Origin of the sequence: Sphingomonas sp. S-NIH.Pt3_0716 (genome assembly GCF_003950715.1) — a bacterium.
Lineage (GTDB): Bacteria > Pseudomonadota > Alphaproteobacteria > Sphingomonadales > Sphingomonadaceae > Sphingobium > Sphingobium yanoikuyae_A.
The window spans coordinates 1-57,671 of record NZ_QLJK01000031.1 but is presented as its reverse complement, the minus strand read 5'-3'; the positions used below and the strand labels follow the sequence as shown (position 1 = coordinate 57,671).

The following is a 57,671-nucleotide window of genomic DNA, read 5'->3' as shown; positions in this document are numbered from 1 at the left end:
CTGAAGGGCGTTGCAGCACCACGCCCGACGGACCGCTCGTCACCGCAATTCCTGACCATGGCCGCCGGATCGTCGCGGCGGTGGATGCTGCCGCACGCGCGCTCGGCGTTATGCCCGGCATGACCGTCACCAAGGCGCGGATGCTTGCGCCCGAACTGGAGGTCATCGACGCGCTGCCCGACGCTGACATGGACGGCCTGCGGCGCCTCGCCCTGTGGGCCGGGCAGCGCTATTCGCCGATCGTGGCGCCCGACGCCCCGGACGGGCTGTGGATCGACATCACCGGCTGCGCCTCGCTCTTCGGCAGCGAAACCGCCCTGCTCAAGGATCTGCATCGCCGCATCGCGGCCTTCGGCGTCGCGGTGCATATCGCGGTCGCCGACACGGCGGGCTGCGCGCACGCGGTCGCACGGCATGTCCGCGACGGCAGGCCCGTCGTCATCGAACCGGGGCAGCATCGCAGGGCGATGGAGCTGCTCCCGATCCCGGCGCTGCGGCTCGAAGCCGAAATCGTCGAGGGGCTGCGCAAGCTTGGCTTCGAGCGGGTCGAACAACTGCTCGGCGCACCCCGCGCGCCGCTCGCCAAGCGGTTTGGCCGCAGCCTGCATCGCCGTCTCGACCAGGCCATCGGACAGGTCGCCGAACCCATAGAGCCGATCTTTCCGGAACAGATGCCGCGTGCGCGGCGCGGTTTCATGGAGCCGATCGCGACGCCCGAGGCTTTCGCCCAGGTGATCGGCGATCTCGTCGCCGACATTGTCGAACAGCTTGTCCGCGCAGGACGCGGAGGCAGGCGTCTCGATTGCTATTTCCACCGTGTCGATGGCCATTGTCAGGTCATCCGCATCGGGACGGCGACGCCGAGCCGGGATGCGGGGCATCTCGCCAAATTGCTCTGCGCGAAGATCGAAACGGTTGAACCGGGTCTTGGCATCGAGGCGATGACGCTGCTGGTCTCGCTGATGGAGGCGGCCGCGCCGCGACAGGGCGAAAGCCTCGAACAGCTGGGCCGGCGCGGGCCCGATCTGGCTGCGCTGGTCGATACGCTCGCCAACCGCTTCGGCTCCAGAAACCTGCACCGGATGGCGCCTTGCCCGAGCGGCATGCCCGAACGCTCCGCGACCGGCGCGCCGGCGTTGGGTGAGGCGCGCGGCATGGGATGGGACGATGATCTGCCCCGCCCGGCGCGTATGCTGGCCAAACCAGAACCGATCGAGGTGATCGCGCTGTTGCCCGACGATGCACCGCGCATGTTCATCTGGCGCGGCAAGCGATACCGGGTGACGCAGGGCGACGGTCCGGAGCGGCTGCATGGCGAATGGTGGCGCGATGGCGGCATCGAGGGGCGACAGCCGCTCAGCGTGCGCGATTATTATCAGGTCGAGACGGTGAGTGGCAGCCGCTATTGGCTGTTCCGCGCCGGCGACGGCGAGAGCGCCGCGACCGGCCCGATGCGCTGGTTCATCCACGGCGCCTTCGCATGAGCGCGGGCAAACCGGGCTATGTCGAACTGCAGGTGACGACGCATTTCAGTTTCCTGCGCGGGGCATCGAGCCCCGAGGATCTGTTCGCGACGGCAGCGGCGATGGAGATGCCCGCGCTTGGCGTCGTCGACCGCCATTCGGTCGCCGGGATCGTGCGCGCATGGGACGCGGAGCGGCAGACCGGCGTCCGCGCGATCGTCGGCTGCCGGCTCGATCTCACCGATGGCACCGCCCTCCTCGTCTATCCCACCGACAAGGCGGCCTATGGACGCCTGTGCCGACTGCTCAGCATCGGCAAGACGCGCGCGGGCAAGGGGGCCTGCCATCTCGACTGGTCGGATGTGGCCGACTGGAACGAGGGACTGCTGGCGATGCTCGTCCCCGACAGGGCCGATGCCACGACGCAGGCCGCGCTGGCGCGCACGAAGCGGCTGTTTGGCGAGCGCACCTATATGGCGCTGTCGGTCCGGCGGCGGCCAAAGGACGCAATCCGGCTGCGCGACCTGTCGCGGATCGCCGCCGCCGCAGGCGTGCCGACGATCGCGACCAACGACGTCCTCTATCATGTGCCCGAACGCCGCCAGCTGCAGGATGTCGTCACCTGCATCCGCGAGAAATGCACGATCGACACGCTGGGCCGCACGCGCGAGCGGTTCGCCGACCGTTATCTCAAGACCGGCGCGGAGATGACGCGGCTGTTCCGGCGCTATCTCAAGGATAGCAGCCCGGTTGCGCGCAGCGTGGAATTCGCTAGGCGCTGCGCATTCAGTCTCGACGAGCTCAAATATCAATATCCCGACGAGATCCAGGTGCCCGGCCGCACCCCGCAGGAAGAACTGGAACGGCTGACCTGGGAGAAGGCGCCGATGCGCTATCCGCAAGGCGTCGACGACAAGGTGCGCCGGCAGCTCGAACATGAGCTCCAGCTCATCGGGCAACTCGATTACGCCCCCTATTTCCTGACCGTCCATGCGATCGTGGCCGAGGCCCGGCGGCGCGAGATCCTGTGCCAGGGGCGCGGGTCGGCGGCGAACAGCGCGGTCTGTTATGTCCTCGGCATCACCTCGATCGATCCGGTGCGCTCGGAATTGCTGTTCGAACGCTTCGTGTCGGCCGAGCGGCGCGAGCCGCCCGATATCGACGTCGATTTCGAACATGAGCGGCGCGAGGAGGTGATCCAGTGGATCTACGAGACCTATGGCCGAACGCGATCGGCGCTCACCGCCGTCGTGACCCGCTTCCGGGCGCGCGGCGCGGTGCGCGAAGTCGGCAAGGCGCTCGGCCTGTCGGAGGATGTGACGGCGGGTCTGGCCGGAGCGATCTGGGGCTATAGCCGCGAGGGGGTGGAGGAGAAGCACGCGCAGGAGCTCAACCTCGATTTGAGCGACACGCGCCTCGCGCTGACGCTCGACCTCGCCCGCCAACTGATCGACACCCCGCGTCATCTGTCCCAGCATCCCGGTGGCTTCGTGCTGACCCGTGACCGGCTCGACGAACTGGTGCCGATCGAACCGGCGGCGATGGACGATCGCCAGGTGATAGAATGGGATAAAGACGATATCGATCTTCTCGGCTTCATGAAGGTCGATGTGCTTGCGCTCGGCATGTTGAGCTGCATGCGCCGCGCGTTCGAGTTTCTCGAGAACGACAAGGGGCTGCGGCACGACCTCGCGACCATCCCGGCCGAGGATCCCGCGACCTATGCGATGATCCGCAGGGCCGACACATTGGGCGTCTTCCAGATCGAGTCCCGCGCGCAGATGGCCTCGATCCCGCTGATGGCGCCCAAAACCTTCTACGATCTCGTCATCCAGGTCGCGATCGTGCGGCCCGGCCCGATCCAGGGCGACATGGTCCATCCCTATCGCCGCCGTCGCAACGGCGAGGAGGAGGTGACCTATCCGACCGAGGAATTGCGCCGCGTGCTGGAAAAGACGCTCGGCGTGCCGCTCTTTCAGGAACAGGCCATGCGCGTGGCGATCGAATGCGCGGGCTTTACGGCCAGCGAGGCGGACCTGCTGCGCCGTGCGATGGCGACGTTCAAATTGACAGGCGGCGTCAGCCATTTCCGCGACAAGCTCATCAGCGGCATGGTCAGCCGGGGCTATGATCAGGAGTTCGCCGAGAAAACTTTTAAGCAAATTGAAGGCTTCGGCTCCTATGGCTTTCCCGAAAGCCATGCCGCCAGCTTCGCGCTGATCGCCTATGCCTCGTCCTGGATGAAATGCCATCATCCCGACGCCTTTTGCGCAAGCCTCCTCAACGCGCAGCCCATGGGCTTTTACGCCCCGGCGCAGATCGTGCGCGACGCGCGCGAGCATGGCGTCGAAATCCGCCCGATCGACGTCAACGCCAGTCGCTGGGATTGCACGCTTGAGGAGGGCCGCGGTCGCTACAAAGCGGTGCGGCTCGGCCTGCGCATGGCGCGCGATCTGGCCAATGCGGATGCAGCAGCGATTGTCACCGCGCGGGGCGACAGGCCCTTCACCAGCATCGAGGAGATCCAGCAGCGTGCCGGCGTCGGGCGCGGCGCGCTGGACCGGATCGGCGACGCTGACGGGTTCGGATCGCTCGGCGCCGACCGGCGATCGGGCCTCTGGGCGGTGAAGGGTCTCGGGAACGCGGCGCTGCCGCTGTTCGCAGCGGCGGACGAACGGGCGGGCAAGCTGCGCGAGGAAGCGATCGAGCCCACCGTCATCCTGGCCGAAATGGGTGAAGGTGCGGAGGTGGTGGAGGATTATCGCGCCTCGGGTCTTTCACTGCGCGCGCACCCGGTCGCGTTCCTGCGCGAGGAGCTCAAGGCGCGGCGGATGATCACTTGCGAGCAGTTGCGCACCACGCGCGACGGCCGCTGGATCGAACTGGCCGGGCTGGTGTTGGTCCGCCAGAAGCCCGGCAGCGCCAAGGGCGTGATGTTCATCACCCTCGAGGATGAGACCGATCTCGCCAACCTCGTCGTATGGACCAATGTCTTCGAGAAGAACCGTCGCACTGTCCTGGGCGCGTCGATGATGGGGGTGCGCGGCCAGGTTCAGCGCGAAGGCGAGGTGATCCATGTCATCGCGCAGCGGCTCGATGACCTGTCGGGCATGCTGGCGAGCGTCGGACGCCGCGCCGACGTCGCCGATATCTACCGGGTGAGCCGTGCGGACATCGCTAGGAACCCGACGGCGCCCGACCCGCGCGATCGCCAGCAGCGGCCGCTCGGGCGAGACGCCCGCGACATCTATATTCCCGATCTACGGCTCGGATCGGGGATCATCCTGGGCCAGCCAACCGAGGGCATCAAGATCAAGCCGCGAGATTTTCGATAATGGCCGGTCGCCGACCGTCAGGTTAAGAGCCGGGTTTCGAGGATAACTACCGCTCACGCGGGGTCGGCTCTCGGCGAAAGCTGCTGCTTCAGCATTCCAACGGAACCGCGGCTTCGTCGACGCGGCATTTACCTTCGGTGGCAGCCAGAAGGCGGCGCTGGAGGTATGGAGATCCGATGCTGACCTGTTCGCCCGCTGGATCGCCGAAAAGGTCACCGATCCCAAGCTGATGGAGGCACCCGCTCGCAAAGCCCGCAGTTTTTATCAAGGTAAGCCGGGGCAGCGAGGGCGATCATTTCGAGGCTGCTGAGCCGAAGCGCCCGCCAGATAGCGGTCGCAAAACGATCAGAAGAGGCGCGAAAGCTGAAGAGGAAGATTCCCCGGCCCAACCGCGCCAAGCTCGATGCTTCCGAGCAGGCGATCGATCAGGCCGAAGCCGATCTTAAGGGCAGGCTGGCGGACATTGACGCAAGGCGACGTGCCCTCGATGCCGAGCGCTGCGACCTCAAGAGACACAGCTAGTATGTACAAACTCGAGACGGCGAGGAATCGCGCGAATAAGGGATATCAGAGCCGATTGGAGAAATCAGCGGCCAGCTAAGCCACTCGGCGACTTCACGGGGCCAATCTCGATCAGGGCACTGCGCCTTGCCTTGCCTAGCCTCAATCGGTAGGGCGAGCATTGGGGGCACTGAAGCATGCTGGACGATCCCCAGCAATCTGACGCCATCGGAGTATCCATGCACCACGACGATTTTCCAGAGGAGCTGCGGGACTACTTCGACAGTTCGCCGGTTGCCCTATCCCTCGGAAAGGCGTCAGGTGACCACGCCCTGCTGCTGACAAACAGGCGCTTCCGCGATCTGACGGGCTACGCAACCAGCGAGATCGTCGGCCGCAACTGCCGCTTCCTCCAGGGTGAGAGCCGGAATGAAGATGCGCGCGAGAAGATCCATTCGTTTCTGGCGGAGGACCGGATCGCCAATGTCCGCACCCCCATCGTCAACTTTCGCAAGGACGGGCGTCCGTTCGTCAACCTCCTCTACATGTCGAAGCTGCGGACGCAGTCAGGCGAGGTGCGCTACATCTTCGCATCGCAGTTCGACGTCAGCCGCACACAGGCGGACTTGCTAGAGGAATATGATGCCGACCTGGGCCGGGCGTTGAACCACATCAGCCCGGTGCTGGCTGAGAGCGGCCTCGTGGTCGAGGGATCGCTGATGACCATCGCGAATTCGGCCGCCACCATCGCCCAGGCCAAACTGACCCTGAACGAGCTAGACCGCGGCTCATTCCTTTGAGCAGCGAGAACGTTCCGTCACCGCGCTTGCCAGTCGTCGGCATCGGTGCCTCGGCCGGTGGGCTGGAGGCGCTGCGGGAGATGCTGTCGACAGCCCGGGGGCCGACCGGGATGGCCTTCGTCATAGTCCAGCATCTCGACCCGACCCACGAGAGCATGATGGCGCAGCTGCTCGACCGGCACACAACCCTGGAAGTGCTGCAATCCGAAGGGGGCGAGAAGATCGCTGCCGACAAAGTCTACATCATCCCGCCGGGTCACGGCCTCGCCATCCGCGACGGCGTGCTGGAACTGACCGAGTTCGCCCAGCCACGCGGCCTGCGCCGTCCCATCGACGACTTTTTCATCTCGCTCGCCACCGACCAGCAGGGGGATGCGGCGTGCGTCATCCTGTCGGGCACCGGCGCTGACGGGACCACGGGTCTGCGCGCAATCAAGGAGAATGGTGGCGTTTGCCTGGTCCAGCAGCCTGAAAGCGCGCGATATGACGGCATGCCGCTGTCGGCGGTAGGCACGGGACTCGTCGACTATGTGAAATCGCCGGGCGACATGGTCGACTGCCTCATCGCCTTCTTCAACCATCGTGCCATCGATGCGGCAGAGCGGGAGGCGGCACTCGTCGCCGACCATGTCGACGAGATGTGCAAGACCTTACGCGCCGCCGTTGGTCATGACTTCTCCGGCTACAAGCGCACGACTCTGATCCGCAGGGTCGAGCGGCGCATGCATGTGCTCGGCATCGGCTCGGGAAGCACCTATCTCGCGCGTATCAAGTCCGACGCGGAGGAGTGCGAGGCGCTGTTCCGTGACCTCCTCATCAACGTGACCCGATTCTTCCGTGATGCCGAGCTGTTCGAGCGACTGCGCACGCAAGTGGTGGAGCCGCTGATGCGGGAGAGCGATGGCGAGGAGATACGCATCTGGGTGCCCGGCTGCTCGTCCGGCGAGGAAGCATATAGCATCGCCATCCTGTTCGCCGAGGCGGCGCGCAAGCTGGGTGTGACTCCAGCCACGGTGCAGATCTTCGCCACGGATATCGACGAGAGCATGCTCCAGATCGCGCGGGAGGGCGTCTATCCCGCCTCGGCTCTCGGCGACCTGCCGATCGCCCTACGCGAACATTATGCGATTCCGCATGCGGAGCGGTTCACGATCGCGTCTCAGATCCGGGACATGATCCGCTTCTCCAACCACAGCATCGTCAAGGATCCGCCGTTCTCGCGGATCGATCTGGTGTCCTGCCGCAACCTCCTGATCTACTTCGACGACCGGCTGCAGCAGTCGGTGATGCCGCTTCTGCATTATGCGATCCGACCGGGCGGCTATCTCTTTCTCGGCCCGTCGGAGAGCGTCGGCCGGTTCGAGCATCTCTTCCCGACCCTCGACCAGTACGGGCGTCTTTTCAAGCGCGCGCCAGGCCCGCCCAGCTATTCCATAGACCTGCCTGGCAGCGCCTATCCACGCGGCACTCGCCCGGACGGCCGGACCGAGAGGGGGAGCGGCCGCACCCTGTCGGACGAAGGCGCTGCGGTGCGCCGGATCGTGGACCGCTATGCTCCTGCCAGTCTGGTCCTGGACCAGGATGGCGGAATTATCGCCGCCTATGGACGGTTGGGACGATACTTCGACTTCCCGGTCACACGCACCGGCGGATCGAGCGCGATCAGCCTCGCCAGGGCGGGCCTGCGCACCGTGCTTGGCCCACTGCTGCGAGAGGGACGCGACACCCGCAAGCGGGTCGTCGTGCGAGACGTTCAGGTCGAGACGGAATATGGCAACCAGCAGATCGACGTCGTGTGCGATCCCCTGCCCGACGGCATGTTGCTCTTTGTCTTCCGCGACACCGCTCCCTTCCGGCCTGTGCTGGAGGATGATATGGCTGAGATGGACGCAGGCGATGACCATCTCGACGCGCTGGAGGACGAGCTTCGGGTCACACGCCATCGACTGCGCTCGACCGTAGAGGAACTGGAAACGGCGAACGAGGAGCTGAAAAGCTCCAACGAAGAAATGATGTCGATGAACGAGGAGCTCCAATCCACGAACGAGGAGTTGTCCACCGTCAACGACGAACTCAAGTCCAAGGTCGATCAGCTGACCGTCGCCAATTCCGACCTGCGCAATTTCTTCGAGTCCACCGAACTGGCAGTGGTCGTGCTGGATTCCGACCTGCGCATCCGCAGCTTCACCGAGGCGGCGACATCGCTCTTTCCCTTGCAGCCCGGCGACCGCGGGCGGCCGCTGGAGGACGTTTCGACGCGTCTTGTGGAAGCGGACTATATGGATGATGCCCGCGCTGTCGCAGCGGGACATGCGGCGATCCAGCGGCGTGTCACCACACGGGATGGTGAGCGCTGTCTGTCGCTGCGGACTCTTCCCTATCGCCTGCAGAACGGCGCTACGGACGGCGCTACCTTGGTGCTGACGGACATCACGGAAGCTCTTTCGATGGAGCGGGATCTAGCGGCGCAGCGCGAGCGGCTGGACATGGCGATACGGGCAGGCGGCATAGCCGTATGGGAATATGACGTCGAGACGCGGGAAGCCGTCGTTGACGCCCATGGCCGCGAAATCCTCGGAATTTCGCTCGAGACAGCTTCCACCGATGTCGAAACGCGGCTCGGCCGCATGCATCCCGATGATCGACCCGGCTTCGAGGCCGCGCTCGCAAAGGTCATTGCGGATGGTGGCGATTTCGAAGCGAGCTACCGGGTCGTTCTGAGAGAGGAGACGCGTCGCATAAAGAGTTTCGGTCGATTGGTCGTCGGCGAAGGATCGCCTCGACTGGTAGGGGTCTCGATCGACGTGACGCCGGAATATGCGCTTGCCGAGACGCGCGAGCTCATGCTGCGCGAGATGAACCATCGGGTGAAGAACCTATTCGCCATCGTCGCCGGCATGATCTCGGCTGGCTCGCGCTCCCATCAGGACGTGCGCGCCTTTGCGGCAGACATGCGGGAACGGATCGCCGCGTTGGGCAATGCCCATTCACTCGCCTCGCCAACGGGCGAAGTGCAGGCCATCGATCTGGCCGATCTGATCGAAGCGACTCTGGCACCCTATCGCGCCCACGCTGACATAGCTGTCGATGGACCGCATGTTCGCATTGTGCGGTCCTGCCTCTCGCCTCTTGCGCTGATGCTGCACGAATGGGCCACGAATGCGGTGAAATATGGAGCCTTGAGCCCAGATGGCGGCGTCCTTCGGATCGGTTGGGCGCTAGAAAATGATATCTTGCGACTGCGATGGGCAGAGACCTTTTCTCACGAAGCCTCCCTTTCAGAGGGAACGGGGTTCGGAACGGTCCTGGTGAAGACTTCCGCGAAGCAGCTTGGTGCCGAGCTCACGCGCGGGATGAAAGACGGAACTTTCACGATCGAGCTCTGTTTGCCTTCGGCAAGACTGCTGGATGGATGATGCGAATGGCCGGGACGGTATTGTTGGTTGAAGACGAACTGTTCGTGGCGCTCGACCTGCAGGACACCATTGAGAATGCGGGCTTCTCGGTCGACGGGCCATATATCTCCGTCGCGTCTGCCATGTCTGCCCTAGGTAGCGTGCTGCCGGATTGTGCCATCCTCGATGTGCGACTGGCAGATGGCGAGGTCTATCCCGTGGCAGAGGCACTAGCCGCGGCAGGCATTCCATTCATCTTTCATTCAGGACACGCCGACGCATCGATGCTCGTCGAGCGGTTCCCCAGCGCGGTTGTCTGCGGCAAGCCATGTTCACCTGCCCAGCTTCGGGACACATTGAAGAGAGTTACCGAAGGTGATTGGGATATGGCTAGCGCTGCGGTCCTCTGACGACTGATTGGGAAAGTTTCAAAATCCTGATGCGCGCTGCCAGCCAGCTGTATGTGAAAGATCTCAGGTTCTTTCTGACCTTTGGCTCACCCAGTATTGTGGCGGACGATGTCGATGTTCCGGCATGCGTCAAGAGCGATGTGAGATTGCGTGCCGACCGCGAACCGCTGGGTCATTGATTTGACGTTTCGATGCCACTGCGTAAAGCCGCACTTTTCGAGCGGCCGTTTGAATACGTTCTTGGACGCGTAAAGCCTTAACGAGATACTATCAGACGCAACCAAAGCCGTTCGATTGGGACAAGCTGACGTTGGTTGCTCACAGGCGCAGACGTTCGACATGCCGACTGGGAATGCCAGAAATGTCCCAGACCACGTCATAGGCTGGATGTCCGCTGTCTGGCGCGTTGAAGCCTCGGCTAGATGGCGAGAATTCCCTCTCACCTAAGCCCGAGGCCGACGGAAGTCGGATAGGGCGCCGGGCCGGACCTGTCGATGTGCTGGTCCTCACATAAAAAGGCCCGGTGGCATCTGCCACCGGGCCGATCCGGCTTCAGAAGGGGATCTCTTCGTCATCCGGCATGTCGTTGCCCGAACGATCCGCCGGCTTGGCCCGGGTGAGGAAGGTCACCTCGTCGGCGATGATCTCGGTGCCATAGCGCTTGATGTCGTCCTGATCGGTCCAGCTGGTGTAGTGGATGCGGCCGCGGACCATCACCTTCATGCCCTTGTCGACATATTCTTCAACGGTCTTGCCGACGCCGTTGAAGCAGGTGATCCGGTGCCATTCGGTGTCTTCGACGCGGTAGCCGTCGCGATCCTTGATGACCTTGCCGTCGCTGTCGCGCTTGGGCCGCGAAGTCGCGAAGCTGAAATGGGTGATCTTGGCGCCGCCCTGCGTGGTGCGGGCTTCAGGGGTGGCGCCGACGTTGCCGGCGAGGATGACGATGTTCTGCATGTCGAGGTTTCCTTTTCTGTCGGCCGAGGCATGATCCCTTCGACTGATCCCCAAAAAAGGCGGCCAGGACAGCGTCTCCACCGAAGCGCGCCAGCGCGCAGGGAAACCCCGAAACGAGGGGTGGTGCGGGTAGCCGTGGCACGCGGCAACTCAGCCCGAAGGTTCGCGGGTTGGAGACGCTGGACGGCCGACTTAGGGGGCAGGTGAATAAGAAGGGAGCATTCCTCACTGCCGGCACGATCTGTCGGAATCCATGCCGGACGTCGTCTATCCCCGCCCCGTCAGCCCCACGGTCCCTACCGGGGGTGGTACAGCTCTCTCCCTCTGCCCCACCCTTCGGCACCAAACGCTAGCGAAACGGCAGTCAGAGCGCTGCCGAATTCCGAGAGATGGCATGATGGCCTGCACTGCTGCCTGGCGTTGGTGTTGGCTTTGCGGATCGACAAGCACGAAGGACATGAGCGACCTGTTTTGGCTAACGGATGAGCAGATGGAGCGGCTGCGGCCGTTCTTTCTGAAGAGCCACGGCAAATCTCGAGTGGATGACCGGCGGGTGCTGAGCGGCATCGTATTCGTCAACCGCAACGGGCTGCGCTGGCGCGACGCTCCTGGCGTGTACGGCCCGCACAACCGCTGGAAGCGCTGGGGTGAGGCACGCGTGTTCACGCGCATCATAGAAGGTCCGGCTGCGGTGGGCGCCAAACCCAAAACGGTGATGATCGACGCGACCTACCTGAAGGCGCACCGCACGGCATCGAGCCTACGGGTAAAAAGGGGGATCTCGACCGCCTGATCGGACGCACGAAAGGCGGCATGAACACCAAGCTCCATGCCGTCGCCGACGCGAACGGTCGCCCTTGAGCTTCTTCATGACCGCCGGTCAGGTCAGCGACTACACCGGTGCGGCCGCGCTGCTGGACGACCTGCCAAAAGCGCAGTGGCTGCTCGGCGACCGCGGCTACGATGCCGACTGGTTCAGGGACGCTCTTCAGGCCAAGGGCATCGAGCCTTGCATCCCAAGCCGCAGGTCGCGCAACGAGCCCGTCCGATACGATAAGCGCCGCTATCGGCGCCGCAGCCGCATCGAGATCATGTTCGGCCGCCTCAAAGACTGGCGCCGCGTCGCCACCCGCTACGATCGCTGCCCTACGGTCTTCTTCTCCGCCATCGCCCACGCCGCCACCGTCATCTTCTGGCTGTGATCAACGCGTCCTGACCCTAAGGAATGTTTGTGAAATTCAACCGGCGTCGCCCGGCCGAATGAAGTCCATCACGTTGGCGACGTCATGGCTGTTGCTGCCGTCTTGTCCTTGAAGTCGGTGATGACTTCGCCGATCAGCGCCCGTAGCCAGCGGTGGGCGGGATCGTGGCGGTAACGGACGTGCCAGGCCATCTCGACGGGAAAGCTGCCGAGGTCGACCGGGGCGGGCAGGACCTTCAGCCGGGGGTCGTGCATCAACTGTCGGCAGATGAGCGTGGGCAGGGTGGCGCAATAGTCGGTCACCGCTACCATCTCGGCTGCCGCGAAGAAGTTGGTCACGGAGATCGCGACGTCGCGCTTCAGCTGTTGCTGCGCCAGCGCCTGAAACAAACCGGCGCGCATCCGTCCGGGCGGCACGATGTTGACATGCTTCATCGTCTCGAACTGCTCGCGCGTCATGACATCGCCGACGCCCGGATGGTCGGTACGGACGGCGCAGGCGAGCCCTTCGTCCATCAGGTGCTGGACGACCAGGTTATCGGGCGGATCGACGATGCGGCCCAGCACGAGCGCCGTCGTGCCCGACACGACGCCTGTTTCCACAAGATCGTTCCCGTAGGGCGTCAGACGAAGCTTTATGCCGGGGGCGACCTTCTCCAGGCGCGCCACGATAGCGGGGACGAGGACGAACTCGACATAGCCGTTCGGCGCGATCGTGAAGAGCCGTTCGGCCTTTACGGGGTCGAAGGCCTGCTGACCGAGGACCGCATTGTCGAGCTGCGCAAGTGCCTCGGCGATCAGCGGTGAGAGTTCAAGCGCGATCGGGGTCGGCTGGATGCCGTAGCGCTCGCGGACGAACAGTTGGTCCTGAAGCATCAGTCGTAGACGCGATAGGGCATTAGACAGGGCGGGCTGCGTCATGCCCATGCGCTCGGCAGCCCGCGTGACGCTGCGCTCCTCCATCAACGCGACGAAGATCGGCAGCAGGTTCAGATCGTAGCGCATGCAGTCATCCTGTCAGACGTATATCTGACATTAGAAATATAAACTTCTAGAATATATCAACGAGGCCCATTTCCCATCCATCGGCGACGGGCGCCGCGAACATGGAGGTTGAGATGAGCAAGGGTCAGGTTCTCGTTCTTGGATCGAATGCGACACGGCTCGGTCTGCGTAGCGGCAGTACCGCAACGGTCGGTCAGTATCTCAACGAGACGGCAGTCCCCGCGCTGGCACTGCTCGACGCCGGCTATGATATTGTTCTCGCTACGCCCAACGGGACCAAGCCGCACATCGACGCCGGCTCCGACACGAAGGACCACTTCGGCGGTGATGAGGCGGCATACCAGCGCGCCAAGGACTTCTTCGCCAGCCACCCGGCCATGAACGACGTCCGCACGCTGAAATCGGTCGTCGACGAGGGTCTGGACGGCTTCGTTGGCGTGTTCGTGCCGGGAGGTCACGCGCCCATTGTCGATCTGATGCAGGACCGCGATGCGGGCACGATCCTCCGTCACTTCCACGCGACGGCCAAGCCGACCGCGCTCCTCTGCCACGGACCGGTGGTCGTTGTCTCCGCGCTCGACGATGCTCCGGCCTTCCGCAAGGCGCTGGAGGAAGGCGATGACGCCGGGGCGGCCGACCTGGCGCGAGACTGGATCTACGCGGGTTACCGCATGACAGTCTTTTCGGCGAGCGAGGAAAAGATCGCCGAGGAGCAAGTGCTGAAGGGCGAACTCTACTTCGACATGGAAAAGGCGCTGCGGTCGGCCGGTGGCGACGTCTCTGTCACCGACAAGAACTTCGCTTCGAATGTCGTCGTGGACCGGGAGCTGATCACGGGTCAGAATCCGGCGTCGGACCAAGCCATGGCCGACGCTTTGATCGAAGCCCTCGATCGCGCCGCTGCGTGAGTACCAGGATGACGGGCGGGGCGCTCAGGATGCGCCCCGCTTCGCATAGAACCATTATGAGGAACGGTACCATGACCTCCAACGTGAAGATCGTCGCCGTCTTAACCGCCCGTGCGGATACCGTCGACCGCCTGCGCGCTCTGCTCGACGCCATGCTAAAGCCGAGCCGTGCCGAGCCGGGCAATTTGCGCTACGATCTCTGGCAGGACCAGAGCGATCCGAACCGCTTCGTCCTCGACGAGCTGTACGCGGACGCGGATGCGGTTACCGCCCACCGCGCGACGCCCCACTTCCAAAACTACCTCTCTCAGATCGGCGATCTGGCTGAGCGCGGCGCGTTCGTCCTCAACCCCGTCTCCGCGACCTAGGGGTGCTGCCATGGGCAACCTTAAAGAATGGGTGGGGTCGGCGCTGCTGGCACAACCGTTCTACATAGAGGAGCTGCGGATGATCGGCCTGTTGGCACCTGCGCTTCGCCTGGGCCTTATGGGCCTCGTTCATCCACGCGGCTACCGCTGGCGCGGGGCCGCGACCCAGCGAAAAATCAACATTTGAAGTGAAGGAAACACAATCATGACCAAAGGTATCGAAGGCAAGGTTGTTCTCATCACCGGCGGCAGCACCGGCATCGGCGCGGAAACCGCGCGGCTTCTCGCCGAACGCGGTGCGAAGGTCGCCATCGCCGCACGGCGCAAGGACAAGCTCGACGAGGTCGTCGCGCAGATCGCCGAGAACGGCGGAACGGCACGCGCCTATGCGCTCGACGTCACCGACAAGTCGGCGGTCCAGTCCGTCGTCGCCGCGATCGTCGCCGACTTCGGCCGTCTCGACGTACTGATCAACAACGCCGGTCTGATGCCGATCCGTCCGATGGCCGAGGTCAACACCGACGAGTGGGACCAGATGATCGACGTCAATCTGAAGGGCACGCTCTACGGCATCGCTGCGGCCCTTCCCGGCTTTCTCGAGCAGGGCAGCGGTCACATCATCAACTTGAGCTCGGTTGCGGGCATCAAGGTCTTCGCACCGGGCGGCACGGTCTATTCCGGCACCAAGTTCGCCGTCAGCGCGATCAGCGAGGGCTTGCGCCACGAGGTGGGGGAAAAGGTCCGGGTCACGTCAATCGAGCCTGGAGCTGTCGAAAGCGATTTGAAGTTCACGACCTCTGGCGCGGCTGCCAAGACGGTGCTGGACTTCTACAAACAGGCCATCCCGGCGGCATCGGTGGCGCGTGCTATCGCGTTCGCTGTCGAACAACCTGATGACGTCGACGTCAACGCGATCGTCATCCGGCCGACCGCACAGCAATTCTGATTTCGACAAGGAGGCGGGGCCGCCTGTGCTCCGCCTCATGGGGAACGACCGGCCCGCTCGTCCGTTACTTTGCCGAATAACATCTGCCCGTTTCACTTGGGGAGTCATTTATGCCCAAACTTGCGCTGTATGTACCACTGAAGGCCAAGCCCGGAAAAGAGCGTGATGTCGCCAATTTCCTGACCTCGGCATTGCCGCTCGTTCAAGCTGAGGCGGGCACTCTGACTTGGTATGCGATCGAGGAAGGTCCCGGTGCGTACGCGATCTTCGATACGTTCGACACAGAGGAGGATCGGCAGGCCCATCTCGACGGCAAGGTTGCCGCCGCATTGATGGACAAGGCAGACGAACTGTTTTCCGAACCGCCGCAGATTCACAAGTTCACCTTGCTGGCCGCGAAATAGCGGAAGCAGTCGGCACCCTAGCGCGTCGCTCTCATCGCCCGCGTGGGGGAAACACGGGTGCGGCGGCGTGCGTCGAGCGGTTTTCCCCGGACTGGCCACGGAGACACGCCATGCACACCATCCAGACGCTCGACGCGCGGACGATCATCGATGCGGGGATCGCGGAGGCCGAACGGATCGGCAACCCGACGAACATCGCGGTGGTGGACGCGAGCGGCTGCCTCCTGGCGTTCGCGCGGATGGACGATTCGTGGCGCGGCAGCGTCGACATCGCGATCGGCAAGGCGTGGACGGCGCGCGCGTTCGACGTCGAGACCAAGGCGCTGGCGAAGCTCGCCCAGCCGGGCGCCGACCTCTACGGCATCCATGCCTCCAACGGCGGCAAGGTGATGATCTTCGCCTGTGGCATGCCGATCAAGGAGGGCGAGACGGTGATCGGCGCGGTGGGCGTGTCGGGCGGCACCGGCAAGCAGGACGAGAGCATGGCCGAGGCAGCGGCGCAGGCGTTCGCGCGCGGCTGAGCCTTGGAGCGCGGCGCCGGCTCAGTCGGCGGCGGCGCTCGGGCGCCGGGCGTGCCTCCCGCGCGGCGCGGGTCGCCTCAATTTAGCGCGTTATTCGGCTGTTCTGGCCCAGTTATTCAGAAAACCGCAATAAATCGATCCGGGGACGGCCATACGGGTAGGAACCTCTCAGATGGCAGAAGGTTCAGGAAACTGAGATCACTTGGAAGGGTGCGATGTCGTCCGCCGTTGCGATGGACCGGATCACCAAGCTGTCGATTTGATAACGCGTTGAGAAGAGCTGCGAAAGGAAAAGATCCGTGAAAGCTGTCGTGTACAACGGGCCCAAAGATGTTTCTGTCAGCACCATCGATGATCCCAAGATCGAAAAGCAGACCGATGTTATCATCCGGCTGACCACGACCAATATCTGCGGGTCGGACCTTCACATGTATGAGGGCCGTACCAGCTTCGAGAAGGGCAGGGTCTTCGGTCACGAAAACCTTGGCGAGGTCATCGAAGTCGGCTCTGCGGTAGATCGTATCAAGAAGGGCGATCGCGTGTGCATGCCGTTCAATGTCGGTTGCGGTTTCTGCGAAAATTGCGAACGCGGTTTGACGGGTTTCTGCCTCACCACCAACCCTGGAACCGCCGGCGCAGCGTATGGCTTTGCCGAGATGGGTCCGTGGCAAGGTGGTCAGGCCGAGTTGATGCGCGTTCCTTATGCGGACTTCAATTGTCTGAAACTGCCTGAGGACGCTGAGGAGAAGGAGGATGACTATGTCATGCTCTCCGACATCTTCCCCACCGGTTGGCATGGCGTCGAACTGTCGGGTTTCCTGCCTGGCGAAAGCATCGCGATCTACGGCGCCGGTCCGGTCGGTTTGATGGCCGCGCACTCAGCCGAGATCCGCGGTGCCTCTCAGATCTTCGTGGTCGATTCTCACGATGACCGCCTGAAACTGGCCAAGGCGATGGGCGCTATTCCGATCGACATGCGCAAGGGCGATCCCGCCCAGCAGATCCTTGACGCGACCAGCGGCCTCGGGACCGACCGCGGGGTCGAGGCGGTCGGGTATCAGTGTTGCGATCGCCACGGCAAGGAGCGCAGCAACTACACGATGAACTGCCTCGTCAAAAGCACGAAGGCCACCGGCGGAATCGGCGTCGTCGGCGTGTTCATTCCGGAAGACCCGAACGCGCCCGACGATCTCCAGAAGGAAGGCAAGATGGCGTTCGACTTCGGCAACTTCTGGTTCAAGGGCCAGAAGATCGGCACCGGCCAGTGCAATGTAAAGCACTACAACCGGCGACTGATGAAGCTTATCGAGCAAGGCCGGGCCAATCCTGCCCAAATCATCTCGCACCGACTGCCGCTTGATCAGGCACCAGACGCCTACAAGCATTTTGACGAGCGCGACGCTGGCTGGACGAAGGTCGTGCTCAAGCCGGGCACCTGACCTTAGTCTTCGACGGAATAGGAAATAAATTATGACTTTGGAAGGCAAATCCATTGCCATTCTGATCGCACCCCGTGGGACGGAAGAACCAGAATTCTCGAAGCCCAAGCAAGCTGTCGAGGACGCTGGTGGCAAAGTGACCGTGGTCAGTTTTGAACCGGGCAAGGCTCGCACAGTCAATGGCGATCTTGACGAGGGCGCCAGCTATACTATCGACAAGACGTTTTCCGAGGTGAAAGCCGACGATTTTGACGGACTTGTTGTGCCCGGAGGGACTGTCGGTGCCGACAAGCTGCGCGGCAGCGTCGAGGCAATTGCTTTCATCCGGGCTTTCTTCGATCAGAAAAAACCTGTTGCGGCTATATGCCATGCACCTTGGACATTGATCGAGGCGGGCGTGCTTGAGGGTCGCACCTTGACGTCCTACCCGACGCTGAAGGTCGATATCGAGAACGCCGGCGGTGCATGGACCAATGAGGAAGTCGTGGTCGACAACGGCCTTGTTACCAGCCGCGATCCCAATGATTTGCCCGCCTTCTGCGCCAAACTCGTTGAGGAAATCGCAGAAGGTGTCGGCGCAGCGCCCGCAGCAGGGAATTAAGGCGGGGCGTTTCGACGAACCATGTGAGGGCTCTCTCCCTGGAGAAGGTCCGCACAAAGCAAGCGTGGCGGATGGCCAGCGATTGGCCGTCCGCCACGCCGCGTATCACACGAACACGGCGCACCTGACGGGCACCCAAACCCTAAGCCGCGCCAACCGCGGTGACACATCGCCGGCTCCCACTTCCAGATTCGACCCAACCCAACGTGTGATTGAGATGCACCTGATCGAACGTGCGTTCGGCCAGATTTACGACCTACAGCGCCGCCTTGAGATAGCGGGCGGTGAGACTGCCTTCCGCTTCCGCAACGACGCCAGGGACGCCGCTGGCAACGATACGGCCCCCATCTTCCCCGGCCCCCGGTCCCAGGTCGATGATCCAGTCCGCCTGTGTGATGGCGCGCATGTCATGTTCGACGACTACGACGGTATTGCCGGCTTCTACGAGGCCCCGCAGGTGTCGCATCAGCCGGTCGCCATCGGAGGGGTGAAGTCCCGAAGTTGGCTCGTCGAGGATGTAGATCGTGTTGCCGCGTTGAGCGCGTTGCAGTTCAGTCGCCAGCTTGATGCGCTGCGCCTCCCCGCCAGACAGCTCGGTCGCCGGCTGACCGAGCCTCAGATAGCCAAGACCGATCTCCCGCAACACGTCGAGGGAGCGCATCACAGATGCCTCGCCAGCGAAGAAATCGCACGCATCGTCGACCGTCAGTTCGAGCACCTGGGCGATATTGCGCCCGTTCCATTCGACTTCGAGCGTTTGCGGGTTGTAGCGAGAGCCATGACAGGTCGAGCACGGGGCAAAAACGCTCGGCAGGAACAGCAGCTCCACCATGACGTATCCCTCGCCCTCGCACACAGGGCAGCGGCCTTGCGCGACGTTGAACGAGAACCTTCCCGGGCTGTAGCGCCGCCGGCGGGCGAGCGGCGTATCAGCGAAGATCCGTCGCACATGGTCGAACATGCCGCTGTAGGTGGATAGGTTCGAGCGCGGCGTGCGGCCGATCGGTTTCTGATCGACCCGCACCAGCCTGCGAACATGGTCCATGCCTGCGACAATGCGTCCTTCAGTGTCGTTCTGCGCAACATCGAGCAGCGGATCGATATCCTCCTCCTCGGCCACGGGGGAGCCGCCGAGGTGTTCCGTGACGAGCTCGGGCAGCGCCTGACTGACAAGACTGGATTTGCCCGATCCCGAAACGCCGGTGACAGCGGTGAAGCAGCCGATGGGAAACTCGACGTCGAGACCATGGAGATTGTTCCGCCTGATCCCTTCCAGGCGTAGCCATGCCTTGGCATCGCGCGGTGTGTGCTCACTGCGGAGCGGCTCTGCGAACAGGTAGCGGCGGGTGATCGAAGTCTCGACGTTGGCAAGCCCCTCTATCGGCCCGCTGTAGAGGACTTCACCGCCGTTTTCCCCGGCTCCTGGCCCGACATCGACGAGCCATTCCGCGCGGCGGATCACGTCGAGATCATGTTCGACGACGAACAGGGAGTTGCCCGCAGCCTTGAGACGCTCGAGGATGGTGAGCAAGGCTTCGCCATCTGCCGGGTGCAACCCTGCCGAAGGCTCGTCAAGCACATAGACCACGCCGAAAAGCTGTGACGACAATTGCGTGGCAAGCCGCAAGCGCTGCAGCTCTCCGGAGGAAAGCGTCGGCGTGCTGCGGTCGAGCGAAATGTAGCCAAGGCCAAGATCGATCAGCGGCTCTAGCCGCTCGATCAATTCGCAGGCAAGGCGTTGGGCGGCGATCCGCTTCTCGTCGGAGAGATTGGGCGTGCGGCGTACGTCGGGCGCGCTCTTGTGCGCCGAACCTCCTGCCGCGACCCGCCGTTCGACCGCCGCATCGCGGGCCGCCTTGCCGAGGACATGGCTCTTCGGGACCGCCGCGGCGCCCCCATATTCGCCATGCGCGACGGGCGTGAGCAAGTCCCGGAGTTTCAACAGCGTCAGATCGCCGAACTCGGCGATGTCGAGGCCCGCGAACTTTACGGACAGGGCTTCGCGCTTCAGGCGCTTGCCGTCGCAGGTCGGGCAATCGCGTCCGATGATGTATTGCGAGACGCGCTTCTTCATCAGCGCGCTTTTCGTGTTGGCGAAGGTTTCCAGCACATAGCGGCGCGCGCCGGTGAAGGTGCCCTGATAGCTCGGTTCCATGCGGCGCTTCAGCGCCACGCGGGTCTGTTCGGGCGTCAGGCCCGCATAGACCGGCACCGTCGGCGCCTCGTCGGTAAAGAGAATCCAGTCGCGATCCTTCTTCGGCAGATCGCGCCACGGCGTGTCGACGTTATAGCCGAGCGACACGAGGATATCGCGCAGATTCTGGCCATGCCATGCCGCCGGCCAAGCGGCGACTGCGCGTTCCCGGATCGTCAGCGTGTCGTCGGGCACCATCGTTTCTTCGGTCGCGTCATAGACGCGCCCGATGCCGTGACAGGTCGGGCAGGCGCCGGCGACCGTGTTGGGGGAGAAATCCTCCGCATAGAGCATGGGCTGATGGCGCGGATATTCGCCGACGCGCGAATAAAGCATTCGCACCAGGCTAGAGAGCGTCGTCACGCTGCCGACCGAGGATCGCGCGTTGGCCGAGCCGCGCTGCTGCTGCAAGGCGACCGCAGGCGGCAAACCGTCGATCGCGTCGACCTCCGGCACGCCGGCCTGGTCGATCAGGCGACGGGCATAAGGCGCAACCGATTCCAGATAACGCCGCTGGGCTTCGGCATAAAGGGTGCCGAACGCGAGCGATGACTTGCCCGAGCCCGATATGCCGGTGAACACCACGAAGGCGTTGCGCGGCACATCGACGTCAACATTTTTGAGGTTATTCTGGCGTGCGCCGCGAATCTGCACGCAAGCGGGCGGCCCCGTATGCCCATGATCGGTGGCCGGCGTCGTCGCGTGAATATCCTTGCTCTTCAATTCAGTCTTCTGCCTTATACGCCCGTGCGGTCAGTGGTTCATCACAGTCGGGTAACAGATGAATGCATTTCCGACTCAATACATCCAACGGCCAGGCTGGCCCGATGTTCGGCACCTTTGAAATATTTTTCCAGCATTAGACAAAGATTACGACAAAACCATTTTTCCCGTTGGGTCTCGCGACGAGGCCACACACACTCCGCTGGTAAGCGCCTGGGCCAGGCGGCCCTGGTCCGTGCCGCTATCGGCATGTAACGACCGCACTTCGGCGCTTGTTACCGCATCGCGACGCTTTGCCCATTTGCCAGAGCGCGGTTCATCATGGCCCGGGTCGGGCCATGATGACGGCCGAGTTGTCGATCCCAGCGCCTCGCGCCGCGTCGGATCGGCGGGTCAGTAGTGAATGACCGTGCGGATCGACTTGCCTTCGTGCATCAGTGCGAAGGCCTCGTTGATCTCCTCCAGACCCATCGTGTGGGTTACGAATGGGGCCAGATCGATATCGCCTCTCATCGCGTCCTCGACCATGCCGGGGAGCTGTGTCCGTCCCTTGACGCCACCGAAAGCGGACCCCTTCCATACGCGGCCCGTGACGAGCTGGAATGGGCGGGTGGAGATTTCCTCGCCCGCGCCGGCAACGCCAATCACGATCGACTGACCCCAGCCACGGTGCGCTGATTCAAGCGCGGCGCGCATGACGTGGACGTTGCCGATGCACTCGAAGGTATGATCGATGCCCCAGCCCGTCATCTCGATCAGCACTTGCTGGATGGGCTTGTCATGGTCCTTGGGGTTGATGCACTCGGTTGCACCGAACTGGCGTGCCAGCTCGAACTTGGACGGATTGGTGTCGATGGCGATGATGCGACCCGCCTTCGCCTGGCGCGCACCCTGAATCGCCGCGAGGCCGATGCCGCCGAGGCCGAACACGGCGACCGAGTCTCCGGGCTGGACCTTGGCGGTATTGTGGACTGCGCCGATGCCGGTCGTGACGCCGCAGCCGAGCAGGCAGACATGTTCGGGGTTTGCCTCGGGATTGATCTTGGCGAGCGAGACTTCGGCGACGACAGTATATTCACTAAAGGTTGAACAGCCCATGTAATGATAGAGGGGCTGACCATTATACGAGAAGCGGGTGGTCCCATCGGGCATCAAGCCCTTGCCCTGCGTTTCGCGGACAGCGACGCACAGGTTGGTCTTGCCCGACAGGCAGAAGTCGCACTTGCCGCATTCGGCGGTGTAGAGCGGAATCACGTGATCGCCCGGTCCGACGCTGGTGACGCCTTCACCGACCTCGACAACGATGCCCGCGCCCTCGTGGCCCAGAACCACCGGGAAAACACCCTCCGGATCACTCCCCGCCAGCGTGTACGCGTCGGTGTGGCACACACCGGTGTGCGTCACCCGTATGAGGACTTCGCCTTTCCGGGGTGGGGCGACATCGATCTCGACAATTTCGAGTGGCTTGCCCGCCTCGAAGGCTACAGCGGCGCGAGATTTCATGTTGGGATACCCCTCGTTGAGTTAAACTGATTGCTGGCGCGAGGCCGTCGCGTCAGCACAAATTCGTGGAGGAGCGATCGCTCACTCCCCCCGGTATTCCGGTCAGACCGTAACGACGACCTTGCCGATCTGGTCGTTCGATTCGAGGAAGCGGTGAGCGTCCTGGATGGCGTCGAGCGGGAAAGTGCGCGCGATCCGCGGCTTGAGCGCGCCCGATTCCAGACCCGCCACGATGAACGCCTTGGCGCGATCGAGGGCGGCATCGTCCGAGACGATCTCGCTGTAGAGATACCCCTTGAGCGTGAGGCTCTTGCCCAGCACGGAGAACAACGGGAACGGCGTCGGTTCGCCGCTGAGCGCGCCATATTCGAGCAGGATGCCGCCGCGTGCCATGCTCTGGGTCAGCGGCTCGAACGACGGGCCTCCGACCGGATCGAGCACCACGCGCGCACCCTGACCATCGGTTATTTCCATCACCCTCGCTACCAGATCCTCTTCCTCGGTCGCGACGACATGATGTGCACCGGCATCGATCAGGGCCTGGCGCTTGGCGCCGGTACGTGTCGTCGCGATTACCGTTGCGCCGACCATCCGCGCAATCTGGAAGGCAGCAAGGCCGACGCTGCTGGAGGCAGCAGTGACGATGACGAAATCGCCCTCGCCGAGTTTCGCCTGCTCCACCAGTGCACCCCAGGCGGTGACATACTGCATCCACACGGCCGCCGCTTCCTCGAACGACAGCGCCGCCGGATGCTTGACGACGAGGCGGGCGGGCACGTTGGCGACTTCGCCATAGGTGCCCCAGCGTGCGATATCGAGCGGGGGGATGACGCTGACGGCTTCGCCTTCCGCAAACCCGGTCACGTCCGCGCCGACCGTAACGACAGTGCCGGCAGCCTCGTAGCCGAGGCGGCTCGGGAACTCGGCTTCCTGAAGGTAGGCATTGTTGCGGAACATCACCTCGGCGCGGTTTATGCCTATCGCCTTCACCGCGATCTGCACTTCATCGGCCGCGGGCCCGGGCACTGCCACATCTTCAATCCTGAGGACGCTGGCGTCGCCATATTCATGGATACGGACGATGCGGCTCATGGGACACTCCTTGATTATTGAACGATTGTTCTGTATCGGTGTGCGCCACCAGCTTCAAGATATTATTTATCGATCGTTCCATATCGTGCGCCAGAGATGACAGAGACGAAATCCCGTCGCCGCGCAGGTCGCCCTCGTGTGTTCGACACTGACGCTGCGCTCGACAAGGCGGTGCGGCTGTTCTGGCAGCGCGGCTACGAGGCGACATCGATGGCCGATCTGGTGGCGGAGACTGGTGTCGCCGCCGCCAGTCTCTATGCAGCGTTTGACAACAAGGCGGGGCTGTTTGCGGCGGTGATCGAGCGCTACGCCGCGACGTTCAGCGTCCACCTCTATGCACCCATCAACGATCCGGCGTTGTCCACCTACGAGGCCGTCAAAGGCCTGCTGGAACGGGCGGCGTCATCATTCTCGGAACCCGGAACGCCGGCCGGCTGCTTCATGTATTCTGCAGCGGCAGCCGTTTCGCCGGCGTCCGCCGCCATCGAATGCCTGCTGCGCGACAAGCGTATCGCGGCGGAGGCCCTCCTGATCGAGCGTCTGCAACGCGGCGCCGCGCAGGGCGAGCTTGCGGCCAACTCCGATCCGGCCGTGCTAGGCAAATTCATCAATACGGTCATGGAAGGCATGTCCGTTCAGGCGCGCGACGGCGCTACGATCAACGAACTGCTCTCCATCGCCAAAATGGCACTCGATCGATGGCCGGCCGCGATATGATCACTACATGGTGGTCATCTGCCAATCCGCCTCCCGCGACCGAACAGTCGAACTCATCTCATAGGACGAAAGCACATGAAACACGTGACATTGCCCGGCGGGGAAGTGGTTCCTTCAATGGGTCAAGGCACCTGGAAGATGGGCGAACGTGCCGAGCGGCGATCCGATGAGATCGCTGCGCTACGCGCCGGTGTCGAGTTGGGCATGACGCTCGTCGATACCGCTGAAATGTATGGCGATGGTGCGGCGGAAGCGCTGATCTGCGAAGCGCTCGGCGACCGTCGCGACCAGTTATTCCTCGTCAGCAAGGCGTATCCACAGAACGCATCGCGCTCCCGCCTTGCCGGTGCGTGCGAGGCGAGCCTGAAGCGGCTCGGCACCGATCGGCTCGACCTCTACCTGCTCCACTGGCGGGGATCAGTGCCGCTCGCTGAGACGATAGAGGCAATGGAGGCGCTAAAATCAGCGGGGAAAATTAGGCATTGGGGTGTCAGCAACCTCGATACCGACGATATGGACGAGCTTATCGCTGCCGGCGGGGATGGCTGCGTGACCGATCAGATCCTCTACAACCTCGTGCGTCGAGGCCCCGAGTTGGACCTGTTACCGTGGCTCGCCCAGCACAAAGTGCCAGTGATGGCGTATAGTCCCGTCGAGCAGGGACGCCTCACAAGCCATCCCGCCCTCGACAAAGTAGCGGCCAAGGTTGGCGCAACCCCTGCGCAGGTCGCACTTGCCTGGACGTTGCGCCACGATGGCCTCATCGCCATCCCGAAAGCGAGTTCGATTGCACATGTGCGGGAGAACCGCGCGGCCGCAGATATCGTCCTCTCCGACGCCGACCTTGCGACACTCGATGCGGCATTTCCCCGGCCAGCGGGCCGTCGCCCACTCGAAATGCTGTAGCGTCAGATGGCGACATCCTCTCTCAAAGCAACCAAACGCAAATCGGACCGCCTCGAGGCATTCATGGACGCGGTGCTGGCAATTGCCATCACCCTCCCGGTGACCGAACTACACGCACCAGAGCCGACCGACGGCGACCTGGCAGCGGCATACCTAAAGCTGGCACCGGAATATGCGGCCTACGCCCTTAGCGTGGTTTTGATCAGCCTCTACTGGGCGCACAGCCATTTCAGCGGCAAGCTGCTGGAGAACCGATCACGGCTACAATCTGCTCGGCATTGGCTTTCTGGCTGTCGTCAGCATCACTCCATTTCCCGCGCGCCCGTTGGTCGAACACCTCAGCGGAGATGCGGAGAATACCACCGCCGCCCTTTGGTATCTGGGCGTAGCAGCGACACCGGCGACCTGGTAGTTTCTTCGTTGGGTATACGCCACCGCGAGAGGTCTTCCAGACCCGCGCCTGACGGACGCCTACCTCAGGCGAACAACCCTCAAATTCGGCATCACTGCCGGAGCCTATTGGGCTTCCTTCGCTTTGGCTTTCTGGGATTGGCGTGCTGGACTTATCGTCGCGGGGATCGTTACGTTGAGCTATATCGTTCCGCCAGCAAAACCCATCTACAAGCTGGGTCAAGAACCGGAGAATGGCTGAGACCGGCTATAGACCCGGCACGGCGGATGCCGACTTCGGCTAATCAGCCCAAGATTTTATCGATCGTGATTGGCAGGGACCGCACCCGCTTACCGGTCGCGTGATAGATCGCATTGGCGATCGCAGCAGCGGTGCCGACGATGCCGATCTCGCCAAGCCCTTTGACCCCGAGCGGGGTCACTTCGGGATCGGGTTCGTCGACGAAGATCACTTCGATATCGTGAATGTCGGCATGCACGGGCACATGGTATTCGCCGAAGTTGTGGTTCATCCAGCGACCCAGCCGGTGGTCGGAGAAGGTCTCCTCGTGGAGCGCCATGCCCATGCCCATCACCACGCCGCCGAGGATCTGGCTGCGCGCTGTCTTCGGGTTGATAATACGGCCGGCGGCGACCGCGTCGACGATACGCGTGACCGGCACCACGCCCAGCTCCTCGTCAACCTTCACTTCCGCGAAGATCGCGCTGTGGGTGTTCTTGGATTTGTGCAGACCCTTCCACATGTCGCCGAACCTGGGCGCAGCGGTGGCTTCCTCTTCGATCGCCGCCAGGTCAGCGGCACGCATCGCATCGCCGAACGGCACCCGCACGGTCGGCGTGTCCTTGAGCACCAGGCAGCCGTCCTCGAACAGCACGTCGTTTATCTTCGCGTCGCCCAGTGGTTCACCAGCGATCTTGCCGGCCGCCTTAAGGAGCTTCTTGCCTACTGCCTGACACGCCAGCTGCATCGCTGAGCCGGACGAGGCGGCGCCCCACGACCCGCCCTCGACCGGGGCGGTCGGCAGGTCTGAGTCGCCCAGCTTGGCGGTGATCTGCTCGGGCGGCAGGCCGAGCGTGTCGGCGGCGACCAAGGTCATGACCGTGTAGCTGCCGGTCCCGATGTCCGACGTCGCGCAAGCTACTTCCAAACGTCCGTTGGCCCTGAACTTGGCGCTGGCAGTGCTCGGACTGGCGGACCCGACCAATGACCCACTTGTGAAGCTTCGGCTAACTGGCATTCGTCGCCGGATGGGCACGGCACAGAAGCAGGCGCGACCGCTGCGGTTCAAAGGCCCCGTGCGCGATGTCGAGCGGGACGCGCCGCGGGGATTAAATGTGCGGACGCTGCTCGAAAGCTGTGGTGGTGACCTGCCGGGTTTGCGGGATAGGGCGCTGCTGTCGGTTGCCTACGATACCGGCCTGCGGGCCTCCGAACTGGTGGCGGTTGAATTTTCTCACATCATTGAGGCGATAGACCCTGAGGCGCGCCTGCTGATGATTGCGCGCAGCGAAGGCGATCAGGAAGGGGAGGGGGCGACGGCCTATCTCTCACCGCGATCCGTGCGGGCGATCGCGGCCTGGCGGGCGGCAGCGCGGATCGAGGTAGGGACGATCTTCAGCCGTGTGCAGGTGCGGCGTTACAAGGCGCGCAAAGCCGTGCCGGGGCGGCGGATCGAGAGCATTTCTGGGCGCGAGGCATGGGATCTGCGCAAGACGCTGCCCAGGCCCGCCGTAGCGGCAAGGATCGAATATGATGTAGGGCAGGGGGCGCTGCATCCTGGCTCGATCGGGCCGATTTACCGGGCGATCATTCAGCGCGCGTTTGATGCTGGGGTGCTGCCCGATCTAACGAAGGATGACCTGGACCGGCTCCTGAAGGGGGTGAGCGCGCATTCCACGCGTGTGGGGCTGAATCAGGATCTGTTCACCAGCGGCGAGGATCTCGCTGGCATCATGGATGCACTGCGGTGGAAATCCCCTCGCATGCCGCTTGCCTATTACCGTAACCTTGCCGCCGAGCATGGCGCGGCAGGACGCTTGATGACGAAGATGGAATGACTTGGCCTGCGACTTTGCTGCCGTTCGCAAGCGATGGATCGGAGGGCAGCTCTTGTCAGAACCCGATATTCATCGATCGTTTGGCCGGCAGGATGACCAGGGGCCGACAATCCGCAGGGGTTCGCAGCCGGTGGCAACCGGCAAACGGGCCGTCGTTGACCCCATAAGCTATATAGTGAAAAGATCCGACACTAGGAGGCCGAAAAAGGTCAGCATCGACTTCTCGTGCCGCGCCGCCCTGAAAGCGATCATGCCGATCAGCCCGGCGGGCAATCGCTCGATTATGATGATAGCAATGGCCGCCGCCCATTAGGCCGAGCCAAGCGGCGAGAGGAGGCCATGGACCAGCGAATCGCCGAACAGGATGAGCACGACTATCATCGCACCGGCGCAGTTCGAGGTACTGCTTCACTCCCCGCGAACCACTGGCCGCGAGTATCGTTGTCACGGTTGCAAGGAGAGAGCGATGGCGCAGGATTCAGCTTGGGTGGCAGTCTCGGAGTTTGTGCGCAATCCCGGCATGGTCGGCTCGGCCGTCCCGGCGAGCGCGCGCATGGTTCGCCGCATGCTCGCCCCGCTCGACTGGCAGCGCATCAGCATTCTGGTCGAATATGGTCCGGGCACGGGGCGTTTTACCTTCGAAGCGCTGGAGCGCATGCGGCGCGATGCCGTTCTTCTGGCGATTGAGACCGGCGAAAGATTCGTCAAAACTTTGCGGCAGCGCTGCGACGATCGCCGGCTCATCGTCGTTCAAGGAACGGCGCAGGACGTCAATCGCCACCTTGCCGAGCATGGACTGGGCGAGGCCGACTGTATTTTAACGGGCTTGCCCTTCTCGACGCTCGAGCCGGGCGACGCCGATGCGATCATGCGCGAGACGGTGCGGGCCATGTCGCCGTGCGGCACGCTGGCGGCCTACCAGATGCGCACCGCCATCCGTCCGCTGCTGAGGCGTCATTTCGCGAGCCTGCGCGAAAGCTACGAATGGAGGAACATCCCGCCCTGCCATCTTTATTGGGCGACAGGAAAGCGGCAGTGATCGGTAATGGCATCAAGCGAGATCGCGGCATGACGAGGCAATGCCAGCATGATCGACGCGCGGTTGCTGTTCTGTCTCATCGAACGGCACCGGCCGCCGATAATTTCGGTCAGCCGGCGCAAGCGGGGCGGCGACCTTTCGGCGCTGTGCGACAGGTGCGGCACACCAATCGAGCGCTCGCGCAGCGGACGCTGGCTAGCGCTTGGCCCGATCTACGAAGAGGGTGGTCCCGCGTCCTGACGCGAAATTTGCGCGTCGTTCGGCAAGCTCAGGTGCGTTCCGTCTCTGCAGCAATCAGAATAGCGTACCATTGTCCGGCGACCGTTCGAATCATCAGCATGGGCCGCGAACCGCCCATAGGCTCGAGCCGGTAGCGATCGTGATCGGCATGGTCTTCGAGCCATGCGCGAGCCCACGTCGTCGCGGCCAGTTCGCCTCGAGATCCTCGCTCGTAGTTGCCACCGAGCGGTCGTCATCGCGCAGCAGTCGGTACCTCATGAGAACACATTACCTCTATTTGGATTGAAATCGCCCGGTAAATTGGTCTTGCTGGCGTTCGGTTCCCCGGCTGAGCACAGCGCCTGAGCAAATCTGCGCGCGCCGCAAAAATTTTTTGGCCGCACTATCTTGAAAGCCGCGCGACCAAAATTAGCTCACGGGTACCGGACGCCAAACCGGGTCCGGTTGGACACATGAGAGCGCCGGCTCTTGGTTACTGGCGCATCTCATGCCCGAATTGCTTCATTTGGAGGATTTGGAGATGAGACCGAACTTTGACTTTACGCCCTATCGCCGTTCGACGGTCGGCTTCGATCGTTTGTTCAACCTGCTCGAAGCGGGTGCGCGCGAGGAAGATGGCTATCCGCCCTTCGACATCCAGAGGATCGACGACGACAATTTCCGCGTCACCATCGCGGTCGCCGGCTTCAAGCCCGAGGATATCGAGATCGTCGCGCACCAGAACCTGCTCTCGGTCACCGGCAAGCGTGCCGATGACGCCGACAAGGGCGAATACCTGCATCGCGGTATCGCGGCCCGGGCGTTCGAGCGGCGCTTCCAGCTCGCCGATTTCATCGAGGTCGGGAATGCGAACTTCGAGCACGGCCTCCTGTCGATCGAGCTGACGCGTGTCGTGCCCGAGGCGATGAAGCCGCGCCGCATCGAGATCTTCGGCGCCGCTTCCAACAACAAGCGACTGGGCGAAGAGAAGGAAAAGGCGGCCGAGCCGGCCTGATCCCGCGCCCATCGGCCTGCCGGCGCCGCCTTCCAATACCCCCCGCACGCGGCGTCCGGCAGGTTCAGCCTTTCATCCAGCCAGAAAAGGAGATGTCATCATGGCTATTCGTGATCTCATTCCCTGGAGCCGGCAGGAAAACCGGCTGCCCGTTCCGGTCAGCGCCGAGCGGGAAAGGGAAACCCATCCGCTGCAGTCGCTTCACCGCGACGTGAACCGTCTCTTCGACGATGTCTTTCGCAACTTCGGCATGCCCGCCTTCGCCGGCTTCGACCGCATGTCAGGATGGCCGCATCTTGAGCTGGGCGAGACCGACAAGGAGATTCGGGTAACGGCGGAACTGCCGGGCCTCGACGAGAAGGACGTGGAGATCTTCGTCGAGGACGGCGCCTTGACCTTGCGTGGCGAAAAGAAGTCCGAAGTCGAGGACAAGGATCGCGGCTATTCGGAGCGCAGCTATGGCCGCTTCGAGCGCCGCATCGGCCTGCCCAGGGGCATCGAACGCGACAAGGTCGCAGCCACCTTCAAAAACGGCGTGCTGACGGTCACGCTGCCGAGGACAGAGGCGGCGGAGCAGCACATCCGCCGGATTCCCGTCAATGGCGGCGCCCGCTGACGGCCGGGCCCGGACTTTCGAGTCCGGGCCTTCGGCTAACGACAACCAGGCGGTTGCCCTCGCGGGTGCGACCTCGTTCCCGCTCGGTGCTAAGGCGATTATCGAGCCGCTGGCCTTGGCGACAAGTGGCGGCCTACGCCGCCAAAATCGATGGCGGGTCAGGTTTGCGCCGCGCTGGGGCCCGGTTGCCGACCCGCTGATGGGTTGGACCGGCGGAGGCGATCCCCTCGCGACGATCGAACTGCGCTTTCCTGACCGCGCCTCGGCCGAGCGATATTGTCAGACGCAGGGTCTCATCTTCGAATGCCGGTCGGCGCCATCGCCGGGCCAAATCCGTCCAACTATCCCCGATGTTGTGGGTCCCGTGCTTTGCTGCTGGCCCACAGGCCCGCATGCCCTGTGCTGCGGCAATTTCCCTTGCGCCAGCACGGCCGCCAATGAGGAGGTTGATCGCAAATCTGCATAGGTAGCGGCGCACTTGAGCAGACTGCGCGTCACCGGATATCGATGACACCATCGACCGCGCGCCACTCGGTAGGGCGGATCATCCCCTCATGGGAAATGCACACCGAGTGGAGCGGGGCCTCGATCTCGCGTCGCCAATGCTCGAGAAACGCGAACAGCCTTGGAAAGTCGGGCGCGAGATCGTACTCCTGCCAAACGAACAGCTGCAGCAGCGAGGGCACATCCGGACGGTAGTAACGAATTTCTGCCGTCGTCAGCCGATGGCCCTCGAGCTGCCGGATGACATCGCGTCGGCTCATGGCGAAGCGCGGGAACCTTCCGCGGGCCTGTCGATCGCATGCATGGCGGCAAGGATGTCATCGATCGGCACCGCGCGCGTGGCGCCGGGCGGCATGCGCAGGCCGGGATGGTCGCGCACGGCGGCGCGGTCGGACGCCCAGGATGCCAGAATGGCGCGCTTCACTTCCGGCTCCAGGCTCGGATTGTGCGCAACGTCGAAGGGATGAAGATAGCGGGAAAATGGCTGCGACATGGCTCTGCCTCCTTCCTTTGGTGTCGCTCCTTTCTCATGAGCGGGCGCGCCGCCCACGCCGCAAATTTTGGAACGCTGGCGAGTCGCGTCAAGAGGGAAAATCGCACCGTAACAACTCGATAAGCCGGCACCTGACACTCGATGCCTGCGAGTGCCAAAAATTTCGCGCACCATCTTGACGCAAAAAATGAGCTTTCCTAATTCCGCGTCACCTGACGTTCGAATAAACGCCGGGCCTATCACATCTCAGTTTTGCATCTGGAGGTTATGCATGCATTTCCGCCCCTTGCACGACCGTGTGGTCGTCCGCCGCATCGAAGCCGAGGAGAAGACCTCGGGCGGCATCATCATCCCCGACACCGCCAAGGAAAAGCCGCAGAAAGGCGAAGTGATCGCCGTCGGCGCGGGCCTGCGCGACGACAGCGGCAAGCTCGTTGAACTCGCCGTCAAGGCAGGCGACCGCGTGCTTTTCGGCAAATGGTCGGGGACCGAGGTCAAGATCGATGGCGAGGATTTGCTCATCATGAAAGAGAGCGACATCCTCGGCGTGATCGAGGCCAAGGCAGAGCTCAAGCAGGCCGCCTGACAGCGACCTGCATCCTCTGACACGTGGAAGGAAATCGAAGAAAGGAGACGAGACAATGGCTGCCAAGGAAGTCAAGTTTGCGTCCGACGCGCGTGATCGCATGCTGCGCGGCGTGGATACGCTGGCCAACGCAGTGAAGGTGACCCTGGGTCCGAAGGGCCGCAATGTGGTCATCGAGAAATCGTTCGGCGCGCCGCGCATCACCAAGGACGGCGTCACCGTCGCCAAGGAAATCGAACTCAAGGACAAGTTCGAGAACATGGGCGCGCAGATGCTGCGCGAGGTTGCGTCGAAGCAGAACGACAAGGCCGGCGACGGCACTACTACAGCCACCGTGCTTGCCCAGGCGATCGTGCGCGAAGGCTCGAAGGCGGTCTCCGCCGGCATGAACCCGATGGACCTCAAGCGCGGCATCGATCTCGCCGTCGGCGCCGTGGTCAGGGACCTCGAAACCCATGCTCGCAAGGTCAGCGCCAACAGCGAGATCGCCCAGGTCGCGACCATCTCCGCGAACGGCGACGAGGAAGTCGGCCGCATTCTCGCCGAGGCGATGGAGAAGGTCGGCAACGAGGGCGTGATCACCGTCGAGGAAGCCAAGAGCCTTGCGACCGAACTCGAGACTGTGGAGGGCATGCAGTTCGACCGCGGCTATCTCTCGCCCTATTTCGTCACGAATACGGAGAAGCTCAAGGTCGAACTCGAAGATCCCTACATTCTCATCCACGAGAAGAAGCTTTCTAACCTGCAGGCGATGATCCCGCTGCTCGAGCAGGTCGTCCAGTCAGGCCGACCGCTGCTCATCATCGCCGAGGACGTCGAGGGCGAGGCGCTGGCGACGCTCGTCGTCAACAAGCTGCGCGGCGGCCTCAAGGTCGCGGCGGTCAAGGCGCCGGGCTTCGGCGATCGCCGCAAGGCGATGCTCGAGGACATCGCGATCCTCACCGCCGGCAATGTCGTCAGCGAGGAGCTCGGCACCAAGCTCGAAAATGTCATGGTCGGCATGCTCGGCCGCGCCAAGAAAGTCATCATCGACAAGGACAACACCACCGTCGTCGATGGCGCCGGCGCGCGTTCGGACATCGATGCCCGCGTCGCGCAGATCAGGGCGCAGATCGAAACCACGACCAGCGACTACGACCGCGAGAAGCTGCAGGAGCGCGTGGCCAAGCTCGCGGGCGGTGTAGCAGTGATCCGCGTGGGCGGCGCGACCGAGGTCGAGGTCAAGGAGAAAAAGGACCGCGTCGACGACGCGCTTCACGCCACTCGCGCTGCGGTCGAGGAAGGCATTCTGCCCGGCGGCGGCATTGCGCTGCTGCGCGCGCTCAAGGCGCTCGACGGCCTCAAGGCCGCGAACGACGACCAGCAGTCGGGCATCGATATCGTGCGGCGGGCACTTCGCGCGCCGGCACGGCAGATCGCCGACAATGCCGGCGAGGACGGCGCCTTCATCGTCGGCAAGCTTCTGGAGAGCGAGGACTACAATTGGGGCTTCAACGCCGCTACCGGCCAGTATCAAGATCTGGTCGGCTCCGGCGTGATCGATCCCGCCAAGGTGGTCCGCACCGCGCTCCAGGACGCAGCTTCGGTGGCCTCGCTGCTGATCACGACCGAGGCGCTCGTCGCCGAAGCGCCCAAGGATGACAAGGGCGCCAGGGCCGCGATGCCGGAAATGGAGTACTAACAGACGAAGGGCCCGGCTGCGGCCGGGCCCCATCATCGAACATGAGGAACTCGACGATGAACGACCACTATCTGCGCTACCTCGAGCGCGAACATGCGCGTCTCGAAGCCGAAATCCGCGAAGAGGAGAAGCGTCTCCATCCGCGCCATTTCCTGATCGGCCGGCTCAAGAAGCTGAAGCTGGCGGTCAAGGACCAGATGGCGGCCTGCTCGGGTCACGCGGAAGAGCGCGAAGCCGCTTGAGCGAGAGTCCGATGCGGACGATCCGCGCAAGTGCCCGCCGCTTACCGGCAGCGAGCTTTTGCCGGAAACCCGATGGCGCCCATCTGCGTTGCATGGTCGTCCGCCCCGTTCGGGGAAGCTCGCGAGGATGGACAGGGGAGCCTCGAGCCAGCCGCCGGGGCTCCTTTCTCTGTCAGCAACAATCTATGGGACACGCCAAGGATCCTGCCGATGCTGGCGCGTAACGAAACGGCTGCCTGCAGCTGGCGAGAGTGGCCGGCGACACACTATCGTCCAGATGGAAAGGGGCGAGGAAATCGATTTCATCCTGGATAGTGGTCTTGCCGTCACGCGCGGCACCGATGGCTCATTCCTGATCGATGAAGGGAGGCATCCACCGCATCAGTTCAGACCGCTTCATTGCCGATTGGCAAAGCAGCGACAGCCAGCGTCAAGCGCTCAGCCGCAGCGGCGACCATAACGCAAGCGGGAAGGTGCGTGAGGCTATGGCGGGCATGGCGAAGGGGCTGGAACGCGATCCACAGCTGGAGTCGCTGCTGCGCAATCGCACCCAGGAACTGGGTCTGTCTTCCCAAAGCGGCCAATCGCTGTCGCAGGATCTCCAACGGCATCTCGGCCGCTCGCTAGGCCGTGGTCTTGGGCTCTAGGACCTGATCGTGCCCGAACAAGCCACGCCATCTGGATGATGACGATTCATCTTTAAGGTGGCGCGGAGCAAATTGAAGGAAGAAGCAATTATTGGCTAGCTTATGTTCACATAAAATTCCATGTGCTGACGTCAGCACGTAATTGTTCGATGATTCATGCTGATAGACTTAACTTGATATTGAAACTTTTGATACCATTACACTACCCTGTACAGTCGCTAGATTCAAAGACGTGTCGGATATGCGCGCATTGATAAGTTGCGATAGCGTAGCTTCTCCATTGTTTAAAAATAACTCTACGGACGAAATGTCGATAAACAAGCTAATTTCTACTACACCTTCCGAAAAATCGCATGGTAGACTTCGATCTAGGCGCCACGCCTCGCTGTCAGGCGCTTCAGGGCCACTGGTCACGCGTCTGATAAATGCCCTATTATTACCTAGCTCAAAGCAGATCTGAGTGGAGTAACCGGAACCTCTGCGGACGGATAGCCACACTATTGATGGCCAAGCCGATCCGATCCGGTTGAGCGTGAGGTCGATCCGCCCCGCAACCATTCTAGCATTGTCGGGCCAGATATAATCATAACCATCTGCAATCGTCTGATCAGAGCCCTGGGCAGTAAGCGCGAATATCTTGTTCTGTGCTGGTAGAGGGGTGCTAAAAAGTCGCGGTACATTGTTGATCAATCGTAGGCGCAATTCGCGAACAAGGCTGAGTTGACCTCGGTAATCGTAGGTCGGCAGCAGTTGGTTCGCATATGCCCAGTTGTTCATCCATCCCATTGAGTATGCACAAGCAATGGGATCGGCTGCATGCGGGTCATTCCATATAACGGCCGCGTAGAAATCAGCTCCGCCATCAAGCCATTGGCCGTCGGGAGTGCTGGCCGTGAAGGTCGTGCCATCGAATTCGCCCACCCAGTACCAGGTTCCACCCGTGAATCCAGAAGCCGTCCCATCTCCGCCTACCAGCAAAACCCATTTGTCTACCGAAGTTGTGCCGTCTGGATTGTATAGATGCAGTTTGAAGAGATGCGAGCATTCCATCACGCCCCCGACGACCGTTGACAGAAAACCGCTTGAATAAGTCCAGTGCTTGAGATCTGGCGAAGTGTAGATGCCGATCTTGCCTTCCTCTGACAGCGTCATAATCCAATTGCCGCTGGTCTCGTGCCAGAAAATCGTGGGGTCGCGAAACTGCCTGTTGCCTGGGAAATTGGGTAGCACGATGTCGTGAAAGGTGAAGCTGGCACCCTCATCAAGAGAGTACCAGAGTGCGCAGGACTGGTTTTGCCCGGCGGCATTGTCTGCGGGCATGGTAACGAGCGCGATCAGTGCGCCGGGGCCGAATCCGGCAGTATTGGTGACATCGACAACCGCGCTCCCGGTCCAGATGTCTCCAAAGGATGTTGTGCGGCGTGGGATCGATATACCTTGATCCTGCCAAGTGACGAGGTCTGTTGAGGTCCAGCGGCGCCATTCAGTGCCATCGGTGGGATAGGTTGGATTGAAGAGCGCCCAAATCGACCAGTGATCTCCCATTCGCACAGGGCGCTGTGGGTCGTTGATCCAGCCTCCTGCCGGGGCCGCGATATGATATCGTGGTCGTCCGCTAATCGGGGTTGCCGTTGGTAAACCAGTAGAATCGGGGGTTCCACTCGATACAGGCATTGCGCCAATTGCAGGTTCTGCTTCGCTGCCGCAGGATGAAAGCATTGGAAAGGCGGCGAGCATTTCCAATGTTTGTCTGCGTGAAAAAAAGGGGGTAATCGCCACCGGCCTACTCCTCTCTCAAACTTTTTTTTGTTTTTTGATTGTCGTTGGCAAACACGCTTGTGGTGCATCGCAACGATGTTTTGATTGCATTCAGGTTGAGGGAGAGGTTCGCGATATCTGTGTGCCGGTCAGATAGCTGCGTCTGACGGAATGCACCTTCATCACCCTCTCCATCCTGTGCGGCGTCATGCTTTCCATGATCGACGCAACTAAATCTATATATGTGATTTAGTTGCGTCAAGATTGCTAGCAGGATTGGGTGTTTGACGTTTTTTCAGTTAACTTATTGAAATTATCTATATTATGCAGAGAGGCGCCCTTTTTTTTGGGTGTTCAGTCCCTCAGCAGTGATGTGACTTCCTCCTTGTCACCCAGAATCACCCCAATGCGCTGATGAAGTTTTGATGGCAGGACTTCCATCAGTCGCTGTTCGCCGTCGATGGCTGCGCCGCCTGCCTGCTCTACCAGAAAGGCCATCGGATTTGCCTCGTACATCAGGCGTAGTCTGGCCGTACCATCCGGGCGGGCATCTTTAGGGTAAAGGAAGATACCCCCTCTTTTCAGGATGCGGTGTACATCGGCCACCATCGAGGCCGTCCAGCGCATGTTATAGTCCTTGCCCAAAGGCCCTTCCGCCCCCTGAATTCGTTCGTCGACATAGCGTATGATTTGCGGCGACCATTGGCGGCGACGCGCCATGTTTATGGCAAATTCGCGATTGCCCTGGGGCATCTGCATGGGGCCGTCGGTCATCCGCCATGAGCCGATTTCACGATCGAGAGTGAATTCATAGACACCAGATCCAATTGTCAGAACCAGCAGCGTTTGTGGTCCATATATGGCATAGCCGGCTGCGACCTGATGTATGCCGGGTTGCAGAAAGTCCTGCTCTGTTACCTCGCGCCCTGAAGCATTTTCGGGTGCCTTGAGTACGGAGAAGATCGTTCCGACGCTCAGGTCGACATCAATGTTGCTTGAGCCGTCGATCGGATCGAACAGCAGCAGATATTCGCCTTTGGGATAGCGGTTGGGAATAGGGTAGAGGGTCTCCATCTCCTCGGAAGCCATGGCTGCCAGATGGCCACCCCATTCATTGGCATCGAGCAATAGCTCGTTGGCAATGACATCGAGCTTTTTCTGAACCTCTCCCTGAACATTCTCGCTGCCCAGGCTACCAAGAACTTCACCCAGTGCGCCCTTGGATACCGCGTGACTGATCGTCTTGCAGGCGCGTGCGACCGTTTCGATGAGCAGGCGCAATTCTCCTGGCAAAGCCTGGGCCTGGCGTTGCTGCTCGATCAGGAAACGGCTGAGGGAGATGGCTTGCATGGAAGGCCTTTGCATTGAGGGGGAGGGGGCTTAATCAGCTATTCGTGCAGCGACGTCTGCGCCGTGGGCATATCGCGCTGCTTCACGGATGTCGTCGGCGCCGGGGCTCACGCCCGTGTAAAGAATAAATTGCTCCACCGCTTGCAGGACGATGACCTCTCCGCCGGAAATCACGCTCTTTCGAGCAGCTCTGGCTGCGCGGACGAAAGGGGTGTCGACCGGTTGGGCAACGACGTCGAAAGCGGTGCTGCAGGCCGCGATCTGCTCTGCGCGGAACGCCAAGGCGTCTCGGTCCTTGCCCTCCATACCCAATGGCGTGACATTGATCAGCAGTGGTGCGCTATCCGGCGGTAGATCAGCCTGCCAGCAAAAGCCATATTGGTCTGCGATCGCCTGCCCGGCCATTTCGTTGCGCGCGATGATCGTGCCGTTGGCGAAGCCAGCATCTCTAAGCGCGGCCGCGACGGCTTTCGCCATTCCACCACTTCCTCGGAGTAAAAATGGTACCGGTTTTTCGATGCGCTTCTCGAGAAGCTGGCGAACCGCAACATAATCAGTGTTGTAGCCAGTCAGCCGGCCATCATCATTGACGATGGTGTTGACGCTGTCGATTGCACGGGCTGAGCTTTCAAGGTCATCGATCAGAGGAATGACCGCTTCCTTGAACGGCATGGAAATGGCGCATCCGCGCACATTCAACGCGCGGATGCCGCCGATCGCAGCTGCCAGATCCTGTGTACTGAAACTTTTATAGACATAGTCCAGCCCCAGAATCTCATAGAGGCAATTGTGGAAGCGGGATCCGGCGTTACCAGGGCGACCTGACAGCGACATGCACAATCTGGTGTCCCTGCCGATTGGCGGTTTCATATCCTCATACCCCATTCTGGTTTGCTGATTTTTCACGACGGATCGTAGATCCGCGGATGATGAGACGCCCGCTCAGAACCACCTTACGAGCGGCGGCGTTCGGATGGTCGAGACGGTCGAGCAGCATGGCCATGGCGGTGCGCCCGATCTCCTCCACGGGTTGTTCGATAACGCTCAGTCCATCAGCTGCAAATTCCGTCCAGGTGTCATTGTCGAACCCAGCCAATGCGAAGTCGCCGGGAACGCTCAGGCCCAGCGCATGTGCGGCTCGCAATACCGACATCAGCATCAGGCCATTGCTCGCAATGATCGCTTCGGGCCGATCAGGCGTTTGCAGGAGAGCGCTGACCAGCCTCTCCGCTTCACCCTCTCCATGCGGCACAGACAGGGATCGCGTAGGGATGCCGATCATTTGGGCTGCCTGCTCAAAGCCGGCGCGTCGTTCGGCACCCGTGGTGCTGGCTGCGCCGAACAGGCCGGTAATCGATCTGATTCCCTGCGCATGCAAATGGGCAACCAGTGTGCGAGCCATCGCATCATTGTCGAGCACGACGCAGTCCGTGGTCGTCGCTGCTACGCGATCGATCAGGATGATGGGATGCTCTGCCTTTGTCTGCGATGCCTTCTTGGCGCCTTGCCGAGTGGGTGCCAGGATCACCCCTGTCACCCGTTCCTCCTGCATCAACTGGAGATACATCGCCTCTTTGGCGGGATCTTCATCCGTATTGCACAATATAACCCGCAGGCCGCGTTCATAGGCGATATCCTCGACCGTGCGAGACACTGCCGTGAAAAAGGGGTTGCGGATATCTGCAACGATGAGGCCGATCGTGTTGCTGTGGCGCGAACGGAGCCGACGGGCCGCGAGGTTGGGCCGGTAGCCTGTTGTCCTGACCGCTGCGAGCACCCTGTCGCGCATGGCTGGATCAACCGCACGCCCCGAAAGTACCCGGGAGACGGTGGCAGGCGATACTTCGGCCACTCGCGCTACGTCCTTGATTCCGACCGTCATGGGAAAATCGTTTTCCTCATCCTCTCTCAATTCTGCCCGAGATATGGCCGATCGCAGGGGGTAAATGCAAGTGTATTGACAGAATCATGAGAAAACGTTTTCTTGAAAGGAAGAGAGAGGATGCTGAAGAGTCATGATTGCCGCCCCCCTAAGTGCGCTTCGCCATGAAGACCTGATCCGCATCGACGCGCAGGCGTCCGACAAGGAGGCCGCCATCCTCCAGGCCGGCCAGATATTGGTCGCCGCTGGCTGCGTTTCGGCCGGCTATGAACAGAGCATGGTCCGGCGGGAGGCGGTGGCAAACACCTATCTGGGGGCGGGCGTCGCCATTCCCCATGGCCTGGGTGAGGACAAAGGGCTGGTGCGCCACGACGGGATCGTGGTCCTGCAACTGCGCGAAGGGATTGAGTGGAATCCTGGGCAGCGCGCCCATCTCATTGTCGGTATCGCCGCCAGTTCCGACAGTCATATCGCGATCCTGCGCCGCCTCACCCGCCTGATTCAGGATGAGGCGCGTCTCGCGGCCCTTCTCGCCACCGACGATCCGGCGGCTATTGCCGCTGCCCTCCATGAAGACGCCAACCCCAGCGAGGCCCGTCCCGCTGCCGAGGATCTGGCCGAGCGGATCGAATGGACGGTCGACTATCCTGCTGGTCTGCATGCCCGGCCCGCCTCAGCCTGGGCGGAAGCAGCCAAGAGCCTGGCTACGCCCATACGCATCCGACATGACGAAGACATGGCCGATCCGCGCAGTATCGTCTCGCTGCTGCAACTGGGGCTGAAGGCAGGCGAACGCGCTACCATTTCGGCGAGCGACAGGAACACGCTTGACCAGTTCATGCGCACCGTCACGAGCCTCACGGTTCGTGAGAAGGCCGATGCCGCCCGTGCCGCCGAAAAGGCGAAGGCGCCGGTGCGCGGCTGGAAACCGGCCGGCAATCCCGCGATGATCGCCGGGGTCGCCGCCAGCCCCGGCCTCGCCATCGGTCCCGTCCACATATTGGCCTCGGCGGAACTGGACGTGCCCGACCAGCCGGTCGATCTGGTCGCGGGCGGCGCGCTGCTGAACGATGCGCTGGTGCGCACCCGGGCGCAGATGAAGGCGCTGGTCGATGACACCACCCGCCGTCTGGGGGCGGAGGATGCCGCGATCTTTGCGGCGCAGGCCGGGCTGCTGGACGATACTGACCTCATCACGCTTACCTGTCAGTTGATGGTGGAGGGCCATGGCGTCGCCTGGTCCTGGCATCAGGCGATCGATCGCATGGCAGGACAGCTTTCGGCACTGGGTAATCCGGTGTTGGCTGCACGCGCTGCCGATTTGCACGATGTCGGCCGGCGCGTGCTAGCCCAGATTGATCCCGCGCTCAGCGCAGGGACATTGGCCGACCTGCCAGACCAGCCCTGCGTGCTGGTGGCGACCGATCTGTCGCCATCGGATACGGCGACGCTCGATACGCGCCGCGTGGCGGGTATCGCCACCGCATTGGGTGGGCCGACGTCGCACAGCGCGATCCTGGCACGTACGCTCGGCCTGCCGTCAGTCGTGGCAGGCGGGGCCGATCTGCTGACGCAGGCGGCCGGCACGACCGCCATCGTCGATGGCGATAGCGGCCGTATCTGGCTCGATCCCTCGGCGCAGGACATTGCCTCCGCCCGCGCCTGGATCGAGGAGATCGCGGCGCGACGCGCCGCCGAAGAGGCGGAGCGCGCTCTGCCGGCACGGACCAGCGACGGTCATGATCTGGCGATCGGCGCCAATGTGAACCGCCCGGATCAGGTGGCCTTCGCGATGGCACAGGGCGGCGAGGGGGTCGGGCTGATGCGCACCGAATTCCTGTTCCTCGAACGCGGCGACAGCCCGAGCGAGGAGGAACAATGCGCCATTTATCGCGGGATGATCGACGCGCTGGGTGATCGGCCGCTGATCGTCCGTGCGCTGGACATTGGCGGCGACAAACAGGTGCCGCATCTCGACCTGCCGAAGGAGGAGAATCCCTTCCTGGGGGTGCGTGGCGCTCGCCTGTTGCTGCGTCGGCCCGACCTGCTGGAACCGCAACTCCGCGCCCTGTATCGCGCGGCGAAGCTGGGCGGCGATCTGTCGATCATGTTCCCGATGATCACATCCGCAGCCGAACTGGTGATCCTGCGGGAACGTTGTGAAGCGATCCGGGCGGAACTGGCTGCACCGGCCGTTCCCATCGGCATCATGATCGAAGTCCCCGCCGCCGCCGTTCAGGCCCATGCGCTGGCGGAGCATGCGGATTTCTTCTCGATCGGAACCAATGACCTGACGCAATATGCACTCGCCATCGACCGTCAGAATCCGGAACTGGCGAGCGAAGCCGACAGCCTGCACCCGGCCGTTCTGCGCCTGATCGCCATGACCGTGGAGGGCGCGCGCAGGCATGACCGCTGGGTCGGCGTGTGCGGCGGCATTGCCGGCGATCCGTTCGGCGCGGCGTTGCTGGCGGGCCTCGGGGTCCATGAATTGTCCATGACCCCGCGCGACATTCCTGCCGTAAAGGCACGGCTCCGCGCCAGCAGCCTTGGCGATCTTCAGGGGCTCGCCGCTCGTGCGCTCGACGCGACAAGCGCCGCCGATGTGCGCGCGCTGGATGGGGAGGGGGCATGATGGCCGTCTTCACCGTCACGCTCAATCCGGCAATCGACCAGACGGTCATGCTCGACCGTCTCGTTCCCGGGGAGGTGCATCGCGCGCGCTCCGTGCGGCAGGATGCCGGCGGCAAGGGGATCAACGCGGCCAGTTGCCTGGCCGACTGGGATGTGCCCGTCACCGTCATGGGCCTGTTGGGCGGCGCCAATGCGGCGCCCTTCGATGCGCTTTTTGCCGAAAAGTCGATCATCGACCGCTGCCAGCGCCATGGCGGTAGCACGCGCGTCAATCTGAAGCTGGTCGATGTCCATGGCACGACCGACATCAACATGGATGGCGCACCGGCAACCGGAGCGCGTATCGATGCCGTCATTGCGGCGCTGGATGAACAGGTTGGCGTCGGCGATCTCGTCATCCTCTCGGGCAGCCTGCCGCCCGTCTGCCCGGTCGATATCTATGCCTCCCTTACCGCCATGCTGCGGGCGCGGGGGGCTCTTGTCCTGCTCGACAGCAGCGGCCCGGCGTTGCGCCATGCGCTCGCGGGCCCCGTTCTGCCGACCATCCTGAAACCCAATCTGCATGAACTGGCCGAATGGCATGATGGTCCGGTCGATGCGCCGCATCAGATCGTCGACGTCGCGCGCGGGTTGCTGGATCGGGGCGTCGACCTGATCGCCGTGTCGATGGGCGCGCAGGGCGCACTGTTCCTGACCGGCTCGGAAATGCTGCGCGCGCGCCTGACCGCGCACAGCGTGGAAAGCACGGTCGGTGCAGGCGATGCCATGGTTGCCGGTCTGGCCGCCGCCCTGATCGAAGGCGCGGGGCTGGATCGTATCGCGCGTCTGTCCACCGCCTTTGCCGTCGGCAAGCTGGGCCGTGCCGGACCGCATCTGCCGACAAGGGACGAGATCGAAGCCCTGGCGGCCAGCGTTGAGACGGATATTCTGATGGGAGAGACGCAATGAGCAGGATTTTCGCGGTGGTGGATGCCGGCGAAGCCGGTGTCGCCGGCGTCCTGGCCGGCGAAGCGCTGCGCAAGGCCGCAAAGGCCAGTGGCCAGGCCATCGAAATCGAATTGCGGACCGCACAGGGGATCGTCAATCCCTTGCCGGGCGACGCGGACGGCGATCTGCTGCTGATCGCACCGGAAGGCGCCGACGCCCCGTCGGAAAACCGCCCGCATCGCCGCCTGACGCTGGAGGCGGTTCTGGCCGATCCCGTCGCCGCGCTGCACGGGGGCATGGTAGCGGGCGTGTCGAGCGCCGTGCCGCGCATCGTCGCCATCACCTCCTGCCCGACCGGCATCGCCCATACCTTCATGGCGGCCGAGGGGCTGACCGAAGGCGCGCGCCAGCTTGGCTATGCCATTCGGGTCGAGACGCAGGGGTCGGTCGGCGCGGGCAACGCGCTGACGGCCGAGGAAATCGCTGCCGCCGACATCGTGCTGATCGCCGCCGATCGAGAGGTCGATCGCAGCCGCTTTGCCGGCAAGCGCGTCTTCGCCGGCAATACCAAGCCCGCCATCACCGGTGGCGCGAAGCTGATCGAGCGGGCGCTGGCGGAAGCGACCATACAGGGTGGCGAGGGGAGCGCATCGCAACCGGCCGACTCTGCCGCCGCGACATCGGGCGCGAAGCGCGCTGGCCCATATAAGCATCTGATGACCGGCGTGTCCTTCATGCTGCCCTTCGTGGTGGCGGGTGGCCTGCTGATCGCGCTCGCCTTCGCGCTGGGCGGTATTCACGCCAATGATGCGGCAGCGAAGGGCACGTTGGCCTATGCCCTGTTCGAAATCGGCGCCAAGGGCGGCTTCGTGCTGATGGTGCCGGCGCTGGCGGGCTATATCGCCTATTCGGTTGCGGACCGCCCCGGCATTGCACCGGGCATGATCGGCGGCATGCTGGCCGCCAATCTGGGCGCGGGCTTCCTCGGCGGCATCGTCGCCGGCTTCATCGCGGGCTATGGCGTCGACTGGCTCAATCGCCTGATTCAGCTGCCCAAGAATTTGCAAGGATTGAAGCCGGTCCTCATCCTGCCGCTGCTCGGCACGCTGCTGACCGGTCTGCTGATGCTCTATGCCGTGGGCACGCCGGTTGCCGCTGCGCTGGCTTTCCTGACCGATTGGCTGCGCAGCATGCAGGGGTCGAGTGCGCTGATGCTGGGCTTGATCCTGGGCGCGATGTCGGCATTCGACATGGGCGGGCCGGTCAACAAGGCGGGCTATGCCTTCTCGGTCGGCCTGATCGCCAGTCAGGTCTATACACCGATGGCGGCCACCATGGCAGCTGGCATGACGCCGCCGCTCGCCGTTGCGCTCGCCACTCGACTGTTCCGCAATCGCTTCACGCCTGAAGAGCGCGAAGCCGGCGCGGCCGCCGCGGTCCTCGGCCTGGCATTCATCACCGAAGGGGCAATCCCCTTTGCCGCGCGCGATCCGCTGCGGGTCATTCCGGCGCTGATGGCCGGTTCAGCTGTGACCGGGGCCATCTCCATGGCGATGGGCGTGGAGCTAAAGGTGCCGCATGGCGGACTGTTCGTGCTGCCGATCCCTGGCGCGGTCACCCATGTAGGCGTCTATGCGCTGGCCATTCTCGCCGGCACGCTGGTGAGCGCGCTGCTGGTCGGGCTGGTCAAGCGTCCCATAGCAAAAATCAAGGCCTGACGCCCCGAACGCGTCACGATAATCGGAGAGGCTATTCATGTATTTCAGGAAGATGGGTGCCGCCTGTATGGCCGGCGCCATGGCCTGTACCGCGCCCGTCGCGCTGGCACAGGATCAGGCGGTTGCCGATGTCGATCCGCCATCGGTCCAATCGGACGCGCCGGCCCCATGGCAACCGCTGGCAGCGGAGGGGGTAACATTGTCGCTCAGCTATACCGGCGAGGCGGCGACCAATGTATCGGGCGGGCTTCGCCGCGATGCGACCCATGCCGGGCAGGTCTATGTCGGCGCCGAACTAGATCTTGACCGGATGATCGGCATCGATGGCGCGACGCTGCATTTTGCCGTCACCAATCGCCATGGCAAGAATCTTTCCGCCATGGCGATCGGCAATAATACGTCGGTGCAGGAAATCTATGGCACCCAGAATACCCATCTGGCGATATTGACCTGGCAGCAGAGCTTCCTGGACGGGCGACTGGATATCGAGGCCGGGCGCAGCCAGGCGAACATCCATTTCCTCAACTCGCCGCTCTATTGCCATTTCCAGACCAATTCGGCCTGCGGCAATCCGACCTTCGTCTTCAAGAACAGCAATTTCACCTATTTCCCGGCATCCAGCTGGATGGCCCATGCCAAGCTGCATGTGACGCCACAGGTCATGCTGCATGCCGGCGTTTACGAAGTGAGCCCGGACCGCAAGCGCGCAAGCGACCATGGTTTCAATTTCAGCACGAAGAATGCGACCGGGGTGATCATACCCTGGGAATTAAGCTTTAGCCGGGATGCAGCCGATGATCGGCTGCCGGGCCATTATGTTCTGGGCGGCTGGTTTGATCGTGGCGACTATGCCGATCCGCTGCGGGACGACCAGGGTGGCATTGCGATCCTGACCGGGCGACCGGCGGCGACGCGGAACGGGCGGTCGGGCCTCTATGCCCGCTTCGATCAGCAGCTGACCCGTCCCGATCCGGCCTCGCCGCGGGGGTGAGCATCTTTGGCGTGGCGATGATCAACCTGTCCGGCCAGGTCGAGGAAAGCCGTTATCTGGGCATGGGGATCGTACAGACCGGTACCTTCGCCGGGCGTGATCAGGACACGATTGGCTTCGCCATCAACGATCAGCGTTTCAGCGACCTGGCGATCCAGCGGATGAACGCCGCGCGGGTTGCGGCGGGCGGGCGTGCCGATATTCGTCGCCATCAATATATGATGGAACTGGCCTATGGATTGCAGGTCAACCCGGCAATCCGACTGTCGCCCAACCTGCAATATATCCTGCATCCCGACCAGACCGGGGCGCCCGATCGCACGCGGAACATCCGGAATGTCTTCATCCTGGGATTTAAGTTCACCGTGGATGCGATGCAACTATTGTTTCGCTAATGCCATTATGATTGCATCGATCTGCAATCATCATTTCTCTGATCGTGTGCTCTAGCCGCCAATAGGCTAAATTGGAATTTGATGGGTGCGGCTTTGTAATTCCAAAGATGAGAACATCTGGTTTAGAAGGATTGAGGATTATACTTCCGCCAAGGAGGCGACGGCATCGCTTTTGAGCAAAGAAATCAGGTTCGGTGCGTAGGTAGAGAATAGCGGAAGCAAGCCAGCGCCTATCGCAGGAGCCTTTTCCCCATTCTCGCCAATCTTGAGTTCTGGGCAGAAGAAATCGCGGGGGGCGGTCTTTTGGATAGTATTTTTGACGCGTTCTGACAGATGGCGTAACTGGGTATGTGGTAGTCCGCCCCCGATGACCACGGCATCAAGGTCTAGAAGGCTGTTCGCGCTAATAATCACGAATGCCAGCGCCTCAGCGCAGTGTTTCAACCACGCTTCCCAAGCCGGATCGTGTTCGCCTTCCCCACTGGTTGTCATCTGGTACAGGGAGGCGGCGTGTAGGAGGAAGTCCGTGCTGGTACCTTGAGGAATTGGCATTGAGGCAAGAGCCCCAGCATTGCCGTTTTTACCGCGCTTGATCTCTCCGTTCAGGATAAGGCCACCGCCAACGAAACTCCCGATATGGACATAGAGGAAATTGGTCAGCCCCACGGCTGATCCCGACATCAGTTCGGCAAGGGCGCCTGCATTGCCGTCATTTTCGAAAATGACCGGGCCATCCAGTTCCTTCTGGAAATACTCCTCGAGCCCTGGTGCTGCCCAGGCAGCGGCCTGCTGGGCCGCGATGCCCGCCTCTTCGCGCCATTCGCCGATGAACCAGGGCATGGCGATGCCGAAACCCAGAAAGCCTTCGCGCTGTTCTTCCCTTAGCTGCGGCAAATGTTTTTGCGCAAAGCATTGGATAAGCTCCACGGCACTGGCGGGGCTGGGATAGGATGTAGTCGTGCTTTCGCAGGCGATGATGCGGCCATCAAAATCGAGCATGGTGCAAACCAGCCGATCGCGGCCGATTTCAGCTCCGATGGTGCAGCCACTGCCTCCGTTGATGCGGTAGATGATCGATGGCTGTCCCATGCCTCCTGTGCGCTTTCCGGCCTTTATCAGTCGCCCTTCGTCAGCAAGGCTTTCGACAATTCGGACAGCCGCCTGCGGTGAGAGACCGGTTATCCTGGAAAGGTCGGCCTTCGAGGCACCGTTGAGCCGTCGCACCGTCGCGAGAATGAGGCGCTCATTATACCGTCGCACGCCCACCGCATTGCTGCCACGCTTGTTCACCTGCGACTCCGCTCAATATATCGGCAGCAAGATGATGCGCGATAGGTGTGGTGGTTTGGAACAGCCTTGCTCCAAATGGCAAGGGCGAGTCATGGCAAGAGCTGCTTGACAGACTAAATCACATTGATAGATTTAGTCTGTCAGGTAGCAGATTCGAGTTTGAGACTATGGCAGGGCGGGCAGCATAGTTCCTTGTCATTTGGCTTCGTTCGGACCTGCGGGCGCGCGGCGGCTGAGAACCTCTCCTTTCTTCCACTGCGAGCGCCTGACCAACCCGACAAAGCTCGTCCAAACCGGACGGGAAGTGCCCAGTTTCCAGACTGCACGCTGGAAATGTAAGGGGGGAGGATAGGGGCTTACAGCCCAGATCCTCCCCCATTTTTTTGGGAGGTACGGGCCCCTCTTACAATCGCAAAGAATGTGATTGACAGACTAAATCACATTTGTAGATTTAATGGAGTCGCAAGGGCGGCTGGCAAGCACGAATACGTGCTGCAGGACAGGGAAGAGGATGACCTTGGAGGCTATTCCACATAATTTTTTACGCAGATTGCATGGCGCCTCGACGGTGTCCTGTTTCTGGTCATGTGTGGAGCAGGCGGCGCGCCATGCCCGCAGTCAATTCTTTCCCCTTAAAGCTTCATCCCCGGCCCTGTTGGGGGCGGGACAGCTTGTCGTGCGAGTAAAACATGCAGAATGACAACCTTCTCCTGGGTGCCATCGAAGCGGGGGGTACGAAATTCCTCTGCGGCATCGCCGACCGCAATGGGCGCGTCATCCGGCAGCAACGGATCGCCACTACGCTCCCTGCAGATACGCTGGGTGCGGCCACCGCATTCTTCGAGCAGGCCGAACTCGACCTGGGACGGTTGTCCGCTTTTTCGATCGGCAGCTTTGGTCCCCTGTCTCTCAATCCAGTCGCGCAGGACTATGGTTCGATCACATCGACGCCCAAGGCGGGGTGGCAGGATGTCGACCTGCTTGGTCATTTTGCCCGGACGATCGATGCGCCGATGGCGCTCGATACCGATGTCAACTGTGCGGCAGTCGGCGAAAAGCTGTTCGGCAGCGGGCAGGGGCTCGATACCTTCTGTTATGTGACGGTTGGAACCGGCATTGGCGTGGGTCTGCTGATCGATGGTGCGCCTCATGGCGGTGCTAATCATCCCGAGGCGGGGCATATCCGACTGCCGCGTGCTGCGGGCGATGAGCTTTTTGCGGGCATTTGTCCTTTTCATGGCGATTGCCTTGAAGGTCTGGCTTGCGGCCCAGCAATGCGCGCCCGCTGGGGTGTTCCAGCTGAGCAACTTCCCCCAGATCATCCTGGCTGGGAGATTGAAGCGGACTATCTTGGCGGCCTGTGCGCGACATTGACCTACATCGTGCGCCCCGACCGTATCATCATCGGCGGTGGCGTCATGGAGTCTCCCGGCATGTACCAGCGCGTACGGCGCGCTCTGAACGGTAAACTTGCCGGCTATGACGCCAGTATGCGCGCCCTCGAAATGGACGACTATATCGCCGCACCCACGGCGGGCGCATCGGCGGGACTGACCGGCGCGTTCGCGCTCGCCTATCGGACCGCGACACGCCAGTGGCCGATGCACTGGTCTGTCGAACTTCCGTCATCTTCCAATCAATCCTCTCTCTCAGGAGCTGCACTTGCATAGTCCTTCCCTATCGGATCACGCGGCTCACAGGATGGCAGGGCCGAGCGACGCTCGGGTGACCGGTGCAATCGTCCTGAGCGCAGCCGGCGCGGCGCTTGGTGGCCTCTTGTTTGGTTTTGATACTGCCGTGATTTCTGGCACGACCTCGGCGCTGCAGGCGCGGTTTGGCCTGAGCGATGGCATGCTGGGCTTTACGGTTGCATCCGCTCTGATCGGTACCGTACTCGGCTCGCTGGTGGCGGGCGCGCCGGCTGACCGGTTCGGTCGGCGTGCGGTCATGCTTGCAGTTGCGATCTGCTATGTTGTGTCGTCGCTCGGCACGGGCCTGGCGGGCAGCTGGGGCACGCTCCTGGCCTTTCGGTTCCTGGGAGGTCTGGCGATTGGCGCTGCCTCGGTGGTTACGCCGATCTATATTGCCGAAGTTTCTCCAGCGCGTTTCAGAGGGCGGCTTGTTGCGCTGAACCAGCTCAACATCGTGATGGGCATTTTGATTGCTTTTCTATCCAATTACCTGATCGCCAATCTCGCCCCTGAACAAACCGCGTGGCGGTGGATGTTCGGCATCGTCACCCTTCCGTCAGCACTGTTCCTTGCCGTTAGTCTCCTATTGCCGGAAAGCCCGCGCTGGCTGGCGATTCATGGGCGGGGGCCGCAGGCGCTGGGCGTCATGAAAAGGCTGGGATTTCTCGATCCGACGGATGAACTTCGTCATATCCAGGAGGCCGAGGCCCGTCTTGATCGATCCATCGCACCGGGCCTGTTTCAGGCCGCCTATGCTCGCCCGGTCGCCTGCGCCATCGCAATTGCCATGTTCAACCAGCTCTCCGGTATCAACGCGCTGCTTTATTACGCGCCGCGTGTCTTTGAACTGGCCGGTGCAGGCTCTGACAGCGCGCTGCTGCAGTCTATCGCCATTGGCGGCACCAATCTGGTTTTTACCATCTTGGCGCTGTTTCTGATCGATCGCTTCGGTCGCAAGCCACTCCTGTACACCGGGTCGATCCTTTGTGCCGTAGCCCTGCTTCTCGTGGGCTATCAGCTGGAAAGCTCTGATCCCGACGGCACGTTGATCCTTGTTGGTCTGTTGGGTTTCATCGCCGCCTTTGCCGTGTCGCAAGGCGCTGTCATCTGGGTGTTCATTTCCGAGGTTTTTCCCAGCGCGGTGCGCGGCAAGGGGCAGGCGCTTGGCAGCACGACCCATTGGGTCATGGCTGCTGCGATCACCTGGGCCTTTCCCGTATTTGCAGCCCGGGTCGGTGGTTGGGTCTTTGCCTTCTTTGGCGCGATGATGCTGCTCCAGTTCATCTGGACCTGGAAGGCGATGCCCGAAACCAACGGTGTCGCGCTCGAAGACATGGACCTTGGGAGTGCGCAGGCATGATCAGGACGCTTTTCTTGATGACCGCTACAGCTCTGATGGTTCCGGCCGCAACCCAGGCGCAGCGAGCCGATCCTCGCCCGGCATATCATTTCGCGCCCAAGCGCAACTGGATGAATGACCCCAACGGTCTGGTCTATTTCGAAGGCGAATATCATCTCTTCTATCAATATAATCCCCATGGTGACCGCTGGGGGCATATGAGTTGGGGTCATGCCGTCAGCCGGGATCTTGTGACCTGGGAGGAATTGCCGGTCGCCATCCCGGAGACCGCCGACGTCATGGCGTTTTCCGGCAGCGCAGTGATCGACTGGAAGAATAGCAGTGGCCTGGGCCGTGACGGTAAGCCGCCGATGATCGCGGTCTACACCGGTCATAATCCCAAAGCCAAACTGCAGTCCCAATATCTTGCCTATAGCAATGACCGCGGACGAACATGGACCGTACATGGCGAGGTGCTGAGTGTGGGATCTCCGGAATTTCGGGATCCCAAGATCTTCTGGCATGAACCGACAAAGTCATGGGTCATGGTCGCTGTCATGGCGACCGAAAACCGCGCCGTCATCTTCACGTCACCCAATCTCAGGCAATGGACCTTTGCCAGCAGTTTCGGTCCGGCGGGCGGCCGAGGACGAAATTGGGAATGCCCCGATCTCAATCTCCTTCCCGTCGAAGGCGGAAAGCCCGGAGAGCAGCGCTGGGTGCTCAGCGTCAATCTGGGCGACCAGGCTGTGGGCGGCGGTTCGGGCGGCCAATATTTCGTGGGCGACTTTGATGGTCGTCGCTTCACGCCTGTCGAAGGGTGGGGCGGGGAACCGGTCTGGACGGATTATGGCGCCGATTTCTACGCGGCGGTCGCCTGGAATGATCTTCCCAAGGACGACCCTCGCCGCATCTGGATCGGATGGGCCAATGACTGGCGTTATGCCGAGGCGATACCCACCTATCCCGCCCGCGGCATCATGACTGTACCGCGCAGCATTTCCCTGAGGAAAACCGCCGAGGGCTATCGGCTGACGCAGCGGCCGGTGCAGGAACTGGAACAGTTGCGAGGCGGCAAACAGGCCGTGCGTCAATTGTCGCTGGGCGAAGAACCCGTTCCGCTCCCCGTCGAGGGTGGTGCCATTGATCTTCAGGCCAATCTTTCATTGGGACAAAGCGAGCAGGTGGCGATCACGCTGACCGATGGCGAGGGTTATCAGATGGTGATCGGCGTCAATCCGACGGTAAACGAGGTCTTCATCGATCGTTCGCGCTCTGGCCCGCATTTCCACGACGGGTTTGCAAACCGTCATGTGGCGCCGGTTGACCTGAGTAAGGGCAGGGTGTCTCTTCGCCTGCTTGTGGATGAATCGATCGTCGAGCTGTTCATCAACGATGGTGAGCAGACGATCACTGATCGCTTCTTTCGCGGTTCAGGAACCCTGCGCTGGAGCGCTTCTGCGCGCGGCGCACCTGCAATCATGGATATCACTGCATGGCCGATCAGGCCGGAGGTGTCCCGCTGACGATCACGCCACACGAGAGCTGAACAGCTCGATCACCATCGGATGATTTTGAATTTCCGCTGCATGGACAGTCGGAACGCAGCTTCGCGCGGCCTGCATAGTAATAAACAAAGGGAGGATAATCATGATATTCAAGGCAGTGGCACTACTTGGATCAACGTCGCTCGCATCGCTTCTGCTGGCTGCGCCGGCCATCGCGCAGGATGCAGGCGGTAACGCGGCTTCGGCAAAGAAGAAAGGCGAGGAGACGATCGATTCCGCGTCGGTTCCAGACATTGTCGTAACGGGTTATCGTGCCGCGCTGGGCTCTGCGCAGGACATGAAGCGCCAGTCCGATGCGATTGTCGATGCGATCGTGTCGGAGGATATCGGCAAGCTTCCTGACAATAATGCGGCTGAAGCGATCTCGCGCGTCGTGGGTGTGCAGGTGCTACGCTATAATGACGAGGCGGGTGTGGTGCTTGTCCGTGGACTTCCGGACGTGAACACGACCTTCAACGGACGGGAATTCTTCACGGCTGATGATCGTGTACTACATCTGCAGGATTTCCCGGCTGGCGTGGCCGCAGGTTTGGAGGTCTACAAATCGGGCACGTCCGATCTCATCGAGCCAGGGCTTGCCGGCTTGATCAATTTGCGTGCGCGTCGGCCGTTCGACGTCAAGGACACGCAAATTGCCGGCGAAGTGCGCGGATCCTATAATGACCAGTCCAAGGCCTTCGACCCTTCCGCCAACCTCCTGTTGACCAAGCGCTGGGATACGCCGATCGGCGAGATCGGTGCGCTCGTCAATTTCAGTTATGTCCGGATGACCTACCGCAACGCCGATCGTTATGCCGATTCCGCTATCATCAGCCCGCTGGGCTTTGGTGCTGATGACCCCGCCGATGACATGACCGTTACGACGCCAGGCGTGGGCAATTTCCGCTTTCCTGCCAATGCCGGCAATTTCTACGAGAAGGGCGTTCGGCATCGGCCCGCGATCAATGGCGCGATCCAGTGGCGACCGACCCCCGATCTGGAAATCTATGCGGAAGGCCTTTGGCAGGCCTATCGGGGCAAGGTTCTTCGAGATGGTTTCAACGTCAATTTCGAGCGTCGCAGCATCGATGGCATCGCCCCGACACTGAGCAATGTGGTCCTAGTCGAAGGCGAGCCCCTCAAGGCGGCAAGCTTCACCAAGACCGGCGGCTATGTGCCCGAATTCTTCCGGTCCACCCAGGACGACCAGACCGACACCTATCAGGCGGCACTGGGATTCAAATGGAAGACCGACCGAGCCACCTTGTCGGGCGACTTCGCCTACACCTACAGCAAATATGAGGCGGACGAAGACAGCGTCGATGGCCAGCTCGCCAGCGCGCCGACGATCAATGTTGAATGGGACGTCAAGGGTTCGGCCATCTTCGATCTGGGTGACTTCGACAAGACGAACCCCGCCAACTATATCTGGCGCGGCTATTATCAGCGGCATTTCGTCACCAAGGGTGATGGCGTGCAGGGACGGCTCGACCTGGATCTCGATACCGATTTTGACTGGCTGCCCAAGATCCAGGTCGGCATTCGGGCGAGCGACCGCACTGCGCTCATGCAGAATAACAACCGCTACGCCTACACGGCTGGCCTGGGTCTCCCGCTCGCGAGCCTGCCGACAGGCGAGCTTGAACTCATCAATGATGGCTTCCGCGGCGATCCGCAGCGCTTCCAGAACTGGCTGGCACCGACCCGCGGTTCCATCCGGGACAATGTGGAAGCGCTGCGGCAGCTGGCCTATGCGTCTGTGCAGCAATTGACGATCATGTTCCCTAATGACGGTGGTATCCGCGACGCCGTGACCAAGTTCGCGACCGAGGAAATACCGTTCGATCCGCTCAATGGCTTCACTGCCAAGGAAAAAAGCTATGCCATGTACGGCCAGGGCAAATATGAGTTTGACCTTGGGGATGTCGCTGTCGACGGTACATTCGGCGTTCGCGTCGTCAACACCGATGGCCGCTATTCCGGCTTCTCACGGGTAAACGGCTCTGATGGCACATCCCAGATCGTCCCGCAGGTATCGCGCCAGAACTATCTTGATGTCCTGCCTTCGTTTCAGACCCGGATCCGATTGACGCCCGAATTCCAGGTGCGACTGGCCTATAACCAGACCCGGACGCGGCCGAGTTTCGGCCAACTCAACCCATCCCTCAATATTACCCGTAACAGCCCTGGTCCTGACGGCTCGCCGCCGCAATATGCCGCATTTGGCAACGGCGGTAATCCGAACCTCAAGCCGCTGACGTCGAAAAATTATGACGCGACGCTCGAATATTATTTCTCCAAAAATGGGTCGGCGACACTCGCAGTCTTCTACCGGGATCTCCAGGGCTTCATCAGCAACTACACCCGGGACGTGATGGACCCGGATTACGGCCGTATCCAGATCAACCGCCCGGAAAATGCCGGTAAGGGCGAAATCAAGGGGGCCGAAGCGTCCTTCCAGACCTTCTTCGATTTCCTGCCAGGGTTCCTGTCCGGCTTTGGCGTCCAGGCCAACGTCACCTATCTCGACGGCACCAATGCACTTCCAACGGTGCTGGGTGAAGGCGCTCGCCAGGTACGGATTACCGGCCTTTCGAAATGGGCTTATAATCTGACCGGATTTTACGAGAAGGGACCGGTGTCTGCCCGTCTGTCCTACAATCACCGTTCGAGCTACATCAACAGCTACAACCGGAACTCGAACGAGGATCAATATGCCGGGGAAATTACCCGCGGCATTTCGCGCCTCGATTTCTCCGCCTCCTATGAAGCGATCAAGGGAATTACGCTCGTCGGCAATGTGAGCAATATCCTGGGCAAGCCGTTCAACAATTATCGCTATTATAACGAAACTCAGTATTTTCCCCGCGATCTTAGGGTTGAGGGGCGTTATTTCAGCCTGGGTGTCAGGTTCAAAATGTAGTCCAGGTGCATTGTTGTAGGGGGTGAGGCACTTGTCTCACCCTCAAAACCTGGAGAGCGGACTTCTGGAATCGATTCATCATCCGATCCATTAGGTTGACGTATTCAAAGACTATCCCACGCGGTTTTGAATCGGGCTATGCGCAGTCTTCAACAAAAGACTACGTGGGCAGTCTGAAGCAAGTTCATGGGGAATTATGATCATTCTCGGCGACGAAGTTGAAGATGTTGTGACCGATACGGGTGGCTTGATGCGCATCCATCTTTTTCGCCCTGCTCGAGAGGGGCGGTTTCCTGCTCTACTATTCTTTTCGGAAATATATCAGGTCACGGCGCCAATCAGAAGGATCGCTGCATTTTTAGCCGGACAAGGGTTCCTGGTGGCCGTTCCGGAAGTCTATCATGAATATGAAAAGGCGGGCACGGTCCTGCCATATAATTCTGAAGGGACCGACAGAGGCAATGCGCTCAAGTTTCTCAAGCCGGTCGGTGCCTTCGATGCAGATGCCCGCGCGGGTCTTGATTTCCTGACTTCTCATCCGTCATCGACCGGACAGGTCGGCACGATTGGTAAATGCCTTGGGGGCCATCTGGCCTTGCGTGCGGCATTTGATCCTCGGGTGAAGGCGGCAGCCTGTTTTTATCCAACGGACGTCCATAGCGGAACATTGGGGGAAGGACGAAGCGACGACACATTTGCCAGGTTGATCGAGCTACGCGCTGAGACGCTGTTCATATGGGGACGGCAGGATCCTCATATTCCTTTTGAAGGGCGCGAAAGGATTCGCTCGCGGCTTGAGGCAGTCGGGGCGAGCTACGAATGGCTGGAGTTCAATGCCGCACATGCTTTCATGCGCGATGAAGGTCCTCGCTATGATCCTGCTCTGACTGTGCGCGCGCTCTTGGCATCCATCGCGCTATTCCAGCGAGCACTGTGAATACGAATACGCGGTGAATGCCATGGGCCAGCTCTCATGTTAGCCCTCAAATAGATTTCAGAAGGTGAGAATAAGCTGTGGGTCGTCGCCGAACTGAAGATAATTCCGCGGGCCTTTCCAAGGCGCCTGCGATCACGCAGAATCCCGACATCCGTTATCTGGGACGCCTGCTGGGCGATGTCATTCGGGCCTATGGCGGGGACAAACTCTACAAGCAGACCGAATATATCCGCTCCGCCTCGGTCGACCGCGCGCGCGGGCTGCAGGGCGCCGACCTGACCGACACGGGCCTCGATGCCCTCAATCTCGACGACACGCTCAACTTCACCCGCGGCTTCATGCTGTTCTCGATGCTCGCCAATCTGGCCGAGGATCGGCAGGGCGTGGCGGCGGAACCGGGCGCCGATGTCGCCTCCGCGGTAGCCAAGCTCGAATCGCACGGCATCGGCAAGGATGCGGTGCTGGAATTGCTGTCGCACAGCCTGATCGTGCCGGTGCTGACCGCCCACCCGACCGAGGTGCGGCGCAAGAGCATGATCGATCACAAGAATCGCATCGCCGACCTGATGCAGCTCAAGGATGCCGGGCGAACCGAGACGGATGATGGCGAGAATCTGGACGAGGCAATCTTCCGCCAGATCGCGCTGCTGTGGCAGACGCGCCCGCTGCGCCGCGAGAAATTGTTCGTGCAGGACGAGATCGACAATGTCCTGACCTATTTCCGCGACATCTTCCTGCCGACGCTGCCAGCGCTCTATGGCCGGTGGGAACGGGTGCTGGGCGCGCGGCCGCACAGTTTCCTGCGGGTCGGCAACTGGATCGGCGGCGACCGTGACGGCAACCCGTTCGTCCAGGCGCCGCAGCTGCGATCGGCGCTGGGCCGTGGCTGCGAGGCGGCGCTCGCTTATTATATGGAATCGATTCATGCGCTGGGCGCGGAACTGTCGGTCTCGACCGAGCTTGCCCATGTGCCCGAAGCTGTGCTGGCGCTGGCGGAGGCGAGCGGCGACACGTCGCCCAGCCGGCAGGATGAGCCCTATCGCCGGGCCATTTCGGGCATCTATGCGCGGCTGGCGACCACCTATGTCCATCTGGTCGGCAAGGCGCCGCCGCGCCCGTCGGCACTGAAGGGCGAGCCTTACGCCGCGCCGGGCGATTTCCGCCGCGACCTCGTCACCGTGGCGCAGGGGTTGGCGAGCGAGGGTGATGGCGCATTGTCGACCGGCGGCGCGCTCGGCCGGCTGATCCGCGCGGTCGAGACGTTCGGCTTCCATCTCGCCACGCTCGACATGCGGCAGAATAGCGATGTGCATCAGCGCGTCGTTGCCGAACTGCTGAAGGTCGCCGGGGTCGAGGCGGATTATGCCGGGCTCGACGAATTTGCCCGCA

50 protein-coding genes and 3 pseudogenes (2 of these 53 only partly in view) are annotated in these 57,671 nt (G+C 62.0%); 39 read left to right on the top strand and 14 right to left on the bottom strand.

Annotated features, from left to right (window positions below; all coding sequences use genetic code 11):
- Positions 1-4 carry the 3' portion of an ImuA family protein gene (locus BRX37_RS21135; RefSeq protein ID WP_004212811.1) on the top strand. Its footprint begins 728 nt before the window's first position, so only the last 4 of its 732 coding nucleotides appear in the window; its start codon lies beyond the left edge, outside the window; it ends in the stop codon at positions 2-4.
- Positions 1-1,484, top strand: partial view of a DUF6504 family protein gene (locus BRX37_RS21130; RefSeq protein WP_125989236.1) — the 3' portion only. The gene continues 76 nt to the left of window position 1, outside the view; 1,484 of the gene's 1,560 nt are visible here — the last part of the coding sequence; its start codon lies beyond the left edge, outside the window; the stop codon is at positions 1,482-1,484. The genes BRX37_RS21135 and BRX37_RS21130 overlap by 80 nt, the downstream gene beginning before the upstream one ends.
- On the top strand, positions 1,481-4,798 hold the full coding sequence (locus BRX37_RS21125) for an error-prone DNA polymerase (RefSeq protein WP_125989234.1): 3,318 nt from the start codon (positions 1,481-1,483) through the stop codon (positions 4,796-4,798). The genes BRX37_RS21130 and BRX37_RS21125 overlap by 4 nt, the downstream gene beginning before the upstream one ends.
- Positions 4,799-5,143: 345 nt before the next feature.
- Here BRX37_RS21125 and BRX37_RS26855 read toward each other — a convergent pair whose 3' ends face one another.
- On the bottom strand, positions 5,144-5,314 hold the full coding sequence (locus BRX37_RS26855; RefSeq protein WP_162181993.1) for a hypothetical protein: 171 nt from the start codon (positions 5,312-5,314) through the stop codon (positions 5,144-5,146).
- A gap of 182 nt (positions 5,315-5,496) precedes the next feature.
- On the opposite strand from BRX37_RS26855, the gene BRX37_RS21120 reads away from it, so the two are divergent.
- Genes BRX37_RS21120 through BRX37_RS26850 form a run of 4 tightly spaced genes read left to right on the top strand, consistent with a single transcriptional unit; the run spans position 5,497 to position 10,083 of the window.
- On the top strand, positions 5,497-6,099 hold the full coding sequence (locus BRX37_RS21120) for a PAS domain-containing protein (RefSeq protein ID WP_318276832.1): 603 nt from the start codon (positions 5,497-5,499) through the stop codon (positions 6,097-6,099).
- Positions 6,096-9,515 (top strand): chemotaxis protein CheB, encoded by a 3,420-nt coding sequence (locus BRX37_RS21115; protein ID WP_318276831.1) that lies wholly within the window; start codon positions 6,096-6,098, stop codon positions 9,513-9,515. Before BRX37_RS21120 ends, BRX37_RS21115 begins: the two co-directional genes overlap by 4 nt.
- Positions 9,516-9,520: 5 nt before the next feature.
- Positions 9,521-9,904 (top strand): response regulator, encoded by a 384-nt coding sequence (locus BRX37_RS21110; protein WP_051035858.1) that lies wholly within the window; start codon positions 9,521-9,523, stop codon positions 9,902-9,904.
- Between the two features lie 29 nt (positions 9,905-9,933).
- Positions 9,934-10,083 (top strand): hypothetical protein, encoded by a 150-nt coding sequence (locus BRX37_RS26850; protein WP_017503593.1) that lies wholly within the window; start codon positions 9,934-9,936, stop codon positions 10,081-10,083.
- 373 nt (positions 10,084-10,456) lie between these two features.
- On the opposite strand, the gene BRX37_RS21105 is transcribed toward BRX37_RS26850, so the two are convergent.
- Entirely contained in the window at positions 10,457-10,861 is a 405-nt protein-coding gene (locus tag BRX37_RS21105) for a single-stranded DNA-binding protein (protein WP_037522557.1), read from the bottom strand.
- Positions 10,862-11,318: 457 nt separating this feature from the next.
- Between BRX37_RS21105 and BRX37_RS21100 the strand changes: the two are divergent.
- A pseudogene (locus tag BRX37_RS21100) lies at positions 11,319-12,063 on the top strand (IS5 family transposase).
- A gap of 68 nt (positions 12,064-12,131) precedes the next feature.
- On the opposite strand, the gene BRX37_RS21095 reads toward BRX37_RS21100, so the two are convergent.
- Entirely contained in the window at positions 12,132-13,067 is a 936-nt protein-coding gene (locus tag BRX37_RS21095) for a LysR family transcriptional regulator (protein WP_063975933.1), read from the bottom strand.
- Positions 13,068-13,180: 113 nt separating this feature from the next.
- On the opposite strand from BRX37_RS21095, the gene BRX37_RS21090 reads away from it, so the two are divergent.
- The 8 genes from BRX37_RS21090 to BRX37_RS21060 all read left to right on the top strand — a co-directional run bounded on the left by BRX37_RS21090 (position 13,181) and on the right by BRX37_RS21060 (position 18,254).
- A complete protein-coding gene (locus BRX37_RS21090; RefSeq protein WP_026109583.1) occupies positions 13,181-13,975 on the top strand; it encodes a type 1 glutamine amidotransferase domain-containing protein in 795 nt (264 codons plus the stop codon).
- 71 nt (positions 13,976-14,046) lie between these two features.
- Entirely contained in the window at positions 14,047-14,343 is a 297-nt protein-coding gene (locus BRX37_RS21085; RefSeq protein WP_026109582.1) for a putative quinol monooxygenase, read from the top strand.
- Positions 14,344-14,353: 10 nt separating this feature from the next.
- A complete protein-coding gene (locus BRX37_RS26845; protein WP_017503036.1) occupies positions 14,354-14,530 on the top strand; it encodes a hypothetical protein in 177 nt (58 codons plus the stop codon).
- 18 nt (positions 14,531-14,548) lie between these two features.
- Complete coding sequence (locus BRX37_RS21080; RefSeq protein WP_017503035.1) at positions 14,549-15,289, top strand: SDR family oxidoreductase; 741 nt, start codon at positions 14,549-14,551, stop codon at positions 15,287-15,289.
- A gap of 110 nt (positions 15,290-15,399) precedes the next feature.
- Entirely contained in the window at positions 15,400-15,693 is a 294-nt protein-coding gene (locus tag BRX37_RS21075) for a putative quinol monooxygenase (RefSeq protein WP_017503034.1), read from the top strand.
- 110 nt (positions 15,694-15,803) lie between these two features.
- A complete protein-coding gene (locus tag BRX37_RS21070; RefSeq protein WP_125989232.1) occupies positions 15,804-16,214 on the top strand; it encodes a GlcG/HbpS family heme-binding protein in 411 nt (136 codons plus the stop codon).
- A 299-nt stretch (positions 16,215-16,513) separates the two neighbouring features.
- The gene (locus BRX37_RS21065) at positions 16,514-17,653 is read left to right on the top strand and encodes a glutathione-independent formaldehyde dehydrogenase (RefSeq protein WP_026109581.1); all 1,140 of its coding nucleotides are present in this window, start codon (positions 16,514-16,516) and stop codon (positions 17,651-17,653) included.
- Between the two features lie 31 nt (positions 17,654-17,684).
- The gene (locus tag BRX37_RS21060) at positions 17,685-18,254 is read left to right on the top strand and encodes a type 1 glutamine amidotransferase domain-containing protein (protein ID WP_125989230.1); all 570 of its coding nucleotides are present in this window, start codon (positions 17,685-17,687) and stop codon (positions 18,252-18,254) included.
- Between the two features lie 256 nt (positions 18,255-18,510).
- On the opposite strand, the gene BRX37_RS21055 is transcribed toward BRX37_RS21060, so the two are convergent.
- The 3 genes from BRX37_RS21055 to BRX37_RS21045 all read right to left on the bottom strand — a co-directional run bounded on the left by BRX37_RS21055 (position 18,511) and on the right by BRX37_RS21045 (position 23,766).
- Positions 18,511-21,102 carry an excinuclease ABC subunit UvrA gene (locus BRX37_RS21055; RefSeq protein ID WP_125989242.1) on the bottom strand — a complete coding sequence of 864 codons (2,592 nt, stop codon included), beginning with the start codon at positions 21,100-21,102 and terminating at the stop codon, positions 18,511-18,513.
- Between the two features lie 462 nt (positions 21,103-21,564).
- A complete protein-coding gene (locus BRX37_RS21050; protein WP_026109579.1) occupies positions 21,565-22,674 on the bottom strand; it encodes an S-(hydroxymethyl)glutathione dehydrogenase/class III alcohol dehydrogenase in 1,110 nt (369 codons plus the stop codon).
- Between the two features lie 102 nt (positions 22,675-22,776).
- Positions 22,777-23,766, bottom strand: a complete 990-nt coding sequence (locus tag BRX37_RS21045) for a zinc-dependent alcohol dehydrogenase family protein (RefSeq protein WP_063975928.1) — start codon at positions 23,764-23,766, stop codon at positions 22,777-22,779.
- Positions 23,767-23,904: 138 nt separating this feature from the next.
- On the opposite strand from BRX37_RS21045, the gene BRX37_RS21040 reads away from it, so the two are divergent.
- The 3 genes from BRX37_RS21040 to BRX37_RS27665 all read left to right on the top strand — a co-directional run bounded on the left by BRX37_RS21040 (position 23,905) and on the right by BRX37_RS27665 (position 26,145).
- Entirely contained in the window at positions 23,905-24,483 is a 579-nt protein-coding gene (locus BRX37_RS21040) for a TetR/AcrR family transcriptional regulator (RefSeq protein ID WP_234781428.1), read from the top strand.
- Positions 24,484-24,558: 75 nt separating this feature from the next.
- Positions 24,559-25,389, top strand: coding sequence for an aldo/keto reductase (locus BRX37_RS21035; protein ID WP_206434201.1), 831 nt, complete (start codon positions 24,559-24,561; stop codon positions 25,387-25,389).
- Between the two features lie 6 nt (positions 25,390-25,395).
- Positions 25,396-26,145 carry a TMEM175 family protein gene (locus BRX37_RS27665; RefSeq protein WP_081260918.1) on the top strand — a complete coding sequence of 250 codons (750 nt, stop codon included), beginning with the start codon at positions 25,396-25,398 and terminating at the stop codon, positions 26,143-26,145.
- Here the strand turns inward: BRX37_RS27665 and BRX37_RS21025 are convergent.
- Positions 26,085-27,038: a xanthine dehydrogenase family protein molybdopterin-binding subunit gene (locus BRX37_RS21025; RefSeq protein WP_081260921.1), complete on the bottom strand. Its 954-nt coding sequence runs from the start codon at positions 27,036-27,038 to the stop codon at positions 26,085-26,087. The genes BRX37_RS27665 and BRX37_RS21025 overlap by 61 nt on opposite strands.
- On the opposite strand from BRX37_RS21025, the pseudogene BRX37_RS21020 reads away from it, so the two are divergent.
- The 6 genes and pseudogenes from BRX37_RS21020 to BRX37_RS20995 all read left to right on the top strand — a co-directional run.
- Positions 26,980-27,858, top strand: a pseudogene (locus BRX37_RS21020) (site-specific integrase); the annotation flags it as partial. The gene BRX37_RS21025 and the pseudogene BRX37_RS21020 sit on opposite strands and share 59 nt — an antisense overlap.
- Before the next feature lie 466 nt (positions 27,859-28,324).
- The gene (locus BRX37_RS21015; RefSeq protein WP_017503644.1) at positions 28,325-28,897 is read left to right on the top strand and encodes a class I SAM-dependent methyltransferase; all 573 of its coding nucleotides are present in this window, start codon (positions 28,325-28,327) and stop codon (positions 28,895-28,897) included.
- A gap of 48 nt (positions 28,898-28,945) precedes the next feature.
- Positions 28,946-29,137 carry a hypothetical protein gene (locus BRX37_RS21010; protein WP_026109716.1) on the top strand — a complete coding sequence of 64 codons (192 nt, stop codon included), beginning with the start codon at positions 28,946-28,948 and terminating at the stop codon, positions 29,135-29,137.
- Between the two features lie 520 nt (positions 29,138-29,657).
- Positions 29,658-30,131 carry an Hsp20 family protein gene (locus tag BRX37_RS21005; protein ID WP_017503643.1) on the top strand — a complete coding sequence of 158 codons (474 nt, stop codon included), beginning with the start codon at positions 29,658-29,660 and terminating at the stop codon, positions 30,129-30,131.
- Positions 30,132-30,231: 100 nt separating this feature from the next.
- The gene (locus tag BRX37_RS21000) at positions 30,232-30,747 is read left to right on the top strand and encodes an Hsp20/alpha crystallin family protein (RefSeq protein WP_037522336.1); all 516 of its coding nucleotides are present in this window, start codon (positions 30,232-30,234) and stop codon (positions 30,745-30,747) included.
- Positions 30,731-31,213, top strand: coding sequence for an NADH dehydrogenase ubiquinone Fe-S protein 4 (locus BRX37_RS20995; RefSeq protein WP_069336890.1), 483 nt, complete (start codon positions 30,731-30,733; stop codon positions 31,211-31,213). The genes BRX37_RS21000 and BRX37_RS20995 overlap by 17 nt, the downstream gene beginning before the upstream one ends.
- Positions 31,214-31,241: 28 nt before the next feature.
- Here the strand turns inward: BRX37_RS20995 and BRX37_RS20990 are convergent, their stop codons facing one another.
- Positions 31,242-31,511 (bottom strand): usg protein, encoded by a 270-nt coding sequence (locus tag BRX37_RS20990; RefSeq protein ID WP_125989228.1) that lies wholly within the window; start codon positions 31,509-31,511, stop codon positions 31,242-31,244.
- Positions 31,508-31,744, bottom strand: a complete 237-nt coding sequence (locus BRX37_RS20985) for a hypothetical protein (protein ID WP_017503361.1) — start codon at positions 31,742-31,744, stop codon at positions 31,508-31,510. Before BRX37_RS20985 ends, BRX37_RS20990 begins: the two co-directional genes overlap by 4 nt.
- A gap of 271 nt (positions 31,745-32,015) precedes the next feature.
- Between BRX37_RS20985 and groES the strand changes: the two genes are divergently transcribed.
- The 4 genes from groES to BRX37_RS20960 all read left to right on the top strand — a co-directional run bounded on the left by groES (position 32,016) and on the right by BRX37_RS20960 (position 34,900).
- Positions 32,016-32,330 carry a co-chaperone GroES gene (gene groES, locus BRX37_RS20980; RefSeq protein WP_017503362.1) on the top strand — a complete coding sequence of 105 codons (315 nt, stop codon included), beginning with the start codon at positions 32,016-32,018 and terminating at the stop codon, positions 32,328-32,330.
- 55 nt (positions 32,331-32,385) lie between these two features.
- On the top strand, positions 32,386-34,011 hold the full coding sequence (gene groL, locus BRX37_RS20975; RefSeq protein WP_017503363.1) for a chaperonin GroEL: 1,626 nt from the start codon (positions 32,386-32,388) through the stop codon (positions 34,009-34,011).
- 56 nt (positions 34,012-34,067) lie between these two features.
- Positions 34,068-34,253 (top strand): HP1242/YdcH family protein, encoded by a 186-nt coding sequence (locus BRX37_RS20970; RefSeq protein WP_004209658.1) that lies wholly within the window; start codon positions 34,068-34,070, stop codon positions 34,251-34,253.
- 359 nt (positions 34,254-34,612) lie between these two features.
- A complete protein-coding gene (locus tag BRX37_RS20960; RefSeq protein WP_017503364.1) occupies positions 34,613-34,900 on the top strand; it encodes a hypothetical protein in 288 nt (95 codons plus the stop codon).
- Between the two features lie 168 nt (positions 34,901-35,068).
- Here the strand turns inward: BRX37_RS20960 and BRX37_RS20955 are convergent, their stop codons facing one another.
- The 4 genes from BRX37_RS20955 to BRX37_RS20940 form a co-directional block, all read right to left on the bottom strand.
- A complete protein-coding gene (locus BRX37_RS20955) occupies positions 35,069-36,679 on the bottom strand; it encodes a glycoside hydrolase family 32 protein (protein WP_125989226.1) in 1,611 nt (536 codons plus the stop codon).
- 333 nt (positions 36,680-37,012) lie between these two features.
- Positions 37,013-38,008 (bottom strand): class 1 fructose-bisphosphatase, encoded by a 996-nt coding sequence (locus BRX37_RS20950; RefSeq protein WP_017503365.1) that lies wholly within the window; start codon positions 38,006-38,008, stop codon positions 37,013-37,015.
- Between the two features lie 30 nt (positions 38,009-38,038).
- Complete coding sequence (locus tag BRX37_RS20945; RefSeq protein ID WP_122130092.1) at positions 38,039-38,878, bottom strand: shikimate 5-dehydrogenase; 840 nt, start codon at positions 38,876-38,878, stop codon at positions 38,039-38,041.
- 4 nt (positions 38,879-38,882) lie between these two features.
- Positions 38,883-39,890: a LacI family DNA-binding transcriptional regulator gene (locus BRX37_RS20940; protein ID WP_125989224.1), complete on the bottom strand. Its 1,008-nt coding sequence runs from the start codon at positions 39,888-39,890 to the stop codon at positions 38,883-38,885.
- A gap of 133 nt (positions 39,891-40,023) precedes the next feature.
- Between BRX37_RS20940 and ptsP the strand changes: the two genes are divergently transcribed.
- The 4 genes and pseudogenes from ptsP to BRX37_RS20920 all read left to right on the top strand — a co-directional run bounded on the left by ptsP (position 40,024) and on the right by BRX37_RS20920 (position 46,555).
- Positions 40,024-42,525: a phosphoenolpyruvate--protein phosphotransferase gene (ptsP, locus tag BRX37_RS20935; protein ID WP_037522332.1), complete on the top strand. Its 2,502-nt coding sequence runs from the start codon at positions 40,024-40,026 to the stop codon at positions 42,523-42,525.
- Positions 42,522-43,472 carry a hexose kinase gene (locus BRX37_RS20930; protein WP_318276830.1) on the top strand — a complete coding sequence of 317 codons (951 nt, stop codon included), beginning with the start codon at positions 42,522-42,524 and terminating at the stop codon, positions 43,470-43,472. The genes ptsP and BRX37_RS20930 overlap by 4 nt, the downstream gene beginning before the upstream one ends.
- A complete protein-coding gene (locus BRX37_RS20925; protein ID WP_125989222.1) occupies positions 43,469-45,169 on the top strand; it encodes a PTS fructose transporter subunit IIC in 1,701 nt (566 codons plus the stop codon). Before BRX37_RS20930 ends, BRX37_RS20925 begins: the two co-directional genes overlap by 4 nt.
- 37 nt (positions 45,170-45,206) lie before the next feature.
- Positions 45,207-46,555: pseudogene (locus BRX37_RS20920) on the top strand (carbohydrate porin).
- 138 nt (positions 46,556-46,693) lie between these two features.
- On the opposite strand, the gene BRX37_RS20915 reads toward BRX37_RS20920, so the two are convergent.
- Positions 46,694-47,845 (bottom strand): ROK family transcriptional regulator, encoded by a 1,152-nt coding sequence (locus tag BRX37_RS20915; RefSeq protein ID WP_017503299.1) that lies wholly within the window; start codon positions 47,843-47,845, stop codon positions 46,694-46,696.
- A gap of 689 nt (positions 47,846-48,534) precedes the next feature.
- Here BRX37_RS20915 and BRX37_RS20910 point away from each other — a divergent pair.
- The 6 genes from BRX37_RS20910 to BRX37_RS20885 form a co-directional block, all read left to right on the top strand.
- Positions 48,535-49,515 (top strand): ROK family protein, encoded by a 981-nt coding sequence (locus tag BRX37_RS20910; protein WP_063975918.1) that lies wholly within the window; start codon positions 48,535-48,537, stop codon positions 49,513-49,515.
- A 31-nt stretch (positions 49,516-49,546) separates the two neighbouring features.
- Positions 49,547-50,896 carry a sugar porter family MFS transporter gene (locus BRX37_RS20905; protein ID WP_051887020.1) on the top strand — a complete coding sequence of 450 codons (1,350 nt, stop codon included), beginning with the start codon at positions 49,547-49,549 and terminating at the stop codon, positions 50,894-50,896.
- Positions 50,893-52,401, top strand: a complete 1,509-nt coding sequence (locus BRX37_RS20900; RefSeq protein WP_318276829.1) for a GH32 C-terminal domain-containing protein — start codon at positions 50,893-50,895, stop codon at positions 52,399-52,401. Before BRX37_RS20905 ends, BRX37_RS20900 begins: the two co-directional genes overlap by 4 nt.
- Positions 52,402-52,525: 124 nt before the next feature.
- Positions 52,526-55,345, top strand: a complete 2,820-nt coding sequence (locus BRX37_RS20895) for a TonB-dependent receptor (protein WP_125989220.1) — start codon at positions 52,526-52,528, stop codon at positions 55,343-55,345.
- Positions 55,346-55,541: 196 nt separating this feature from the next.
- Positions 55,542-56,282 carry a dienelactone hydrolase family protein gene (locus BRX37_RS20890; RefSeq protein WP_125989218.1) on the top strand — a complete coding sequence of 247 codons (741 nt, stop codon included), beginning with the start codon at positions 55,542-55,544 and terminating at the stop codon, positions 56,280-56,282.
- Between the two features lie 77 nt (positions 56,283-56,359).
- Positions 56,360-57,671, top strand: a 1,312-nt coding sequence (locus BRX37_RS20885) for a phosphoenolpyruvate carboxylase (RefSeq protein ID WP_125989217.1), incomplete at its 3' end; no start/stop codon positions are given.

Bases quoted from the DNA above. Each gene is read 5' to 3' on its own strand.
- BRX37_RS21125 (WP_125989234.1), top strand. From the start codon at position 1,481: ATGAGCGCGGGCAAACCGGGCTATGTCGAACTGCAGGTGACGACGCAT.
- BRX37_RS21120 (WP_318276832.1), top strand. From the start codon at position 5,497: ATGCTGGACGATCCCCAGCAATCTGACGCCATCGGAGTATCCATGCAC.
- BRX37_RS21110 (WP_051035858.1), top strand. From the start codon at position 9,521: ATGGCCGGGACGGTATTGTTGGTTGAAGACGAACTGTTCGTGGCGCTC.
- BRX37_RS26850 (WP_017503593.1), top strand. From the start codon at position 9,934: ATGCGCGCTGCCAGCCAGCTGTATGTGAAAGATCTCAGGTTCTTTCTG.
- BRX37_RS21105 (WP_037522557.1), bottom strand. From the start codon at position 10,861: ATGCAGAACATCGTCATCCTCGCCGGCAACGTCGGCGCCACCCCTGAA.
- BRX37_RS21095 (WP_063975933.1), bottom strand. From the start codon at position 13,067: ATGCGCTACGATCTGAACCTGCTGCCGATCTTCGTCGCGTTGATGGAG.
- BRX37_RS21090 (WP_026109583.1), top strand. From the start codon at position 13,181: ATGAGCAAGGGTCAGGTTCTCGTTCTTGGATCGAATGCGACACGGCTC.
- BRX37_RS21085 (WP_026109582.1), top strand. From the start codon at position 14,047: ATGACCTCCAACGTGAAGATCGTCGCCGTCTTAACCGCCCGTGCGGAT.
- BRX37_RS26845 (WP_017503036.1), top strand. From the start codon at position 14,354: ATGGGCAACCTTAAAGAATGGGTGGGGTCGGCGCTGCTGGCACAACCG.
- BRX37_RS21080 (WP_017503035.1), top strand. From the start codon at position 14,549: ATGACCAAAGGTATCGAAGGCAAGGTTGTTCTCATCACCGGCGGCAGC.
- BRX37_RS21075 (WP_017503034.1), top strand. From the start codon at position 15,400: ATGCCCAAACTTGCGCTGTATGTACCACTGAAGGCCAAGCCCGGAAAA.
- BRX37_RS21070 (WP_125989232.1), top strand. From the start codon at position 15,804: ATGCACACCATCCAGACGCTCGACGCGCGGACGATCATCGATGCGGGG.
- BRX37_RS21060 (WP_125989230.1), top strand. From the start codon at position 17,685: ATGACTTTGGAAGGCAAATCCATTGCCATTCTGATCGCACCCCGTGGG.
- BRX37_RS21050 (WP_026109579.1), bottom strand. From the start codon at position 22,674: ATGAAATCTCGCGCCGCTGTAGCCTTCGAGGCGGGCAAGCCACTCGAA.
- BRX37_RS21045 (WP_063975928.1), bottom strand. From the start codon at position 23,766: ATGAGCCGCATCGTCCGTATCCATGAATATGGCGACGCCAGCGTCCTC.
- BRX37_RS21035 (WP_206434201.1), top strand. From the start codon at position 24,559: ATGAAACACGTGACATTGCCCGGCGGGGAAGTGGTTCCTTCAATGGGT.
- BRX37_RS27665 (WP_081260918.1), top strand. From the start codon at position 25,396: ATGGCGACATCCTCTCTCAAAGCAACCAAACGCAAATCGGACCGCCTC.
- BRX37_RS21025 (WP_081260921.1), bottom strand. From the start codon at position 27,038: ATGCCAGTTAGCCGAAGCTTCACAAGTGGGTCATTGGTCGGGTCCGCC.
- BRX37_RS21015 (WP_017503644.1), top strand. From the start codon at position 28,325: ATGGCGCAGGATTCAGCTTGGGTGGCAGTCTCGGAGTTTGTGCGCAAT.
- BRX37_RS21010 (WP_026109716.1), top strand. From the start codon at position 28,946: ATGATCGACGCGCGGTTGCTGTTCTGTCTCATCGAACGGCACCGGCCG.
- BRX37_RS21005 (WP_017503643.1), top strand. From the start codon at position 29,658: ATGAGACCGAACTTTGACTTTACGCCCTATCGCCGTTCGACGGTCGGC.
- BRX37_RS21000 (WP_037522336.1), top strand. From the start codon at position 30,232: ATGGCTATTCGTGATCTCATTCCCTGGAGCCGGCAGGAAAACCGGCTG.
- BRX37_RS20995 (WP_069336890.1), top strand. From the start codon at position 30,731: ATGGCGGCGCCCGCTGACGGCCGGGCCCGGACTTTCGAGTCCGGGCCT.
- BRX37_RS20990 (WP_125989228.1), bottom strand. From the start codon at position 31,511: ATGAGCCGACGCGATGTCATCCGGCAGCTCGAGGGCCATCGGCTGACG.
- BRX37_RS20985 (WP_017503361.1), bottom strand. From the start codon at position 31,744: ATGTCGCAGCCATTTTCCCGCTATCTTCATCCCTTCGACGTTGCGCAC.
- groES (WP_017503362.1), top strand. From the start codon at position 32,016: ATGCATTTCCGCCCCTTGCACGACCGTGTGGTCGTCCGCCGCATCGAA.
- groL (WP_017503363.1), top strand. From the start codon at position 32,386: ATGGCTGCCAAGGAAGTCAAGTTTGCGTCCGACGCGCGTGATCGCATG.
- BRX37_RS20970 (WP_004209658.1), top strand. From the start codon at position 34,068: ATGAACGACCACTATCTGCGCTACCTCGAGCGCGAACATGCGCGTCTC.
- BRX37_RS20960 (WP_017503364.1), top strand. From the start codon at position 34,613: ATGAAGGGAGGCATCCACCGCATCAGTTCAGACCGCTTCATTGCCGAT.
- BRX37_RS20950 (WP_017503365.1), bottom strand. From the start codon at position 38,008: ATGCAAGCCATCTCCCTCAGCCGTTTCCTGATCGAGCAGCAACGCCAG.
- BRX37_RS20945 (WP_122130092.1), bottom strand. From the start codon at position 38,878: ATGAAACCGCCAATCGGCAGGGACACCAGATTGTGCATGTCGCTGTCA.
- BRX37_RS20940 (WP_125989224.1), bottom strand. From the start codon at position 39,890: ATGACGGTCGGAATCAAGGACGTAGCGCGAGTGGCCGAAGTATCGCCT.
- ptsP (WP_037522332.1), top strand. From the start codon at position 40,024: ATGATTGCCGCCCCCCTAAGTGCGCTTCGCCATGAAGACCTGATCCGC.
- BRX37_RS20930 (WP_318276830.1), top strand. From the start codon at position 42,522: ATGATGGCCGTCTTCACCGTCACGCTCAATCCGGCAATCGACCAGACG.
- BRX37_RS20925 (WP_125989222.1), top strand. From the start codon at position 43,469: ATGAGCAGGATTTTCGCGGTGGTGGATGCCGGCGAAGCCGGTGTCGCC.
- BRX37_RS20910 (WP_063975918.1), top strand. From the start codon at position 48,535: ATGCAGAATGACAACCTTCTCCTGGGTGCCATCGAAGCGGGGGGTACG.
- BRX37_RS20905 (WP_051887020.1), top strand. From the start codon at position 49,547: ATGGCAGGGCCGAGCGACGCTCGGGTGACCGGTGCAATCGTCCTGAGC.
- BRX37_RS20900 (WP_318276829.1), top strand. From the start codon at position 50,893: ATGATCAGGACGCTTTTCTTGATGACCGCTACAGCTCTGATGGTTCCG.
- BRX37_RS20895 (WP_125989220.1), top strand. From the start codon at position 52,526: ATGATATTCAAGGCAGTGGCACTACTTGGATCAACGTCGCTCGCATCG.
- BRX37_RS20890 (WP_125989218.1), top strand. From the start codon at position 55,542: ATGATCATTCTCGGCGACGAAGTTGAAGATGTTGTGACCGATACGGGT.